Source organism: bacterium (assembly GCA_021372615.1).
In the GTDB taxonomy this organism is placed as follows: domain Bacteria; phylum Armatimonadota; class Zipacnadia; order Zipacnadales; family UBA11051; genus JAJFUB01.
In genome coordinates this window covers 1-57671 of record JAJFUB010000093.1, presented here as the reverse complement: position 1 = coordinate 57671, position 57671 = coordinate 1, and the positions used below count along the sequence as shown (strand labels likewise).

Here is a 57671-nt window from a genome sequence, read left to right as displayed (position 1 = left end):
GCCGCCCCGGGCTCGACGCGCAGGGGTACGAGGTTGTCGAACACATCCAGCAAGTACAGCCCCCACCAGCCGTCCGGTTCGCTCTTGCACGACACGAGGAAGAACTTGTCCGACAGCGGGAACGGGTGGACGAACTGCGGCCACTCGCCGGTCGCGTACTGGTCAATGATCGGGTTGGCGATCTTCCGATGGCGGCCCGGCAGCAGGCGCACGACGCCCCCGGCCTCCTGTTCGCCCTCGGCGGTGTCCAGGAGCGCGACCTGGCCCATGCGCGGGTTGCCGTGATGGCCCGACAGGATGCACACGACGCGGCTGTTGCTGCCCGGCAGTGGCCGCGCGTACATCATCGTGTTGGGGAAGAACGAGTTCGTCCCGTAGAAGGCCATCTGGCGGGTGCCGTCGGGGTTCATCGAAAACAGCAGGCGGCTGAAGTAGTGCGGGATGTCGTTGTACTCCCAGCGGGTGTAGACGACGCGCCCGTCGTTGAGCACCCGCGGGCACCAGCTATGGTCCTGGTCGAACGTCAACTGCCGCACCTGGCTGCCGTCGGCGTCCATCAGGTACATCAGCGCCACATGGTCCCCGCCGGTGCACGGGACGGCCTGCAAACAGCGACTGGAGGTGAACATGATCTGCCCGTTGGGCAGATAGCACGCATCATAGTTGTCGTAGTCGTTGTCGGCGGTGGCGGTGACATCACGCAGGCCCTGGCCGCCCACGCCGATCTCCCACACCTGGTAGCGGTCGGCCTTCTGCGCGTCGGGCATCGAGAACAGCACCCGCTTGCCGTCGAACGACAGGCACAGGTCGCCCACGAAGTACTTGTCGGAGTGGAAGATCGCCTGCGGCGCGGCGGCCGGGTCGGTCGAGTCCACCGTGGCGATCGTCGTGTCCCAGCCGGTGCGCCGCATGCTGGAGTTGCTCTGCCAGTTCTGCGGCAGGCCGGGGTTGCCGCCCCCGGGCTTGCGGATCAGGACCATGAGCTTGCCGAACTGCAGCAGCGGGTTGGCCTTCACCAGGGCGGAATGCTGCAGGCGCGCGACGGCCGCCTGCCAGTCCTGCAAGTCGGCCGCGGGCAGGGCACGGCTCGCCTCGGCCCGCCGTACCAGCGCCTCCCCGCGCTTCGTCAGCTCAATGAGGCTGTCGCGGAACCCGTCGGCGCCCCGGCACTGGTCGCCATAGGACGCGGCCAGATCGGCGATGGCCAGGCCGGTGCTGACGAGCCGGGCTCGCGTCTCCAGCACCGCCTGCAGCCGCGCCGCCAGGTGCATCGGCCCGCGCAGCCTCGCCGCCGCCCCGGCCTGTTCGAGCGTGGGGGCGAGGTCGCCCGCCTGTCCTTCCAGCGCCGCCAGCAGCTTCGCCGGGTCGGCTACGGCCGTCTCACCCAGATCGGCGCCCAGGCCGGTCAGCACCTCCCGCGACCGGGCCAGGTGCGCCCCCAGCGCGCCATGCAACCGCCGCGCCAGCGCTGCCTCCGTCCCGTCCCAATCCAGGGGCCAGACGCCGTCGGCGCTCTCGGTCTGCATCGCCAGGCGGTCCTCAGGGCCGGGGAAGTCGGCGCGCAGCTTGTCCCACAGGGCGCCGACGCGCTGGCGATGCGTCGGGTTGTCGGCCGGGTTGCCCCCGCCGGGCTTGGTCGAGAAGTAGAAGCCCCAGCCGCCGGTCCGGTTGACGATCTTGAGCAGTAGGTGGTTGTCGCCGGCCTTGAGCTTCAGCGTCGCCTTGCTCTGGTCCGGCGCCGGGCCGCGCGGCACGTCCTCAGAGATGAGCTTCTCCCCATTGAGCCACACGACGAGCCCGTCATCGCTGCCGAAGTAGCCGGTGATCTCCATCGCCTCGCGCGCGGTGATCTTGCGGTACAGGTACGCGATGGCCCATTCGGTCAGCCGGAAGTGCGGGTTGAGCGTGTGGACCTGGCCGTCCACGAAGCTGTCCATCCGCCGCCACTTCGCCTCGGAGTTGGCCATGCCGGGGTACGTCTTATCCAGCGCGATCCCGGTCTCGGGGGGATAGGCGGCGGCGAAGCCCTTGCCGTCGGCGTTGCTGAAGGAGCCGATCACATGCCACGGCCCGAGCACCAGCGGTCCGGTCGCCGCCGCGGCGTCGGCTTCGGCCCGTTCGAGCTGGATCAGGTTCCGCCACGAGGCAGCCAGCGTATCCTGCCATGTCGCCTGCTTGACGTACAGGTGGGCTTCGTCGAGGGGCTGGGCGGACGCCGCCAGAACAGCGAGTAGCAGGGGCACAGCCAGAGCCAGGATCCGGGTGCCACGGCCAGCCCCGCTGGCCGTGCCGTCCTGTAGGGCGGGGGCTTGTACCCCGCCCCGCATGGCACGAACGGAACGGCTGGGCGGGGTACGAGCCCCCGCCCTACAGTCCCTATAGCGACAGGAGGTACTCAATGAGGTCCTGTAGCTCCCTTTCCTTCAGCTTCGAGGTCACGCCATGCTTGTCGCCCTTGTTGTGCTCGACGAGCACCTCGCGCAGCGTCACGGCACTGCCGTCGTGCAGATACGGGGCGCTGCGGAACATCTCCACCAACGTCGGCGTATCGAAGTCGGCGCGGCTGTCGAACGGCCCCTTCGTGCCCACATCGTAGGCCTTCAGGTCGGTGAACAGCGGCGCGGGGTGGCAGGTGGCGCAGGCGACGTCCTGGCGCTCGAAGATCGCCTTGCCCCGGAGGGCGGCCGCCGACAGCTTCCCGTCGCGCGTGCGGTAGGGGCTGCGGGCCGAAGGCAGCGTCTCGATGTAGGCCGAGGTCGCCGCCAGTTCCTCGGCGGTCGGGACATGGAAGAGGATGTACTTGTAGCCCGAGGCCACCGCCACCTCCATGTTGTCCCGCACGCCGTGGGCCATCACCGGCGGCGTGCGCCCCGACAGCAGCAGCGACTTGGCGTTCTTGGGGTTGCCCAGGCCGTCGTTCATCAGGTCCCAGGCCAGGCCGTCGGTGCGGCCATCCGGGTGGCAAGTCGCGCACGACTGCCAGTTCTGGAAGCAGACCTGCGCGGAGTTGAAGAGCCTCTCTCCCTGTCGGATCTCGTCCTCCGGCGGCTGGGTCCCCAGCGCCACGGTCTGCGTCACCCGGCCTTGCGCCGACAGCCGCGTCACGGTCCCTGAAAAGTAGTTGGCGACGAACGCCCCGTCGTTCGTGGCGACGACCGCCCGCGGGCCGATGCCCCCGCATGCCACGCGCTGCCGCACCCCCGCCCGGTACACGGCCGTCAGGTCATCCTCCAGCGCCGTGGGGCTGTTCGCCGGCCGCTCGGTCACGAGCTTCAGTAGCTTGGCCGTGTCCATGACCTGGACTTCGTCGGTGCCGGCGTGGGTGGAGTAGAGCGTCTTGCCGTCGGGGCTGAGCGCCAGGGCCCAGGGGTTGGCCGCCCCGCGGTCGAGGTCGTCAAGCAGCACCGTGTTCACGCGCTGCCGCTGGGTCAGGTCCACGATGGTCAGGGCGTTGGTGGCGATCCAGCCGCGCTCCAGTTGCGTCGGCGGCACCAGCCACCGCGCCAGCACGTGGACGACGAAGGCATAGCGCCCGTCCGCCGAGCACACGACCTGGCCCACATCGGTGGCGCCGTGGGCCAGCAGCACCTGTGTCGTACCGCTGCCGCCGGTGAGGTCCACCAGCGACAACACCGCGCCCAGCCCGTCATCCAGGTTCGACCCCAGCGGCAAGTGATTCGCCACGGCCAGCGTCTTGCCGTCCGGGGTCAGGGCGCAGAAGCGCGGCTCGCGCACGGCCGGCAGGCGCGCCGTGCGCTTCAGGCTCGCGGCCTCGTAGACGAGCACATCGTCACTGAACTGGTTGCCGCAGTAGAGGGTCCGGCCGTCGGCGGACAGCGTCAGGCCGGCAGGTTGCCGGTGCGCCTCGGCCCGCGCGACAATCCGCCGCGAGGTCACATCTATCTTGACGACCTCGTCCCGGTCGCCGCTGGCGACATAGAGGGTTCTGCCGTCGGGCGACAGGGCCAGCGCGCGCGGGTCGGTGACCGGGATCGTGCCGGTGACCTTCCCCGTCGCCACCGCCACCGTCGCGACCGCATCCTGCGTCTGGTCGGCCACATACAGCGTCTGGCCGTCCGGCGACAGGGCCAGGGCCGTCGGGGAGTGATAGTTGCCGAGCGCCCCCGGTGGCGTTGACAGCCCGGCGAGCAGCAGCACCACGAGTACGCAGCCGACAGACAGACAGCGCCAACCGTACCTCATGTCACACTCCGGGGATTGCCAGCACATACTTCTCCGGCCACCCGCCGCGCGCCTGCTTGCGGCGCCGGCGGTCGGGCGCGGCAGGTGTCGGCGTCCTGAGGTGCGAACTGCCCGCCCAGCGCTGATGTCCGAGGACCCGCTCATGCCGGCCGGGCCCGCCCCACTCACCACAGGCCGCGACATCACGCCCCGGGCTGTCATCCTGGGCGTGCTGTGCAGTGTCGTCCTGGGGGTCATCACGCCCTACTGCGACCTGGTGCTCCGGGGCACGTGGATCGCCTGCTGCCATCTCCCCATCGGCGTCTTCGTGCTCTTCATCCTGCTCCTGGCCGTCAACACGCCGCTGCAGATGTGGCTGGCCGGGCGGGGCTTCACCCCGCGCGAGTTGTACACGGTCTACGCCATGATGCTGGTGGCGGCGGGCATCCCCTCGTTCGGCCTGACCGAGTACCTGTTCCCGACGTTGGCCGGGGCCTACTACTTCGCCACGCCCGAGAACGGGTGGGTCGAGCGGCTGTTCCAGTACCTGCCCCAGTGGCTGTTCCCCTTCGACCTCAAGGGCGCGATGCAGATGACGCCCGGCGGCGGGTCGGTCGTCACCTCCGACCTGTACACGCTGCTGCCGGCGGGTCTGCAGCCGGGTGGGCGGTCCGTCGTCGTGGACTTCTACGAGGGGTTGCGGCCGGGCCACGGCGTGCCGTGGGGGGCGTGGTCGGTGCCGATCGCGGCGTGGACGCTGGCGGCGCTGGTCATCTTCTTCTGCATGGTCTGCCTGAGCGTCATCCTGCGGCGGCGCTGGCTCGACCACGAGCGCCTGGTCTTCCCGCTGGTCCAGGTGCCCCTGGCGCTGGCCGCCGACCAGTCCCCGGCCTCGCCCCTCCCGCCGTTCTTCCGCCATCGCTGGATGTGGATCGGCTGCGCTATTCCCCTGCTCATCCACTCCATCAACGGCCTGCACTTCTACTTCCCCGCCGTGCCGGAGATCAAGCTGGTCATCCCGCTGCGGCAGTACTTCCCGGGGCGCGTGTGGAGCAACATGGGCATCTTCACCATGTTCATCCACTTCAGTGTCATCGGCTTCACCTACTTGATCTCCACCGAGCTGTCCTTCAGCTTCTGGTTCTTCTTCCTGTTCTTCATCGCGCAGGGGGCGCTGTTCGCCGGCGCCGGCCTGCAGCTCAAGCCGCTGCCGGGCTACCCGACCCCGCCGCACAGCGCCCTGCAGATGATCGGCGCTTTCGTCATGCTCGCCGGGACGATGACCTGGACCAGCCGCCGCCACCTGGGGCAGGTCTGGGCGCAGGCCCTGGGCCGGGTGGCGGCCGACGACGCCCGCGAGCCGCTGCCCTTCCGCACCGCGATCTTCGGGGGCGCCGTCGGCCTGGTGCTGTTGGCCCTGTGGTGCCTGGCCACGGGCGTGGCGTCCGGACTGATCGGGCTGGTGATCGTGCTGTTCTTCATGTTCGCCCTGGTGCTCACGCGGCTGGTGTCCGAGGGTGGGTTGCTGTTCGTGCAGGCCTTCCGCCCCACCGATGTCATCGTCGCCTGCGCCGGCACGCGCGCCCTCGGCGCTCGCAGCCTCACGGTGCTGAGCTTCATCCAGAAGGTCTTCATGTTCGACCTGCGCGGCTTCCTGATGCCCAGCCTGATGGATGCCCACAAGCTGGCCGACGCCTCGGGCCTCAACCCCCGCCGCTTGCTGCCATGGCTGGGGCTGGCGATCATCGCGAGCGTCGTCAGCTCGTACGTCGCCTTCCTGCTCATGGCCTATCATCTCGGCGCCATCCGCTTCACGAGCTGGTTCCTGACCATCTCTCCCCAGCAGACGCTCAGCTTCGTCACAGGCTACCTCAACCAGCCGTACCCGACGAGCGCGGCGAACTGGGTCCTGATGCTCGGGGGCGCCGCGATGACAGTCTTCCTGGCGATCATGCGCGCCCTCTATACGTGGTGGCCGTTCCACCCGCTGGGCTATGCCATGGGACCCAGTTGGCCGATGATCCAGCTCTGGTTCTCGGTCCTGGTCGGCTGGGCGCTGAAGTCCGTCATCCTGCGCTACGGGGGCTTCAAGCGCTTCCGCGAGGCCAAGCCGTTCTTCCTGGGGCTGGTCGTCGGGGAGTTCTCGGCTGCGGGCCTGTGGCTGGGGATTGACTTCCTGTGCGGCCAGACAGGACACCACTTCTTCCTGAACTAGACGCCCGCGCGTCGCTGTGCAGGCCTCCGGTCAACGCCTCGCGAACTGCCTGAGCCACCATGCGAATTGCCATTCTCCATGATGAGGTCCCCCCAGGCGCGCCGGCCGATGTTGCGGATGCGCTCGTGCAGGCCCGGCATGTCGCCACGGTGCTCAAGCGGTTGGGGCATGCCCCAGTTGCCGTGCCGGTGACGCTGGACCTGCCCGCCCTGCAGCAGACCCTCGCCGACCTGCGACCGGACCTCGCGTTCAACCTCGTCGAGGCCCCGGCGGGCCAGGGCCGCCTGATCCACCTGCTCCCCTCGTGGCTGGACGCGCTGGGACTGCCCTACACCGGCTCCCCCGCTGAGGCCATCTTCCTGACCTCCCACAAGCTCCTGGCCAAGCGGCAGATGGTTGCGGAGGGCCTCCCGACACCGCCCTGGGCCGGTGCCGGCGCTCCGGCGCGGGGCGTCTTCATCATCAAGTCCGTCTGGGAGCACGCCTCCATCGGCCTGACGCGCGAGTCGGTGGTCGAAGTCCGAGGTGCCGGGGAGTTGGCGAGGGCCGTGCGCGCCGCCGAGCGTCGTCTGGGCCGGGAGTGCTTCGCCGAGGCCTTCATCGCCGGGCGCGAGTTCAGCCTGTCCCTGCTGGCCGGCGCCGCTGGTCCAGCAGTCCTCCCCCCGGCGGAGATGGTCTTCGGTGGCTACGCCGCCGACGAGCCGCACGTGGTGGACTATGCCGAGAAGTGGGGGGACGCCGAGCGCGCCACCCGTCGCTTCCGCTTCCCGCGGCGCGATGCGCCCCTGCTTGCGCCCCTGCTTGCGCGCCTGCGCGAGCTGGCCCGGCGGTGTTGGGAGTGCTTCGGTCTGCGGGGCTATGCACGGGTGGACTTCCGGGTGGATGAGGCCGGTGAGCCGTGGGTGCTGGAGGTCAACACCAACCCGTGCCTCGCCCCGGATGCGGGCTTCGCAGCGGCAGTGAAGCGGGCGGGCCTGACGATGGGGCAAGCCGTGGAGCGGATTCTGGCGGACACCTAGCCCGCACCGCCGTCGCCGCTGCCGTTCCCCTCTCCGGCGCGCAGCCCTATCGCGCGCGGGAGAGGGCTCAGACTGCGCAGCAGTCTGCGGGGTGAGGACGCCGTTGCCGTAAGCCGTCCCCCTCTCACCTTCCCCCCAACGCCCGCCCCAGCCGCACGATCTCCCACAGCAACGCCTCGTAGCTCAGCCCCGCCGCGCGCGCCGTGTTGGCGAAGCCCGCATCCTCGCTCAGGTCCGGGTTCGGGTTCACCTCGAGCACATGTGGCTCGCCGCGCGCGTCCAGGCGCACATCCATCCGCGCGTAACCCGTCAGCCCGAACGCCTCCGCGCACCGCCGCCCCAACTGCGCCAGGCGCTCCGCCAGCTTCGGGGCGATGTCGGCCGGGCATGTCGTCGGCGTGCCGGAGTACGCCGGATGGTCCGGCTCCCACTTGGCCGCGTAGGACACGAGGCGCCAGCCGGGCTGATAGAGCACCTCGGCCGGGGGGAGGAGGCGGTGCGGGTCGTCGGGCGTGCCGTTGCCCAGCACCGCGATCTGGAACTCCCGGCCCGGCAGGAACCCCTCCACCAGCGCCGGCTGCTGCAGCTCTGCGACGACGCGTGCGACCCGCTCCCGCAACTGCGGCAAGTTCTCGACGACGCTGTCCTCCGTGATGCCCAGCGACCCGTCCTCGTAGAGCGGCTTGACGATCAGGGGGAAGGGCATCGTGCACTGCTCGGGCGGGGCCGCACAGACCGCCCCGTCCGGGGTCGCGATGCCCTGGGCGCGCAGCAGGCGCTTCGCCCGCGCTTTGTCCGTCGCGAGGGCCAGCGCCAGCGGCCCGTTGCCGGTGTACGGCAGCCGCAGCAACTCCAGCACTGCCGCGACGTGGGGGGCCTTCAGGCAGGTGCGCTGGGGGCACTCGGCCAGGTTGAAGATGACCTCCGGCTGCAGGTCCTGCAGGGCCGTGAGGGTCGGCCAGACGGCGTCATCCCAGCACAGCGCGCAGGCGTCGTGCTCTCCCGCCAACAGCACCCGCGCCACCTCCTGCGCATGGACGCCCAGGTCCATCGAGTCCCGCAATTCCTCGGGTACGTCGAGCAGCGCCTCGGCCACCGAGGTATACAGCACCACAATCTTCCCGCCAAGGCCATCAAGCAACTTGACTCTCCCTCAGGTCGGGTCTACAATCGCGCACCAAACAAGGGCCACATTTCGGCATCGGGAGGTCGTTGACCTCACTTGACCCCTTCACATCCGATCCGCCTGCCGCAGCTCGATCCTGGTGAAGGGGGAGAGTACTCCCTTGAGCCTACTCGGCCCCCTGCCCCCTGGCAAGGTGTCGCCCCCGAGCAGTGGACTGACTGGCGCTGGCAGCACAAGCACACGGTCCGCACCGTGGCGCAACTGGCCCGCGTGTTGCCTCTGCCTCCGCCGACCGTCGAGGCCCTCGCCGTCGTGGCGGACGCCTACCGCCTGGCCATTCCCCCGTACTACCTGTCACTGATTGACCCCGACGACCCGGACGACCCCATCCGCCTGCAGGCCGTACCCTCGCCGCTGGAGCTGAACGAAGCCGCGGCCGACGAGATGGAGGACCCGCTGGAGGAGGAAGAGGACTCCCCGGTGCGGGGGCTGACGCATCGGTATCCCGACCGCGTGCTGGTGCTCGCCAGCCAGGTCTGTCCCATGTACTGCCGCTTCTGCACCCGCAAGCGCAACACGATGGCCCGCGACGCCGAGCCTCACCTGCAGGCCGATGTAGACGCCGTCGTGCAGTACGTGCGCGACCATCCCGAGGTGCATGACATCATCGTCTCCGGCGGCGACCCGCTGATGCTGTCGGCCGCCCGCCTGCGCCGCCTGATCGCCCCGCTGGCCGAGATCGAGCACGTGGACCTCATCCGCGTCGGCACGCGCGTACCCGTCACCCTCCCCCAGCGCCTGCTCGACGGCGAGTTGGTGGACATGCTCGCCGCCCAGCGCAAGGTCTGGGTGCAGACCCACTTCAACCACGTGCGCGAGATCACCCGCGAGTCCGCCCTCGCCTGCCGCCTGCTGATCGAGGCGGGTATTCCCGTGAACAACCAGACGACCCTGCTGCAGGGCGTCAATGATTCCGTCGAGGCCATGCATGCCCTCGTGCGCGGGTTGCTGCGCATCAAGGTGCGGCCCTACTACATGTTCCACTGTGACCCCGTGCGCGGCGCGGGGCACTTTCGCACCTCGCTGTGGAAGGGCCTGGAGATCATTGAGGGGCTACGCGGGCACGTCTCCGGCGTGGCGGTGCCCACCTATGCCGTGGATGGGCTGCACGGCGCCGGCAAGGTGCCGATCATGCCCAACTACCTCGTCTCCGCCTCCGAGGACTCCGTCGTGCTGCGCAACTACGAGGGCGTGCTGTTCCGCTACAACCCGCAGAGCGGGGCGCCTGCCGCCTGCGACAGTGCGCTGCGCCAGGGCGTCAGCGGGCTGCTGGCCGGGCAGGAGACGGTGCTCGCGCCCGAGAGTACGCCCCGGCTACAGCGCCGCCGCCGGCGCGGGAGCGCTGGGCCCCGGTGATCATCGGCTTCACCTACTCCGTCAAGAGCGCCCCACCCCAGCGTCTACCCCTGGTCTCCACCGACCATCCCGATGACGCCGAGGAGGAGCTGGACTCCCCCGAGACGATCCGCGAGATCGCCGACGCCATCGCGCTGCTCGGCCACGAGGTCATGTTGCTGGGCGATGGTGAGCAGCTCGTGCGGCGCTTGCTGACTGGCGCTCGGCCCGAGCTGGTGCTGAATCTGGCCGAGGGCCGGGGCGCCTGGCGTTGCCGCGAGTCGTGGGTGCCCGCGCTCCTGGAGAGCTTCGGCCTGCCGTACACGGGCTCGGACGCCCTGACGATGGCCGCGACGCTGGACAAGGACTGCGCCAAGCGCCTGGTGCGTGCCGCCGGCGCGGCCACTCCGCAGTGGGTGCTCGTCGCCGACGACCCGGCCGCCGTCGCCGACGACCTCGCGCGGCTGCCGCTGCCGGTGATCCTCAAGCCCGCGTACGAGGGCTCCAGCAAGGGCATTGGCGCCGACAGCGTCATCACGAGCCGCCGCCGCCTGCCCGCCGCCATCCGCCGTGTGCGCCGGCGCTACGACCAGCCGGTGCTCGTGGAGGAGTTCGTGGCAGGCCCCGACCTGACGGTGGGCCTCGTCGGCAACGATCCCCCGCATGTCCTGGGCATCATGCAGGCAATCCCTACCCGGGCCCAGGCCGACACCTTCGTCTACGGCCTGCGCGAAAAGCGCGAGTACCGCCAACTGATGCGCTATGAGGCCCCGGCGCCCCTCACGCCCGAGGACGAGGCAGCGGTCCGCGCGGCGGCCCTGACCTGCTGGCAGGCCCTCGGCTGCCGCGATGTCGCGCGGATAGACTTCCGCCTCCGCGACCACGTGGCGCACTTCATCGAGGCCAACCCCCTCCCCGGCCTCAAGCCGGTGGTAAGCGACCTCATCATCCTGGCGAACCGCCTGGGGATCGAGCACGTCGAGGTCATCGCAGCCATCCTCGCAGCCGCAACGACGCGACTGGGCCTGGACCGGCCTGAGACGGTGTCGCGTGGGCGCGCGTGTCCCCACGCGCGCAGTCTGTCGCCACCCGATGCGCGCGTGGGGACACGCGCGCCCACGCGCCTGCGGCGGCTCCGCAAGGCCGACATTCCCGCCCTCGTCCGCCTCTCGTCGGACTGTCGCGTCTTCACCCCCGAGGAAGTCGAGACGATCGGCGAACTCCTGGGTGAGAGTCTCACGGGGGAGGACTACGCGGTCATCGTCGCCACGGTGAGTCGGCAGCCCGTCGGCTTCGCCATCTTCGGCCCGCGGCCGCTGACCGACCGCACCTATGACCTGTACTGGCTCGCGGTAGACCCGGCGTGCCACGGGCAGGGCGTGGGGCGCAAGCTCCTGCGGCGGGTGGAGGACGAGACGCGCCGGCTCGGGGGGCGCGTCCTGATCATCGAGACCTCGGACACGCCCTCATACGCTCCCGCCCGGCGCCTGTACGAACGCGCCGGCTACGAGCCCTACGGCCACGTGCCCGAGTTCTACGGCGTCGGCGACGGCCAGGTCATCTACGGCAAGACGCTGTAGCCATCGGGTCGCGTGGGCGCGCGTGTCCCCACGCGCGCAGTCTTCTGTCGCTACCCGATGCGCGCGTGGGGACACGCGCGCCCACGCGGCACTCGCAGCACTCGCGCGACATGCACCCCACCCGACCCCTACTGCCCCCTCAGGTGCTTCTCCAGGAACGCGGACGTTCCCACCGCGTGGATCTCGTGCGGGCCGTTGAAGTACTCGATCTCGGTCCGGTCGCCGATCCCCAGCAGGTCGTAGCGGTAGTTCGTCTTGGCGTACTCGTATGCGACCCACTCATCCCATGAGCAGCCGTCCCAGTGCCCGCGCTCGACCATGAAGGGGCGTGGGCAGATGAGGTAGCTCATCTCGGCGTAGTTGAACGTCATCCCCAGGTCGAACTCGAACATCTCATACTCGCCGGTGCGCATGTAGCTGAACGGCGCGCGGGTCGAGGCGTTCTTCCAGATCCACTCGTTGAAGTCCCCCGAGCAGATGGACAGGCAGTAGTCCTCCAGCACCGCCGGTACCCGCATGGCCGTCTTCCCGCCATAGCTCAGCCCGTAGAACGCCAGCCGCTTGCCATCCACATACGGCAGCGTCTTCAGAAACCCCAGCAGGCGCTGGTGTTGGCGGATGATGAACGAGAACAGCGACAGCCCCAGCGGGTTGGCCATCCGCTGCAGCACGCGGAAGGCGTCATACCCGATGTAGGGGTTCTGCGGGGCGAAGGTCACGAAGCCCCGCTCGGCCAGCCGGCAGGCGAACTGGTAGTAGCAGTTCCCCTCGACCGACGGGTCGGCCACATCCTGCGGCCGGCCCTCCAGCCCGTGCTGGCACACGACGACAGGCCGGCGCTCGCCGGGCTGCACATCATGCGGCACGAGCAGAATGCCGTAGGCGAACACATCCGGATACACGTCGAGCACAACCTCATAGCCGGTAAAGGCCTCGGTGGCGAAGACTCGCCGGGCGCGGGGGTTCGGTGGCATGTCCGGCTCCGGCAGCGCCCCGATGACCTCCTCATGAAAGCGCTTGCGGTAGGCCTTGGTCGTCTTCACCCACGACTTCACGTCGGTCGCGTCGGCCTGCGCCCAGTAGTCGCGCCGGATGTACTCGGACTCGCGCATCAGCGCCTGCGTCCACTCGACCATCTCGTCGAACTGGCGCTTGAGGCGGGCGCTGGCGTGGACCGTCCAGCACCGTTCGCTGTGCCCGCCGGCTGAGGGCGCGCCCAGGGCTCCCAGCAATGCCTCCAGCGCCGCCGCGCTGCCCGGCGCCTCCGTCTCGACCAAGCTCAGCGCCGGCTCTAGCCCGCCCAGCAGCTTCTCGGTACGGCCGAGTTCCTTGCGGACCGCGGCCGCCGACGGGGTCGTGATCGCCCCGGGTGCCGCACCCGAGCGCCCCTCGCTCACCGGCGGCGGCCCGTCAACCGCCGGGAATGGGCAGTGCTCGACGATGAGCGTCCGCGGGGCGATGAGACTAGCCACTTCCGCGTCCCCGAACTCCTCCAGCAGCCGCCAGACATTGCGGTAGATCGGCTCGGCGAAGAGCCCCTCGCGCGGACCGAAGTACCCGCTGACGACCGCGGCGTCAAGGCGCGTGTCCAGTGCCGCGGCATTCAGAGCGATCAGCCCCCCCTCGCCGTAGCCGATGACCCCGATGGGCAAGCCCGCCTTGCTGAACCAGTCCACCGCCGCCAGCACCTTCTGTATCTCCAGCCCGATGATGTGCCGCCCCAACTCATACGCGGCGCGATAGATGAACTCCCGGTGCGGCTCGTTGGTCATGGCGCCGGCGACCCCGGACCACTCGCAGTCACGGTTGATGAGCGTCGGGATGAACACCTGGCAGCCATTCTGCGCCAACCGCGCCCCGAGGCCCGTCGCCACGGACTCGGGTGTCTCGTCGCAGTCAGGCATCGCGACGACACTCGCAACCATCGGGCCCTTCGGCCGCAGGAGCAGGCCTTCTGCCGTGACGCCAGGCAACACCATCAGTCGCGCATCACGGACGGTGTGCTGCGACTGGCTCATGTCCCCGATGTAGTGGATGGCGCCTCTGGACCCGCTCTCCTCCAGCAACATCTCCGCCTCGACCCGCTCATCTACCACCCCGAGGAACTTCGCCAGCCGCGCGCGATTCGGCGCGACAGACTTCTCGTGCCGCGCCCAGGACTTTGTGTCGCGCTTCCAGTAGCGCTCGCGTTGCCCGGCGCGCTCGACCGTAGCGCGGCGCAGGAACTTGTCCATCCCGGCAACCATCCGGGCAGCCAGATCGCCCTTCCACGTCAGCGGCTTCACGTCAGGTAGATGCTTCACGGGGGCACCTCTTGGGAGGCAGAGATGGCGGAGGGTTCCCCGTCCCCGCCCCCGGCCCTGCACACCCGGGCAGGTTCACTGGCCCCGCGCGCCGAATGGCGTGCTGCTTCCCGACATGCCCGGACGAGAAAGGAACTCCCCGATGACCACCTCCCCGCGCCGCTTCGCTATGGCAGCGTGCCTGCTGGCGCTCCTGTCTGCTGCCGCCGCCCCGGCCGCCGTGCGCGTCTACCGTGTCCTGCCGGCGCCCACCGCGACGCCGACGCTGGCCTTGCTGCCTGCAGGCCAGGTCATGACCGACTTCCTAGACAGCGCCGGCAAGCCGGCGGCCGCCCAGACTCGCGCCGCGGCCTGCCTCAGCCGGGACAAGCTCATCTTCGTGGTCGAGTGCCTCGAGCCGAAGATGGACGCGCTGGTCGCCAAGTGTCGGAAGGACGATGACGGCAACCTGTTCAGCGACGATTGCCTGGAGGTCTTCATCAGCCCCCGGGGGACCGAGCAGGAGTACTACCACTTCGTCACCAACGCCCTCGGCGCCAAATGGGACGAGAAGGGCAAGGGCGCCCCGAAATGGGATGCACCGTGGACCGTCGAGACCTCCCGCGGCGCCGACCGCTGGACCGCCACCTTCACGATTCCGCTGGCGGTACTCGGCGGGGCGCCGCAGCACGGGGCCATCTGGTGGTTCAACCTGTGCCGCCAGCGCCAGCCGGGCGGGCTGCAACTGAGCGCCTGGTCGCCCACCGGCAGCAGCTTCCACAACGTCCCCGCCTTCGCCGCGATGACCTTCGATGACGCCTGCACCGGCGCGCTGGCCGGGCGCTTCCTGCAGCCCTTCGACCGGCAGGCGGCGACGCTGCGGCAGCGGGCCATGATCCGCGCCAGCGCCCGACGCCAGCTGGAAGCCACTCTCGGCCCCGCCGAGGCCAGCCTCCAGCCCCTGCGAGTCGCCGTCGCAGCCGGCAAGCCGGTCTCCTCCGAGGCCCTCGGCGAGCTGCTGGGCACGGGTCAGGCCGCCCTGGGGCAACTCGCTGTCGCCACCGAGGACCTCAACAACGCCATCGCCGGGGCCGAGGCCGCCCGGCAGATGGCGAAGCTGGCCGCACCGGGGCAGGAGCTGCTCGCCTACGCCACCGTGGCCGTCACGAACCGCAAGATCCTGCCGGCCCCGGAGCCCCCGGCGCGCCTGTCGCGCGACCTGTCCCTCCGCGCCTGCCGTGGCGAGTACGAGCCCGCCTCCTTCGTCGTCTATCCGCTGCGCCGGGCGGTGCGCCTGGAAGTGAAGACCTCGGACTTGCGCGGCCCCGGCGTCATCCCGGCGGCGGCGGTGGATGTCCGCGCGGTGAAGGTGTGGTACCAGAGTGGTGGGAGCGGGCGCTTCCCGATCAACGAGGGCAAGTACCTGCTAACCCCCGAGTTGCTGCTCAAGGACGACGAACTCGTCCGCGTGGATGAAGCCGCCCGCGCCAACTACGTGAAGCTCCGGTTCCCCGACGGCCGCGAAGTCTGGCGCTGCATGAGCAACCCGAAGCCGACCGCCGAGGAGAGCAATTGCGCCGCCGATGCCCTGCCGATCCGCGATGCCGCCACGCTGCAGCCCGTCGCGATCCGCCCCCGCACCGCCAAGCAGTTCTGGGTCACGGTCCATGTGCCACAGGACGCCACGAGCGGCCTGTACCGGGGCCGGGTGGAGCTGCTGTCAGCCGGCCAGACGGTGGAGACGCTGCCGCTCGCCGTGGAGGTCCTCCCCTTCGACCTCGCCCCCAACCCTCTGGAGTCCAGCATCTACTTCCACTGGGGTCTAGAGCTGGACACGACCGGGCCGGGCCAGATCGGCATCCGCAAGCGCACCCCGGCGCAGTTCAGGGCGGAGCTGGTCAATCTGCGCGAGCACGGCATAGACAACCCCACGGTCGGCTGCCAGCCCTCGGCCGGGCAGTTCCCCGAGGAGCTACGCCTGCGCCAGGAAGCGGGGATGCGCCACGACCGCCTGTACTACCTGACCGCCTACACCTCGCGCGTCACCCCCGAGGAGATCAAGCAGATCATCGAGACCGCCAGGGGCTTCGGCTTCAGCGAGTTCTACTTCTATGGCAATGACGAGGCCCAGGGGGACAAGCTCACCGCGCAGCGCCCGGCGTGGGAGCAGGTGCACGCCAACGGGGGCAAGGTGTTCGTGGCCGGTTCGCCGGGGCAGAACTTCCCGCTGGTCGGCGACCTGCAAGACCTGCTGGTCTGCTACGGCGACCCAACCAAGGAAGAGGCGGCCAACTGGCACAGCAAGGGCCACAAGATCTTCTGCTATGCCAACCCGCAGGGCGGGATCGAGGAGCCGGAGACCTACCGGCGCAACTTCGGCCTGCTGCTGGCCGCGAACAACTACGACGGCGGCATGACGTACATCTACTACAGCGGCGGCCCGTCGTGGAACGACTGGTCCATCGGCCACTACCGCCAGCACAACTTCGTCTACCCGACGGTGGATGGCGTCGTGGACACGGTGCAGTGGGAGGGCTATCGCGAGGGGATTGACGACCTGCGCTACCTGGGGACGCTACGCCAGGCCATCGCGTCCGCGAAGAACCGCCGCGACGCCAAACAGGCGCAGGCGTTCCTGGATCAACTCGACGTGACCGGCGACCTGTACGCCGTGCGTGACCAGATGATCCGCTGGATCCTGCGGCTGCGGTAGCACGGCTCGGCAGGGGTCCAGTAGGGCAGGCGGCCTCGCCTGCCCGGTGATGTGACTCGCGCGGGCGAGGCCGCCCGCGCTACGGGCCCCAGGGTCGGTCGCGGGACCCGCCCCCCGGTCAGTACAACCCGACCTCCGTCACCCACATGATCTCGGGGCGGCGGGCCGCGCCGCCGCTCTTGAGCTGGTGGAGGCGCACCCGGTCCGTCGTGCGGGTCGGCCACTGGCTGACCGTCACCGTGCTCAGCGGGTTGCCGCGCACCTGCGCCGCCGACTGCCACTGCTGGCCGTCCCAGGTCTCGATGTCGTAGTCACGCGACGAGAACACCAGGTTGTCGTCAATGGCCCAGTAGACCCACGCCTGCGACACGGCCGTCGGCTTCGGCAGTTTGATCTCCAGCCAGTGCCCCTCCGGCTGCGCGGCATCCTGCGACGCCCACGCCCGCTTCGTCCAGTGCAGCCCCGTCGTCTCCCACACGCCGTCAATGGCCACCTCGGGGCTGTAGCCCGAGTAGCTGCTGTCGGCGGTCGCCGTGGCGCCCCCGGCCAGTGTCGCCAGCGGGTGCGGCGGCGGCATGGGGAGGTTGCGGAACTCCGACGTCGCCTCGGCCACCTGCTGGCCGGCCATCTCCACCGTGAAGCGCAACTGCACGACCTCGGTGTTGCCCTCGCGCGCCCGCACGCGGAACTGCGCCACGGGCTCCTGCGGCTGCAGCGTCACCTGTGCCGGCTCGATCTGCGCCCCGGCGCCGGACGCCCTCACCGTGAGCGCCGTCGGCGTCGTCAGGCGCTCTACGGTGACCTTGTAGACGAAGCTCTTGTCCGCCGGGTCAGCGGTGCGCTCCACGCGCGCCTTCAGGACGGAGGCGAAGAACACGTTCTGGGCGCGCAGCACGATGATCGGCGCCGCCCCGGGGATGGGCACATGGATCGCCGAGAGCACGTGCGCCGCGCCCGGCTGGCTGCTCCGCAGGACGGCTGGCTGCCCGGGTGCCGCCAGATCGGCCGGGATCTTCTCATGCTGCCGCCGCAGGATGTTGCGCCCGTCCTCGCCCCAACTGCCCAGCAGCTTCGCCCCGCTCGTGCCGGCGGCGAAGGTGGGGGAGAGGCTGGCGGCTTCCGACACCGGGGTCAGGCCGAGGCCGGGGGCCTGCAGGCTGGCGCCGTCTGCGGCCAGCAGCCACTCGGCCAGCGCCCGCTCGGCGTCGCGCAGCTCGAAGAGCAGGCTCGTCTTCTCCAGGCTGTCGGGCTCGGCCTCGACCTTCGCCTCCTCGGACTGCAGGCGCTTCACGGCTGCCAGCAGGATGCTGGCGTTCCTGCGGCCGGGCTGGCGCAGCTCCCGGGCGAGGGCCTGCAGGGGCGCCGTGTGCGGGGAGATCGCCTGCACCCGCGAGCCGTACTCGCAGTGCAACGCCGCGCGCTCCAGCAGCCACCCCCGCGCGTTCTCGGCCGACGACACCCGCAGGATCGTCAGCACATCAGCCCCGTCAGTGATGCTGACTGCGAGCCCCTGTGGTGTCAGCTTCGCGGGCACCGGCGTCAACTGCACCGCATCCATGACGACAGGGTTCTTGATCGCCCCCAGCGCCTGCTTGAGGATCAGCATCTGAGCCTGCCGCGCCTCGTGCGGGGCGCGCACCGTGAAGTAGAGCGGGTCGCCCGTCCCGAACCGCTCGGCCCGCACGCCCTCACACAGCGGCTCGGGCTCCCACCCGGCCCGCGACATCTCCACCAGCGGCGGATAGTACGAGTGGCACACATCCCCGTAGCTGGTGTAGCCCTCCCGCACATAGCGTCCGGTGCTGGGGAACTCGCCCCACTGGGCGCTGGCGAGCACGAACTCCTCGGCCGTGGCGCGGTCGTCGAGGTGGTGCAGGTTCACGAAGTTCATCGGCAGCACGGGCTTGTGGTAGCCGCCGAAGCGGTGATAGCCCATCAGCGCCCGGTCGCGGAACTGACTGCTCTCGATGCCGATGATGTCCAGGGCCGGGTAGTTGTCCCACGCCTCGGTCGAGGGCCCCATGTTGCCGAAGATCGTCTTGCCCTGGCGGATGCCTGCATCCGCACGATGGAAGCGATCGCCGATGAAGCGCAGGTACTTGACCATCGCCAGCTTCCCGGCCTGGGCCACCTTGAAGGTCGCCGGGTCGTACGTGAACAGGGACGTGGCCGCCGGCCAGTGGTCACGCCGGAAGTTCAGGTACCACACGCACCACGCGCACACCGAGTCGATGTAGGCCCCATCAATGTCCACCGTGGCGAACAGGTTGTCGTACATGGCTACCGCCCGGCCGCAGGGCGTCGGCCGCCCCTCCGGCGCCTGCCAGTCCGGGTCCACGTTGCAGGCGAACCGCAGCAGGCTCAGCGGGTGCGCCGGCGGGATGTCTGCCGCGAGGTTATCCGTGATGATGAAGCGGTACCGCCCCTCCGCGTCGGTCAGCGCGTTGTCGCGGCAGTACTGGATGTCCGCCCGCTTCCCCAGCGTCTCGAAGTCCGTGTTGGCGATGAGGTTCTCTCCGGGCTTGCTCTGCCGGTACAGGCGCACATCGTCGAACCACGCCGTGCCGGTGCGGTTGCGGAACATGGCGTACACCCGCAGGTCGGTCAGCGGCTGGCGCGGCTGAATGACGAAGGTCGCCTTCTCCCAGTCATGCGTCCCGGCGCGGAACGTGGCGCACTGGCCGAACTGGTAGCTCCCGTCGGCCAACTGGCAGTCCACGTAGATCGAGTAGTCGTTGGGATTGCCGCCGGCGCTGACGTTCTCGGTCTTGCTCCAGCCCTCCACCACCACCGGCTCGGCGATGGCCGGCCTCAAGGGCACGATCTGGCGCGCATAGGCCGAGCCGGGCTTGTCAGCGGAGGCCTGGTACGAGAAGCGTCCGCCGTGCTTGACGGCCTCGTCCAGGTCGCCACCGGCGACTTCCCATCCCTGCGGCGCGCGCGCTTGCTCCAGTGCCTCAAGCTGCTGCATAGCCTCGTCATAGCCCCTGGGCAGGCCGGGGCCGGGTAGGTGGATGGTCTCGGAGCTGGTCTCACTATACGGATACATTCCCAGCCCACGGTCATGCGTGACTTTCGCGTCGCCGAGCCCCTCAAAGAACGCAAAGTGCTGCGGGTTGGGGATCTGCGGCACCTCGTTGGCGAAGAACCAGCCGCCGTCGCGCTTCTCGACCCGCGCGAACTGCTTCGGGAAGAGGCGGTAGTACTGCGCCAGCACGGAGCGGAAGTGCCACCGCGGGTCAGTCTGGAAGAGCACCAGGCGGAACGGCGCCTGCATCCGCAGGGCCGGCGCGGCGTCGCGCGTGAAGCCCAGCGGCAGCCGCAGCTCCACTGCCTGCTCGCCCGGCAGGTCCTTGAAGGCGTAGACAACCGGATCGTCGGCCGGCACGGCCATCGCCAGCACGTCGCTGCCGTCGGCCAGGCGCCGCAGTGGGCACAGTGGCAGCTTGTTCACGAGCTTGGCGGCCAGCAGCAGGTCCGTGTCGCCGTTGCCCGTGGGCAGCGACACCCCCTCCCAGCGCAGCACCAGGTCAGCCACGGTGTCGGCTTCGCCGGCGGCCGTGACGCGGCCCTGCAGCCACAGCGCGCCGTTCCGGCCAGTCAGTTGGCAGGTCAGCTTGAACTGCGCCGAGTCCGCAGGACGGCCGGTGCGCGGGTCGCGCAGCGCCACCGTGGCGGTGACGCCGTCCAGCATCCGCCCGCCCAGCTTCAGGCCTGACAGCGTCTGCCCGTCCCAGGCGCCTGTCAGCCCGTTTCCGTCCGACACCACCGCCGCGCCGGCCGCCGACGCCAGCGCCACAGCCAGGCCCATCGCCAGGATCATCTGTCTCATGGCTACCCTCGGGTCGTGGATAACTCAGGTTGCGAACGTGGGGAACGCCTTCGAGGTCCGACGCGGACACTCCTGCCTGCGGGGGCGGAAACGGCATGGGGCCGGGCGTATCGCCCGACCCCTGGGATGACTAGCGGTGTGGGCTCGTGCCCTCAGGCCACCTGTTCTTGCTCCACCTGGGCCACGACTTCGGCCAGTTCGCTCAGCCGGAAGGGCTTGAAGATGCAGCGGCACCCCGTGCGGTTGATGAAGTCGCTGGTCTCGTTCCCCAGGCTGTCGCCGGTGACGAACACCGTGCGTCGGGCGATGCGAGGCGCCTCTTCCCGCCAGACTTCGTACAGATTCATGCCGTTGAGGCGCGGCATCAGCAGGTCGCACACGACGATGTCATAGGGCGTCTGGCGCGCCAGGCCCAGCGCCTGGTCGCCGTCCAGCGCCTGATCCACCTGGTATCCCATCTGCTCGAGCACACTGCAGATGATATGACCCACCACGGGCTCGTCGTCCACGACGAGTGCGTGGTGTCCCGTCCCAATGCTGCCCTCGGTGAGTATGCTCATTTCAAGCCACCACCTGCTGTTCGTCACAGATCGGCAAGCTAAGGCGCAGCCTCATGCCCCCGTTGAGGCCATTGTCTGCGTGGACTTCGCCACCGAAGCGGCAGATGGCGTCACGCACGATCTCCCAGGTCCGGTCCTCGGCGCGCGACACAGCCACCGCCCGGCCGCTGATGAGCGCCAGTTCGCGCGTGTTGAGGCCCTCGCTGGCATCGGTGATGAGCATCTCGACGGTGTTCCGTCGCGGCGTCACGGTCAGGGTCAGCCCCCGCGGGCCGTCATGCCGCGCCATGCGCTGCACGGACTCGATGATGACCCGCACCAGCGCCTCCTGCACCTCGTGCATGAAGCCCAGGACCGGCGGCAGAAAGTCCGCGATCTCCACCTGCAGCTGCACGCCGTTGGTGAGGATGTGCGGGCGCGTCAGGAGCAGAACCCGCTCAATCGCCAGCGCGAGGTCAGCCTGCGGCGGCGTCTCGGGCATGACCGAGGGCTGGGACGAGCGCAGTATCTGCACGACGACCGTCTGCAGCACTTCCTGACAGCGATCCACCTGGCGCTGGATCTCGTTGAAGTCCGGCGCCCGTCCCGTCGTGGCCGCCAGTTCGGCGCTCAGGCGGATGGCCGCCAGGTGGTTGTTCAACTCATGGGTCAGAGAGGGGATGTAGTTGAGGCTGAAGTCGTCGCGCAGCGGCGTGGGGGCGGGCTGTATCTCCGCCTCCTCGACGACCTGGATGATTGTCTGGATGGACTCGCCGTCCCCCTCGGGACGCACCGGCATCATGTTGCAGCGGAGCAGCAGCTTGTGCCCGTCGGGGCCGCTGGCGTGCGTGATGGCGTCCACGACCGGCTGGCCCTCGGCCAGAGCCTTCCGGCAGGTCTTGGCAAAGGCCTTGTCCTGGAAGCCCACGAGCCGGTCGAGGGGTTCGCCCTCTACACGCGTCCCCGACCCGTCGCCGCACAGGATCCGCGCGGCCGGGTTGGCCTCCAACACCTGCCAGGTGTCCGGTGTCAGGGTGAACACCGCGTCCGAGGTCTTCTGCAGCAGCGTCTCGTACAGACGGGCGTTGCCGTCCTCCTCCCCCTCCGACGGCGCCTCGTTGACCGTCAGGCGGACCGCCAGCGCCCCGGCGGCCAGGAGCGTCGCCTGCGCGACCGCCAGCGTCAGGGAGGGGCCGGTGTGCCTCGTGCTGGCCAGGATGAAGATCGCCGTGATCGCGCCTGCCACGCTGGTGCCAATCTCCCAGCGTCCCCCGCGCATCGCCGCCATGGCCACGACGATGTACAGCAGCGGCAGCAGGACGCTGCCCAGGCCGTTGGTCAGGTACATGGCGAAGGTGATCCACGCCAGGTCGAACAGCGGGACGGCCACGCGTGCCGACCGTGCCTGCATCCGCGGCCCCAAAACCAGCCCGATGCAGACCAGAATCACGCCGCTGACGGCCAGAAAGGCGAAATACGGCCGCCCGCCCGACAGGTAGTTGAGCAGGTACCCCACGCCGAACGTCGCTGCCAGGAGGACCAGTCGCGCAAAGTAGCCGTTGTAGTCGCCTCCGCCCGGGCGGTGCTTCAGGCCGGAGGCCGGGGACGTCTGCGGGGCGTCGTCGGGTTGGTGAAGTGCCATCGGGGGGCTGCCGCTCCTGTTCTCCCCGGGTCCCTGAACACCAACTGCTTTGTGCGGCCGCGCGTCCGTGCGCATCCTTCGACACTGCTTCCTAATACGCGAGAATCGGGCCAGCCCCGCCGCCTCCATGCTGGACAATAGGGCAGATACCTCCAGACAGGCAGCAGACGGCTTCAAGAAGTGCGCAAGGCCGGCCCGAACGGCGGCCAGCCTGCGGGAAGGACCGACCCTCGTGGCTCTCCGCACGAATGGCGCCGGCTGTCGCGCTCCCGCCGCTCTTGTCGCGCTCTGCGGGCACCTGCCGCGGCTGAACCGGGCCAGCCGACATACATGCCCCGCTCGGCGGAACGTCCAGTCCAAAGCAGAAAAGAACGCCAATGGTCTTGACACCGCACGCGATTCCACTCCATAATACACTCGCTGATAAAGCCAGATTGGGAGTACCACAATGACCATACCGCGACTGCTGGTCTTGGTGGCCGTTGGGTTTTGCGTCTGCAGTGTCTCGCAGGCCGCCTTCATGTTCGACTGGAGTTCGACGCAGCCGCACAAGGTGTATGCCACCGACCCCACGGGCGATCAGAGCGGTGGTGGCTCCGGCAGCGACATCGTCGCGTTCTGGTGGGGCCAGGACGACCAGTACACCTATTTCCGTCTGGACCTCGACGTCCAGCCGTCAGTGGCCAGCCATGGCGACATGTACGGCATCTACATTGACGCCCGCACCGGCGTCAGCGGCAGCGCCACGAACTACATGCCCACCGAGCTCAGCAGCGAGGGCATTGACATCGTGCTGATCAATGATTTCGTGCACGACCTGGATGGCGGGTCCCAGGTGCTGCGTTGGGACACCGGCAGTTCCAGCTGGGTCTCCCTTGGCACGGTCACCTTCTACGAACAGGCCGATGGTGGCAACTACGCCGCTGAGTGGCGCATCCCGACCTCCGCCCTGGCGGCCTCGGGCGAGACCATCTCCTTCTGGGGCGGGGTAACGAACCTGGGCAGCCCGGCCACAACACTCGACGTCACCGGCGAGGGCATCACCCCCGAGCCGACCACCCTCGCGCTGCTGGGGCTGGGTCTCGGCGGCCTCGTTCTGCGACGGCGGCGGAGGGACTGAGCCTCCCCATGGCGAAATGAAGGCCGTCCGCTCCCGTGGACGGCCTTTCTGATTCATGAGCTTCGCTTGTCCGACAGGGCCCTCTCATTCGCAGCTTGCGTCACGACTGGAGGCGCACCGTGCCCACACGTCTGGCCTGCCTGCTGACCCTCACCCTCTGCTGCGCTGGTGCCGCCCACGCCGTCTCCCTGTACGACTGGAGCACCGTCGGCAAGGTCATCAGCCTGGGCGACCCCTCCGGCGACACCGCCTCCCCCGCCAATGACATCGTCGCCATCTGGTGGGGACGTGACAACACCGCCATCTACCTGCGCATGGACCTGGCCGCCGTCCCCTCCACCACCACCGAGTACTCGTATGGCATCTACGCCGACCTGCGCCCCACGTACGGCTCGCCCGCCAACTACGCCCGTGTGCCCGACGAGCTGTCGGGCATTGACTACTATGTCAGCGCCACCTTCAACAGCGGCGTGCTGGTCGGTGAGTACCACCAGTGGAACAACGGGGGCCTGTTCTTCGAGTACGTCTTCCCACCGGGCTACTGCCAGGCCACCGAGAACGGTGGCACCACCATCGAGTGGAAGATCCCCATCACCTACGAGGGCGGCGACTATCCCTTCTGGGGCGCCGTCGTGCAGCTCACCGGCAGTCCGGTGGATACCGTGACCCTCGACCTCACCGACACCGCCCATACCCCCGAGCCGGCGACCCTGGCCCTCCTCGGTCTGGGCCTCGGTGGGCTGGCGCTCCGGCGTCGCCGTCGGTAGGGGAGCCCGGCGCCAGCGGCGGGTATGGACGCTGAAGGCGAAGGCCGGCCCCGGGGCGAACGACTCGCTCCAGATAGGGCGAGTGTAGGTCCCGGTCGGACGCCGGACTGTGCCGTCTACCCACCTCGAGGTACCACTGCAGCGGGGCGCTATCCATGTCGTGTCGCACACGTCAGTCGTTGTGCTCACTGGCGGGCTGGGTCGCCCTGGCCCTGTTGACCCAGGCCGTCCCGTTGCTGCTGTGGCGCCTGGGCCGCCCCATATGGTCGTACGACTTCCCTCTGGACCAGGGCTTCGTGTGTGGCGGCCTGCTGCTCGTCGCGGTCGTCTGCGCGTACTGTCTCCGGCGCAGGGGGCTGCTGCGCCGGGGCGTGGCGCCCCGCGAGCTGCTCCCGCTGCTGCCCCTGCTGGGGTGGATCGTCGTCACCTGCCACTACCTGACCCTCACCTCGCCGTCGCCGCCGGTGCACTGGGACTACGAGCGCTACCAACTGGCCGGCGAGGCGGTCCTGGCGGGCAGCAGCCCCTACGGCAGCGGCTACCTCTACTCCCCGGTGCCCGCGCAGATGTGGGAGCTGGGCTACCTGCTGGTCGCGCGCGCGGCCGCCCACGCCCCGGGGGGCGCGGCGGGCCTGGACATCGCGGCCGCCCTGTTCAGCTTCTACAACTACCTGCAGGCGCTCCTGATCGGTCTGGCGTACGTCCTGGCCTATCGCTTCGCCCGGCGCCTGCAGTTCGGTCGCACGTGGGCGGCCTGCCTGTGTGCGGGCCTGTTCCTGATGTCGGCCCCGCTGGTGGTGCTGCTGCGCCAGGGCCAGGTAGACCTGTGGGTGCTGATCCCCCTGCTGGCCGCGCTGCTGCTCGAGGAGCGCCAGCCGTTCGCGGCCGGGGCAGCGGCGGCGCTCGCGCTGTTCGTCAAGCCGTATACTGTCGCGCTGCTGCCGTGCTGGGTGCGTGACCGACGGTGGTCAGCCGTGGCGGGCATGGCGGTTGGCGGGGCGGTGCTGGGCGGCCTGTCCCTCCTGGCGGGCGGGACGAGTCTGTGGCGCCAGGCGCTGTGGCACAGCCTGCACTTCCCCCGCGGCACGCGGCCCGACGACAACGGCCTGCACGCGGTCATCTACAACCTCGTGCGCCTCGCGACCCATAGCGCGGACCTCGCCGCGCGCCTGACGCCGCCGCTCTTCGGCGTGGCCGCCGTCCTGGTGCTGCTGTGGATCGGTTCGCGGATCGTGGCCCGCGAGCGGCAGCTACCCCAGAGCGAGGGCAGCGACACCCGCTTCTGGCGCGGCTGTGGCCTCAGCCTGGACCTGATCGCCCTGCTGTTGGTGCTCGCCCCCGTGGCCTGGGCTCACCACTACGTGTTGGCGATCCCGATTGCCCTGTGGGCACTGCGCTGCGGACCGCGCCGCAGCCTGGCGCTCCCCGTCCTCGCCTGCCTCCTCATCTTCGCCGTGCCCCATCTGGACGTCTTCCCCGTGAGCGTCAGTCGCCTGCTGGGGCTGCTCCTGCTGCTCTGCAGCACGCGCCTGCTGCCGTCGGCCGCGCCGCCGGAGGCCGCTGACGTCTGACGCCGGGCCCCGCGACGCCGCCCGTCTTTTCCGCCGCCGAGAAGGTCCGCACCCCCCCTGGCACGAAGCACCCGCCATTCGCGTCGTCCACCTACGTCGCATGGAGATGAAGATGAGCTACAAGTGCGCCTTCCTGGGCTGCGGCCCGCGTGCCGCCGGTCATGCCGAAGCCTACGACCTCATCACCCGCGGCGCTCGCGTCGCCTGCTGCGACATGAATGAGGAACGCCTCAACGCCTTCGCCGAGCGCTTCTCCATCCCGAACCGCTACACCGATCTGCAGACGATGCTCGACCGCGAGCAGCCGGACGTGGTGCACCTGGTCACCCGGCCTGACCTGCGCGTCAGCCTCATGACCGAGCTGGCCGGCGCGGGCGTCCCGGGCGTCATCGTCGAGAAGCCCGTCTGCATCGGCGCCGACGACTACAAGGCCCTGCGGCAGCTCGAAGCCACCAGCCGCACCCGGTTCGCCGTCAACCACCAGTTGCGCCACCACCCGATGATCGTGCAGATGCTGCAGGAGGTCGCCGACGGCGTCTATGGCGAGGTCCGCTTCATTGACGCCTCGGCCGTCCTCCCCATGTCCGGCCAGGGCGTGCACGTCCTGGACCTGATGTTCGCCTTCAACAGCTACGCCCCGGCCCAGACCGTGTTCGGCGCTTCCTCGGGCTATACCGACCTCGGCTGCGCCCACCCGGCGCCGAAGACTGCCGAGTCACTGATCACCTTCACCAACGGCGTCCGCGCGGCGCTGCAGGCCGGTGAGGGCGCCCCGATCTTCGAGGAGGGCCCCGCCCACGCTCACAAGCGCATCGCGGTCTACGGCACCAGGGGCTTCCTGCACTGGCGCATGTACGGGTGGGAGAAGTCCCTGCCCGATGGCACCGTGGAGCAGGGCAAGAAGGACTACCGCGAAGAGGACGTGCCCGGCCAGGCCGGCCTGACCAACGCCATGTTCGACTGGCTCGAAGACGCCGGCCAGCCCAGCCCGACCAACCTGGCCACCTCGCTGGACGAGTGGCTGGTCATCCTCGCCGGCTATCTGAGCACCGTTGAAGCCCGGCCGGTGGACCTGCCCTTCGACCCGCCGGATGACCTGCTCGACCAGTTCAAGCGCTTCGTCGGCGCACAGTAGTCGTCGCGTGGAGCACAAGGGTCGCGTGGGGCCGCGTGTCCCCACGCGGCCAAAGCCGTTGCGGGCGTGGGGACACGCCCGCCCACGCGACCGACGGCACTGCGGGCGTGGGGACACGCCCGCCCACGCGGCCGACGGCACTGCGGGCGTGAGGACACGCCCGCCCACGCGGCCCTACACACCCGGAGGGTACGACATGAACGTCTGCGACTATGCCCGCTCCTTCGTCACCTTCACCGTGCCGGGCAACAACGCCCGCATCGGTGTCGAGGCCCGCTGCCTGCTGCGCGGGCCCGACGGCGCCGAGGAGCAGTTCCTGATGTTCGCCTCATGCAAGTCCGAGGACACGTACGCAGAGCAGGACCTCTTCCGCAACCCGGAGACCAGCCCCAGTTACGACTTCTCCGGCATCTTCTCCCCGGACCGCTACCGCATCGAGCGCATCCACGTCGGCAGCGACTGCGAGCAGTTCGACACCGGCCTGATCGCCGACCGCTTCACGGCAGTGCAACGCCGCGTGGTGGAGGTGCCGGCCACGCCGCTGCTGACCAAGCAGGATGTGATCGAGGCGACGCTGGCCGGCCGCATCGTCATCGCCCGCAACGAACTCCGCGACGCCGCCAGCGGCGTAACCGCCGTGCTGGAGTACCCGGTCAAGACCATGAACGTCAATCCGGAGCGGGGCCTGTTCCAGACCGACACCGGCCCGCTCCCGTACTACGACTTCGCGATGGCTGAAGCAGACCCCATGCGGCGCTTCCGCTGGGCCTACTGTGCCTGCAACGAGTTCACCGGCGCCTACTTCATCTGCCAGGCGCCGACGCCGATCGTCAGCGAGGGCCGCGAAGTCGCCCGCCGCAGCCACTACCAGCACATCATCCACTGCCCCGAGGCGGTGAACACGCTGTACGCCTGCGACTAGGCAAGGAGCCGGTACGCCCGACACTCCTGTCGGGCTCCCCCGCCCTACAATCAGGAGACAACGCCATGACCAGCAAGCGAGACGCCCTGGCCGGCGCCGCCGCGCAGGCTGACGACACTGAACGCCCCCTCAGCGTCCTTGTCTTCGGCGCCCATCCCGACGACTGCGACCTGCGCTTTGGCGGCGCGGCGATGCTGTACCGCCGCCACGGCTGCGCCGTTCGCTTCGTCTCGGTGACCAATGGCGACACGGGCCACTTCTCCATGGGCGGCGGACCGCTGGCGCGCCGCCGCCACGCCGAGGCCCAGGCCTCCGCCGCCATCGCCGACATCCGCTACGACGTGCTGGACATCCACAATGGCGAGTTGGAGGCCAACGTCCCCACCCGCAAGCTGGTCATCCAGATCATGCGCGAGGCGCGGGCCGACCTGGTGCTATGCCACCGCGCCAACGACTACCACCCCGACCACCGCGCCGTCGGGGTGCTGGTGCAGGACGCGGCCTACACCGTCACCGTGCCCAACGTGGCGCCGCTGACCGAGCCGCTCACGCGCCCGCCCGTGGTGGGTTACCTGTTCGACGGCTTCACCGACCCCACGCCCTATGTCCCCACCGTCGCCATTGATACCGATGAGGTCATGGAGCGCAAGATCGACATGGTCCACTGCCATGTGTCGCAGATGTACGAGTGGCTGCCGTACAACGGGGGCGTGCTGGACCAGGTGCCCGAGAGCGACGCCGAGCGGCGGGCGATGACTGCCCGCAACATGCATGCGCGCTTCGGCCACACCGCCGACGCCGCGCGCGAGACACTCCTCCGCTGCTACGGCCCCGCACGCGGCGCGCAGGTGAAGACCGCCGAGACGATCATGATCTCCCAGTACGGGCGGGGGCTGAGCGAAGCCGACTGGCCGCGCTACTTCCCTTTCTTCCCACCGCGTGAGCCATGACCCCGATCCTGAACTTCGTCGCCATCGCCGACGCCCACACCCAGGCCGGCAACCTCAAGCACCTCCCGCGGATCGTGGACCAGATCCTGGCCCTGCCCGACCCGCCGGACTTCGTCGTCTCCCTGGGCGACAACATCTACGGTCGCCCCGAACAGGACACCCCGGCCGACCTGCGCTTGTACCATCGGCAGATCCAGCGCCTGCCCTGCCCGCACGCCTACGTCATCGGCAACCATGAGGCCGAGCCGGTGGAGCTGTTCGGGCAGCTAGGCTGGGACGAACTGCTGGGGACCTGGGGGATGCCCGGCCGCTGGTACAGCTTCGACTGCCGCGGGGTGCACTGCGTGGTGCTGGACTCGTGGATCGGCCTATTGCAGCCCGACCAGGCCGACACGCTCGGCCGCCAGGTCGCATGGCTGCGCGATGACCTGGCCCGCGCCGAGGGCCCCGTCCTGGCGTTCACTCACGAGGCCATCGGCTTCCAGCAGGCGGACCTGCCCGAGTGGGTCGAGACGAACAATGGCTGGTTCTGGCCGCCGGCCAACGTACTGGAGCAGGTGCTGCACGACCACGCTGACCGGCTCCTCGGCGTCTTCGAGGGCCACAAGCACAAGTGCCTGTGGAAGCGCCGCGGTGGCGTCACGTACCACCTGATCGCCCCGGCCTACCAGCACGACGGCCAGTGCGCGCAGGTGTTCGTGGGGGAGAGGGGACAGTGGCGGGTGCAGGCGTGCCCCGACCGCGGCCCGGCCGAGGATCACAGCCGACAGTTGACGTACGACTCAGACCCGTGAAGCTCCGCCTACCCCTCGTCCTCCCCGAACTCCAGCACCCCCTGCGCCTCCCCGGCGAACGGTGAGAAGCTCAGCCGGTGCGCCGGGCAGGGACCGTGCTCGCCGATCGCCCGCAGGTGCTCGGCGCTGGCATAGCCCTTGTGGCCGGCGAAGCCGTATTGGGGGTACAGCGCGTCGAGGTGCTCCATGATCCGGTCGCGGTGTGTCTTGGCCAGGATCGAGGCGGCGGCGATGACGAAGCTGCGCCGGTCGCCGCCGATGACATGGACCTGGGGGAACTCGATGTCCGGCAGCGCCCGGCCGTCCACCAGCAGCATCTCGGGCGCCGGATCGAGCGACCGGATGGCCTCCCGCATGGCCACATGGGTCGCCCGCAGGATGTTGATGGCATCGATCAGCGGCGCGGGCACCAGCCCCACGCCCCACGCCAGCGCCTCCGCGCGGATGCGCTCGGCCAGCTCCTCGCGCTCCTCCGGCCGCAGCAGCTTGGAGTCCGTCACGTGCGGGATGTGCACGTCCGGGGGGAAGATCACAGCCGCGGCGACGACCGGCCCGGCCAACGGTCCGCGTCCCACCTCATCCACACCCGCGACGTAGCGCAGCCCCCGGCTCCAGGCCTCCAACTCCAGCCGCTTGGGTGCCGCCGGCGGCGTCCGCCGGGACCGTCCGCGCAGTCTCTCCGTGCTCTCCTCAGGCATGTCAGGTCCTACGGCTCCACGTTGAGCCGCTTGACCGAGTAGGTCAGCTTCTCTTTGGCGCCCGCGTTCAGCCGGATGGTCCACTCCAGCGTGCCGCTGTCGGTCTGCTCGGGCTGCTGCGAGCTCTTCACGAGTTGCCAGTCGCCCGGCACGCGTTCCCGCACCACCAGCGTCACCGGCCCCGGTCGGCGATTGCTCAGCTCCAGCTCGTACTCCTCGTCCAGGTCAAAGAGCGCCAGCTTGTGGTACACGTCGGTGCGCACATTGACCTGGTCGCTGCGCAGGCGCGTCCGCAGCACGGCCAGCTCCGGCGCCGCCCCCAGGTCCAGTTCGACCTTCTCCCCTGCCGGGGCATAGGCCATCGCGGCCTCGGCCACCAGCGTGCGTCCGCCGCCGGCGTCCGGAGCGTACAGGCGCGCCTTGCCGGCGGGCAGCGGCGTCTTGGCCCGCGCCTCGGCCGGGATGGTCAGCAGCGTCCGCACCGTGTCCTTGAAGCGCCCGTTGTCATACAGGTAGCTGATCGTGTATGGCAGGTCAGGCACCGTCAGGAGCTGCCGCTGGACCGTCTCACCCACGCGCAGGCTCAGCGTCGTCTGTTGGCCCTGCGCCAGCGTCGCCTGCGCCTGGCGCAGGTCCCGCTTGCCGTTGTTGCGAACCGTCAGGTCAGCCTGCAGGGCGAGTTGCTGGCGCTTCGGGTCCAGCGTCAGACTATAGCTGACCTCGGCCTGCAGAGTCGTGATCTCATAGCTGAGGCGGAGGCGGGCGCGCACCGGCTCATCGGCGCTGATGGCCGCCACGACCTGCCCGGGCTGCGGCCCGATGGTCGTTGCTGTCAGGCGGGCCTTGTCGGCCGGCTCCAGGAGACGCACCCGGATCGTGCTCGGGTCGGTCTCCAGCGAAGCGGCATCCACGAGCAGGCGGTTCTCGCCCCGCTCGAGTTGCACGGGCAACTCCTGGACGGCATGGGCCCCGGCGCTGCGGGTGAACAGGATGCTCGGCGCGGACGCCGGCAGAGTCGCTCCCAGGTCGGCGGGCTGGGCCGCCACAAACGCCGCAAGACTAACGGCAAGCACGGACATGGCCAGACGCATCGGTACTACCTCCGTTACCGCGAAGTTCGCGTCCGCCGGCGCGAATCCTGCCCCTGCAGGAGCTTTGGGCCTTGCCGCGGACCTCCGACAGGTTATATCATCATGTTTGGGGGGCACCTGGCGATGTACACAATAGGAATACGGTGGCGTTTTTCCGGTCGAGGAGAAGCTCCGGTTCCATTATCTCTATGTGTGGCCGTAAAGGGAGGGAGGACCCTGTAGGCCGCACTGTCTGGACAGCAGCCTGTGTGGCAACTGCATCATCAGTGGCAACTGCCACCACATGACGAGGCCCGCAAGACCGAGCGGATCCGCCTGGAGACCTTCCGGTTCCGGCGGGTGCTTGTGCTGCTGGTCATCCTCGATACCGCCATCATGGCCGGCTGCCTGTGCGCGCGCTTCGTGCAGCCACTCAGCTATGTGGCCATCGGCCTGGCAGCCATCGGTGGCGGCGCCGTCGCCACACTGGTAGTGCTGATCCCCGGCCAGGCCTGGCGCGTCCTCCGCCGGGGCTGGGTGTTCTTCTCCCTGTGGGGCCGGCGGCGCCAGGTGCGAAGCCTCGTGCGGGCTGAGCGACACGCCCTGTCACACCTGGCCGAGGACGGGCCCTCGGGCCCGGTGTTGTGCGACCTGGCTGTCGCGGAGTACCTGCGGGGGCACCTCGACACTGCCGAAGCGCAACTGGCCCACGCGCTCGAACTGGACCCGGCCAACCACGATCTGCTCAACAACCTCGGCGTGGTCCTGGCGTGTCGGGATGAGCCCGACCGGGCCGCAGAGCTGTTCGTGCGGGCCATGGGTAACGGTGCCAACGGACAGGCCGCCGCCAACTGCGCCCTGCTGGCGCCGCTGGTCACAGGGCCCGAGCGCCTGGCCGAGATGATCACCCGGACCGGCCACGACCTCACGGCCCCGGCCATGAACAACATCGGGGTTGCCCTGGCCCTGCGCGGGCAGTGGGAAGCCGCAGCCCCATGGCTCGAGCGGGCTGTCGCGGCCAAGCCTGAGCTGGCCCCCGCCCGCGCCAACCTGGGTCTGGTCGCCTACCAGCGCGAGCAGCTCCAGCAGGCAGCCGGGGAGATCATGCAGGCCAGCCGTCAGGACCCATCCGAACCGGCCTTCGCCAACTGGCTGGGTGTCATCCTCACCGCCGCGGGGCAGTTCGAGCAGGCGCGCCTGTACCTGCGGCGCGCCCACCGGGTTGCCCCCTCCGATGGCGCCATTCTCATCAACATGACTGCCGCAGACGCCGCTGCAGGGCATTGGCACCTGGCCGAGCGCGGGTTCCGATCGCTGCTCCACGGCGACAGCTACCGCGGCGACGCCTCATACAACCTGGCCGTATCCGAGTTGGCCATCCGCCAGACAGCCAAGGCCGCCGACGCGGCCGCCGACGCCATCGAGCTGGGCGACACCAGCTACGAGGCCTATACGGTGTTCGCGGTGGCGCTGTGGGAACTCGGGCGCCGGGCCGAGGCGCTCTCGCACTTCCAGTCGGCGGTGCAGGCGTCGGGCGCCGGCCCCATCGCGTGCAGCAACATGGGGCGCGCGCTGCTGCTGCAAGGCGAGATCGGCGCCGCTCTGAACGTCCTGGAGCGCGCCCTCAAGCAGTGGCCCGACGATGCCCACCTCGTGTTCGACACGGCGACTGCGACTCTGGCCCACGCCGCCAGCCACTTCGACCGCCAGGTCGCCCTCGCCGAGCGCGAGCCGCTCCTGGCCCCGGTGCAGGACCGCTACGCCGGTCTGCTGAGCGGTCTCGAACGGCACGACCTGGCCGCGGAGGCGCATGTCAACCTCGGACTCTATCACTACATGCAGGAGCAGTTCGAGGTCGCCGAGGAACACCTCGAAGCGGCGTCGAAACTGGAACCCAAGAGCCCCGAGATCACCTACCTGATGGGCACGATCCTGGCTGAGCAGGGGGAGAAGCAGACCCATCGCACCGACGATGGCGAGATCGCCCTCACCGTCGGCGGCCGCGCCTGCATACGGCGCGCGGTGCCCCTGCTGGAAGCGGCCTGCGAATCGCGCGACCTGTTGGCCTACGCCGCCCGCAATCTCGGCCGCTGCCTCTATCTGCTCAAGGACTACGAGCATGCCCTGGCGGCCTTCCGCAAGAGCATCCGCGCGGAGAGCAAGCCCGAGTTGCACTCCATGGCTGCTCTGGCCGCAGCCCGCCAGGCGCATCGCATCCAACTGCTCTTCCGCACGCAACTGCTGTCCGACGCCAGGCGCGGGCAGTTGCGCGCCACCGCCATGGAACTCCTGGACGTGGCCGTGCATTACTTTAGACAGGCGCTGCTGCACAACGAACTCGACCCCGGCCTGCACGGGAACATCGGGATCGCCTACATGCTCCGCAACCGTCCCAACGACGTCGAGGCGGCCTTACGCCACTGGGAGCGCATGCGGGTCATCGGCCGCGGCGCCATGGACGGCCGCTATGCTCAGCTGGCGCAGTTGGAGAACCTGGTGGACCCCAGCCGCGTCGGCTTTGATGACCGCGACATGAAGGTCCAGGGTCTGGAGCCGGCGCGCTGGCTGACGATCCCGCCCCCGCGCCCCACTGGCATCCGCTTCGTGCTGGAGCCGGTGGCCGTGCAGCACCCCTGGCGGATGGCCGCCACCTCCGAGGGCCTCCGCCACGCTCTGCGCCTGAGTGACGCTATCGCCGCCGCGCAGACCAAGCTGCGGCGCCTACGGGTCTGAGACGCACCGCATCATCGGGCAGCCACGGTGTCTCCCTGACGCCACGTCTTGCGCTGCCTGCCAGCCTGGGAGTGATTCATGCGCGTCAAGCCTGTTCCCTCCGGCGAGCGACTGCAGGTCATTGAGCTGGTCGGCGCCGGCGCCGCCAGCGCCATCGGTCTGTTGGGGGTCTTCTGCGGGTTCCACGCGGCCGCCATCCAGACGGATAGCGCTCGCTACGGGTTCTCCGCCCTCGTCTCGATCATTGCCGCCCTGTGTCTCGTGGGGGCAGTCCTCCTCGCCCGGCGCGGCTACGAGCAACTGGCCTCCAGCGTGCTGGTCACGGTCGTGGTGGCCCGCGTCGTCATCGAGGCCACGACCACGGCCCCGTACGCCTACTTGTCGCTGTGGCCTCTGTTTGTGGTCGCGCTGGTCGTCGCGCAGATCACCCTCGGCACTCGCGCAGCCGTCCTCGCCGCCCTCGGCGCCCCCATCATGTTCGTCTTCACCTACCTGGGCTTGGCCGACCGGCCCGAACTGCTCCAGCGCTTCGACTCGGCTCTCATCGCGAACCTGGGGCTCTACGGCGCCACGCTGGCCCTGGTGCACGTGGCGGTCCGGCGCATGAGCAGCGCCGTGCGCCAGGCCCGCCAGGTGACCGGCTCGCACGAGCGCACGCGCACCGAGCTACGCGAGGTGGAGATGCAGTTCAAAGCCCTCGCCGAGGCCTCGCCGACGGGCATCGTCATCGAGCAGGACGGGCGCCTCGTCTACGGCAACCCATACTTCTTCGAAATGGCCGGCTGCCTCAGCTCCGACGGCTTCGGCCTGTCGCTGTGGGACTTCTTCGCCGCCGCCGGCGTCCAGGAACTGAAGGCCCAGTTGCGCCGCCGCCAGACCCTCCGGGGCAGCGTAGGGCCCAACCTGCTCGTGTTCACTCCCCTCAAGGGCCAGCCCCGCTGGTGTGAGGTGGCGGTCGCCGACGCCCTGTTCTGGCAAAAACCTGCCGTCGTCGCCAACGTGCTGGACGTGACCGAACGCGTCCTGGCGCAGCTGGCCGTACAGCGCGAACGCGACTTCTCCAACAACATCATCAACACCGCCGAGGCCATCATCATGGCCACCGACGCCGACGGGCGTGTGACGCTGCTCAATCCCGCCGGCGAGCGCATCACCGGCTACGCCGCCGCCGAGCTGCGCGACCGGCCGTACTGGGAGACCCTCGCTCCCCCCGAACTGCGCGCGGCTGCCGCCGAGCTGTTCGAGGCTGCCCGCGAGCAGCCCCGGAGCAGCGCCGAACTCACGTGGGACAGCAAGAGCGGCGAGGAGATCATCATCGCGTGGCACGCCGTGGGCCAGCGGGATGCCGACGGCGCCTTCACCGGCATTGTGGGCGTGGGCCTGGACGTCACCCAGCAGCGCCTGCTCGAGCGCCAGGCCATCGTCACCGAGCGCCTGCGCTCGCTGGGCCAGATTGCCGGCGGCGTGGCCCATGACCTCAACAACACCCTCGCAGGCATCATCGGCCCCACTGACCTGCTGCTCCTGACCGAAGACGACCCGCAGAAGCAGCGCTCCCTCAACGCCATCATGGCGGCCGCCACCCGCGGCGCCGAGACCGTGCGCCGCATCCAGCGCTTCTCCAAGGCCCGCACCGATCTGGACAAGCAAGTCTTCGACCTGCGTGAACTGACCGAGGATGTCATCTTCTCCCTGCGTCCCCGCTGGCGCGACGTAGCCCAGCGACAGGGCCTTACCATCCGCCTGCACGATGAGGTCCCGTCGGGTCTGGCGGTCCACGCCAGTGCCGGCGAGGTCGGCAACGTGCTGATGAACCTGATCGTCAACGCCTGCGAGGCCATGTCTGCCGATGGCGACATCACCATCGCCGGCGCCCAGAAGGGCGACACGGTGGAGTTCCAAGTGCGCGACACCGGCTCAGGCATGTCCGCCGACACGATGGCCAACATCTTCCAGCCGTTCTTTAGCACCAAGGGCGCCGACAACAGCGGCCTCGGGCTCGCCGTCATCCATGGCATCATCCTGCGCCATGGCGGGACGATCACGGTGGACTCGCAACCGGGCGAGGGCACCGTCTTCACCGTCACTCTCCCTACCTCCGAGCCGGACGAAGAGGCAGTGGCGGCTCCCACCGGCGCCTCCGCCTCAGCCGGCAGGCTGCGCCTCCTGGTCGTGGACGACATGGCGGAGATCGCCGACTACGTCACCGCCGTCGCGCGTCGCCTCGGCCATGAGGTGACCGCTGCCTACGCCGGCGAGGACGCCCTGCAGCACCTCCAGCAGCAGCCCTTCGATGCCATCATCACCGACTATGGCATGGCGGGCATCTCGGGCACGCAACTGGCCGACAGGGCTCGCCGCCTGCGCCCGGGCATCAAGGTCGTGCTCATCACCGGTTGGGATATCGCCCCGGGGGAGATTGAGGGGCTCGACGGCCTGCTCAAGAAGCCCTGCACGCGCGAGCAGGTCGAGACGGTACTGCACGATCTGGCCACCCCCGCGTGATGTCGGGTGGCCGCTACTGCACGGCCGTGTTCCACGCTGTGTCGTACTGCCCACGGTTCGTGGTCTTCACGTGCCCGTCGCCGTACAGCACGTTCCAGCGGAAGCTCCCCCACTCATTCCCCCCGTGCCAGGTGCCGCTCCCGTCGAACAGGACATTGATCGCGACCGGGTCGGGCAGGCTCTCCTGCGTGGCCTGCCGGAAGGTCAGCTCCGTGCGGTACATGTAGCTGGACCCGAAGGCGTTGTAGCAGGTCGGATGCGCCGGCAGCGGCAGGTTGCCGGCATCCTCCAGCACGTCGAACCCCTTGTCCGACGCGCAGTGCCACACTTCCTTGTTCTTGACATACGGGTCCACGACATCGTGCATGAGGGGCATGGAGGCGATCAGGACCTGCCAGGCGGGGTAGTCGCTCCAGATCTCGGGCAGGTTCTTGTCGGCGATGTCCACACACCAGGGGAAGAGCCCGTCGTAGTCATCCATGTACATGCGCATGGCGTTGCCGAGTTGCTTGAGGTTGGCGACGCAGCGCGTGGAGCGGGCCTTCTCACGGGCCCGGGCGAAGACGGGGAAAAGGATGGCCGCCAGGATCGCGATGATGGCGATCACCACCAGCAGCTCGATGAGTGTGAAGCCGTGACGGCCTCTCCACCGATCCCGGTAGCACATTGGCCTTATTGTACCCAGGCCCGACATCTTCAACCCTCCTCGGCCCCTGCCTCTCGATGGCCGCGACTACCACTCCTCTTCTTCTGTCTCGGCCTCGTTGGCACCCTCCTCCGGTTCGCACACCCGCCGCAGCCCTCCGGCGCCGCTCGCCGCCGACTCCAGGTGCTCGCCGGCCGCCTCCGCGGCCGCCTGAGTCACGTAGACCCCCGCCCCCTCCGGCTCGGCCTGCTCTAGCACCGCCCGCAGCGCCTCCAGCCGTTCCGCCGCCGTCGCGCCCTCCCCCCCCGCCAGGTCCACCAGCGCCACTTGCGCCCCCCCGGCCGCTCCCCGCCATTCGAGCGCCGCCACCACCGCCCGCAGCACATCATCCTGCTCGGGATCCGCCTCGCCAAACACCGCCAGCACGTGGCCGGGCGCCACCGCCGCCAGCCGGCCCTCATTGCTGCAGACAGCATCCAGGAGCGCCTGCAGCAGGTCCTCCCGCCCTGCCCCGTCCTCGCCCTCCAGGCGCACCAACAGGCTCACGGGGGGCAGCGGCGCCTGCTGTGCCTGCGGGCACGTCAGCCGCGCCAGCGTCTCGCGCAGCATCCGCGCCTGTCGCAAATCTCCTGCCATGCGCGCCACCGACGCCCCCAGGCTGGCGACCTCGCGGCTGCCCAGCGGCACCAGCGGCGCATCCAGCTCGCCCTGCGCCACGCGTCGCACTGTGCCGGCCAGGTCCTCCAGCGGCCGCGCCAGCACATCGGTCAGGCGGTACGAGATGGCCACCCCCACGATGATGAGCAGGATCGCCAGGCTCATGTTCCGCAGCGCGATCTCATACGCGGTACGGTAGACGAGGCTGCGTCGGCACCCCATCTTGACCATGCCCGTCACGCGCCCGCCCTGGTTCAGCTCCGCGGCGATCGGGATGATGTCGTACCGCCGCTGCAACTCGCGTGTCTCCGTCAACTCCAACAGGCGCAGCGCCACCGCTTCCCCGTCCCCGAGCATCGGCTGGCCGCGGGCGTCGCGGATGTCCAGCTCGCTGCGCCGGGCGAAGGCGATGACATTCCCCTGACCGTCCAGCACGCACAGGTACTCGATGTCCACCGAGTAGAAGCGCCCCGTGAAGCTGTCGCGCAGGACACGGTCCAGGTACTGCCGGTAGGTCTCGGGACTGGGCGGCTGGGCGACGCCTCGCAGTTGCAGGATCATCGTGGCCGTCTTCACCATCGTCAGCCGCACCTGGTCGTTCAGCACCGTCCACGTGTGCTGCACCGACAGTACGGTGGCTGCGGTGACGGTCAGGACGATCATGCTGGCGACCATCACGGCCACGCGGCCCCGCAGGGTCTGCATCGGCCCCAGGCGCACCCCGGGGCCCGCGGCCTCCGCGGGCGCGGCCCGATGCACCGGCTGCCGCGTGGTGCGCACCACGATCAGGTACGCCCCCGCCACCAGGATCGCGATGCCCGCGATGTGCAGGGCGTTGAGCGCCTCGCCCAGGACCACCCACGATATGAGCACCGTCACGATCGCCGACAGCAGGCGCAGGCTGACCGCCACGTGGGCCGGCACTTCGCGCAGGCCCCGGTAGTACAATGTCATGGACAGGCTCGTGCAGCCAATCCCCAGCACCAGCAGCAGCCACCACTCCCGCGGCTCCAGCAGCCGCAGCGCCCCGACCTCGCCACTGACCCCGGCGATGATCCCCGTGAACGCGAAGCCGATCCCGAAGCGCCACAGGGCCACGGTCGAGGGGTAGAAGCGCCGCAGTGACGTCTTGCTGAGGATCTCCGCCATGGCGCGCAACGCCCCGGCGCCGATGGCCATGCCGTCCCCCAGCAGGCGCTGGCCGACTTCCGTCCCCGCGCGCATCTCCCCGGCGCCGATCAGCAGGTCCGCCGCCACCATCAGCCCCACCAGCAGCAGCCGCGCCGACGTGACGCGCTCCTTGAGCGTGAAGTAGGCGAAGAAGGCGACGAAGATGGGAGCCGTCTTGGACAGAGAGGTCGCGATGCCCGCCGAGGTCAGGTCAATGGCGCGGGTGAACAGCAGGGCGGCCAGGCCCGAACCCAGCGCCCCCACCAGGAACAGCGCCACCCAGTCGCGCCGCCGTGGCGGCTCGTGCTCGTGGGGCGAAGTGTGCCGCCAGCCGAACGGCAGCAGGAACAGCACCGCGATCAGGTAGCGCGCGCCGACCACCGTGGCCGGCGACAGGCTGGTCAGTAGCAGCTTGGTCAGGACCGGCGACAGGCCCTGCAGGATCACTCCGGCGCCGATGTAGTAGAACGGGCGTAAGCGCTCGGCTCGCAAGAGTCCCTCCGTCGGAGGGCTTCGCCGGGGAAGCCCGCCTCAACCGCCATTCCTTACCGCACCACCGGCTCGACGGCCGACTGCAGCACCCAGCCCTGGCTGCCGTTCTCCAGGTCCACCTCGCACCAGAACCCCTCGTGCCGCAGCGCGCGCGCCAGCTCCCCCTGGTAGACGCTGCGCACCGCCGGGAAGGTGTCCGCCGGCCCGGCGTACAGCGTCCCATCCGTCACGACCACCGATCGCGCCGGGTCCCAGTCCGACCGCCACTTGCTGGCCGCCAGCGTCCCCACCAGCACCAGCAGCACCAGCGTCGCCACCATGAGCCACAGGTAGCGGCGGCGGAACTCCCGCGTGCGGAAGCGCCACACGAGCAGGCCGCACGACGCCAGATATAGCAGGATCGTGGCGCCCGTCAGCTCATTGAGCGTGAACAGTTGCCGCGCGTTCTGCCAGATGAACTCCAGCCAGCCCGGCGCGTCGCCAACCGGCGGCGCCCGGCGGCTCGCCAGCGCGACCGCCAGGTTCGCCCGCAAGTCCCGGTCACGCGGAGTATACAGCGCCGCCCGCTCATAGTACAGGACGGCCCAGCCGGGCTGCTGCAGCTTGAGCGACACATTCCCCAGGTCATAGAGCAACGCGGGGGTCACCGGGCCCTGCTGCAACTGCGCCAGATACTGCTGCCGCGCGAACTCGTAGTCGCCGCGCTGGTAGTAGGCGTTCCCGGCGACAAAGGGAGAGGTTCCCTGCGCGTGCCCCCCGCCCGCTGCGAGCAGAGCGACCCACATGAGCGCCGCCGGCAGGAGCCTACGCATCGGGCCTCACCTGCCGCTGCAACGCCGCCACCGTCTGCCGGCACTGGATCACGAGTTGTTGAGCTTTGCCCGGATCAGTCGCGCCCGGCGCGAAGCGCCCCGCCGCCGTGCGCTCCACCAGCGCCCGCGCCACCTCGGCCAGTGGCTGATCGGCGCCGTGCGCGGCGAGCAGGTCGCAGGCCACCTCGGCCGTCAGCCCCGACGGCGGCGCCGTCGTCCGGTCGGCGATGTAGTCCAGCAGCGCCGCGTGCAGACCCTCATAGAACACATCGTGGTTGCCGGCGGCCAGGGCCTTCTCGGCGAGGTCAAAGCGCTTGTGCACCAGGGCCAGGGCGTTGCCGGCGCGCGCGTGCTCCGGCGCCGCCAACAGCCGCTCCGCCTCCCAGCGCTGCCGCCCCGCCCACAGCACCACCAGCAGCGGCAGCGCGAGCACGAACCATAGCCAGCGCTGCCCCGCCCACGGTCGCGTCACACCCCGGCCGCTCTCCGTCTTCACCGGGCGCAGGTTATCCGCCGGGACCACGGGCGCGGCCGTGCCCGACCCCGGCGTGACGGTGATCTCCGCCCCCTGGCTGGTTGCCGTGCGGTACGCACGGGCCTGCGGGTCGAAGTAGGCGTAGCTGACCGGGCCCACGCGCAGCGTCCCGGCCTGGCGCGGCAGCAGCAGGTAGGAGAACGTGGCCGTCCCGCCGATGACGGCCGGGCCGCCCCCACCGCCGCCGGGGCTCACCCGGCGGTTCTCGCCCGCCTTGTACACCCGCACCCAGTCCGGCAGCGCCAGATCGGGCTCGCCGAGCGACCGGATGTTCCCGCTGCCGCTGACCTCCACCACGCAGTTGAGCGTCTCCCCGGCCCGCACAGCCTGCCGGTCCACCCGCAGGCGCACCGCGAACGACCCCACCGCCCCGCTGAACCTGGCCGGCTGCCCCGCCGTCGGCAGCGGCAGCACCTGCACCCCCACCGGGTCGGCCACGAGGTCCTCGGAGCCCAGCATCGGGTCCATCGTCACCGCGACGCTCGCCTGGCCGATGGTGTGCTTGCCCGGCGAAGTCGCGAACAGGGCCTTCATCCGGCGCTGCACCGAATACGTCCGCCCCCCGATCGTCTCGGTGGAGTTGGGCGGATTGGGCAGCTCCTCGGCCACGAACCCGGGCGTGTCCGCCGGCGAGTACTGCACATCCCCGAAGAGCTGCTCGCACTGCAGGAACGCAAAGGTGTAGGTGATCTGCTGCCCCGCGTACACAGTCTTGCGGTCCACCGTCTGCTTGACGTCCGCGGACTGGCCTGCGGGCAGGCTCCCGAAGGGATCGCTGCCGAAGGGCACGTTCGGTGTCACCCGTCTGCCCCCCCCACCCGTGCCGGGAGTGACGATGATGCTGAACGACTGCGTGTGGTAGCTCTTGCCGCCGAGGGTCACGGTGACGGGGGGGATGGTCAGCTTGCCGGTGCGGGTGGGCTCCAGGTCATAGACGTAGTTCATGCTCGACTGCATGGACCCGCCCACGAGCGAGATGGACTGCTGGGTGGAGGTGCCGGCGACACGGAAGCCCTTGAGGTCCGGCAACGTCGGTTCGGTGAGCATGCTCAGGCCGCTGCCCGACACGGTCACGGTCAACTGCACCGTCTCGTCCTGGCTGACCGCCTGCTGGTCCACGCGCGCGGTGACCTGCGCCTGCGCGCCTGCGCAAGCGGGCAGGGCCAGCAGGGCCCCGATCACCAGCCACCGTGGACGACGGGCATGCCTGTGCATCGTTACCAGTCTTTGGTCGGCCGCGCCTCGCGGAACGGCTGCTGGCGCTGCTTGGCCATCTTCTTTTGCAGGTCACGGTCGGCCTGGCTCAACGACTGCAGCAGGCGCCGCGCCTCGTCCTTGTCCATCTTCCGGTCCTGGGGCTGCTGTTGCTGCTTCTTCTGCTGGTCCTGCTTCTGCGGCTGGTTCTGCTTCTTCTGGTCCTGCTTCTGTTGCTGCTTCTGCTGTTGCTTCTGCTGCTGGTCCTGCTTCTGCTGGCGCTTGGCCAGCTCCAGGTTCCACTTGGCGTTCATGTCGTTGGGGTTCAGATACAGCGCCCGCTTGTAGTGCTCAATCGCCTGGTCCTTCTGCTGCTGGGCCAGGTAGCAGTTGCCCGCATTGTACTCCGCGGGCTCGCGCAACTCCTGCGGGCCACTGGCGGCGATCTTCTCAAAGCCCTTGGCGGCCACGTCGAGCTTCTTCCCCGCCGCCTGCGCCACGGCGGTGTTGAACGCCAGCCGCCACTCGTCCGGCTGCTGCTGCCGCGCCTGGTCATAGAGCTGTTCGGCCCGGTCGTACTGCTGTCGCTTGAAGGCCCGGTCCGCCTGCCGCCACAGCCGCTGCAGCCCGCCGGGGAAGGTAAAGCCCACCAGCCAGGGCAGCCCCAGCAGCAACGTCACCAGGGAGATGACACGCCGGTTAGCCCTGCTCATGCGCCGCCTCCTGCCTGCGCCGCCGCAGCACCCGCTCCGGTAGCACCGCCTCCAGCGCCAGCAGCACCAGCGCCAGCCCCAGCGGCCACTGGAAGCGCTCGCCGTAGTCGGTGTAGAGCATCATCCCCACCTGCGATCCCTCCATGGCCTCCAGGCGCCCGGCCAGTTCATCGGTCGCCCCCTGGGTCATGGCGCGGAAGTACATGCCCTTGCCGACCGTCGCCAGTTGCTGCAGCCCCTCCTCACCCAGCTTCGACATCACGGTCTGGCCCTTCTCATCGGTCTTGAACCCGCGCACGTTCCCCTGTTCGTCCTTGATGGGAATGGGCTCCCCCTGCGGGCTGCCGAAGCCCAGCACCTCGATGCGGGCGGCGGTCTCGCGGACCACCCGCCCGGCGGACTCGAGCATCTGCCCGGCCAGGTCCTCCCCGTCGCTCAGCACCACGATGGCGCGGTGCTTGCTCTCGCTGTTGCCCAGCGCCTCGCCCGCGGATTGCAGCGCCGCCGCGAGCGACGTCCCGGGCTGCGGCGACGCGCCCACCTCCACCGAGTCAACGAACATCTGCACCGCGTCATGGTCAATGGTGATCGGGCAGTACAGGTGCGCATCACCCGAGAAGACGATCATCCCGAAGCGGTCGTTGGGCAGGCGGTTGACGAGGTTGATGGCCGCCAGCTTCGCCGCCGTCAGCCGGTTGGGCTGCATGTCGGCCGCCGCCATGCTCAGGCTGGTGTCCATCACCAGCACGATGTCGGCGCCCTTGCGCTGCGCCCGCTCGCGGTGCGTCCCCACCTGCGGCCGCGCCAGCGCCACGACCAGCAGCGCCGTCGCCAGCACTACCAACCCATAGCGCAGCACCAGCCGCTCCAGCAGCGGCCGCAGCGCCAGGCGTCGGTCCCCCGCGGTGGGGCAGAACCGCCGCGCCGCCGCGAGCCGCAGCAGGATGGCCCGCCACGCCAGCAGCGCCAGCACCGGCGCCACCCACAGCCACACCAGCACCTCAGGTTGTCCCCACTTGAAGTAGTTAGTCATGGTGTCACGGGGTCTGTCCCCGGAGGGTCAACGCAGTTGATCCGCAGGGGGCTGACCCCCCTCTGCATTCGTCGTCGGGGACAGCCCCGCGGGTACGGCCCGCGGGACAGCCCCCTCGCCGTCAAGGCGCCTTGCGCAGCCACGTCGCTCCCAGCAGCGTCTGCAGCACCAGCAGCCCCAGGCCCCAGGCGGCGTACTTGCCGAATAGCTCCGTATAGCGCCGCTCGCGCTTGGCGGTGAACTCCGACTTCTCCATCTTGTCAATCTGGTCGTAGATCTGGCGCAGCGCCTGGGCATCCGTGGCCCGGAAGTACTTCCCGCCCGTGATCTGCGCGATCTTCTTGAGCATCGGCTCGTCCAGTTTGGTCATCAGCACGCGCCCGGTCTTGGGGTCGGTCAGATAGCGCGGCCCGAGCAGCGCTCCGGGCACGGGCACCGGCGCCCCGCCCTCCTTGCCGACACCGATGGCATAGATCTTGATCCCCAGGGCCGCCGCCGCCTCCGCCGCCGTGGGCGGGTCCACCTCGCCCCGGTTGTTGACCCCGTCGGTCAGCAGGATGATGACCTTGCTGCGCGCCTGGGATGCCTGCAGCCGGTGCGCGGCGGTGGCGATGGCCATGCCGATGGCCGTCCCGTCCTCCAGCATCCCGATGTGCACGCGGTCGAGCAACTGGCTCACGATCTGGTGGTCGGCGGCCAGGGGGCTCTGTGTGAAGGCCTTGCCGGAGAAGACGACCAGGCCGAGGCGATTGGCGCCGGCGTTGCTGATGAACTCGCGCAGCACCTCGCGCGCCACCGTGAAGCGGTTCTTGGGCTTGAAGTCCTCGGCCTGCATGCTGCCGGAGATGTCGAGCACCAGCATGATGTCAATGCCCGCGCCGCCGATCTCCCGCACGCCGGCAGGGGCCTGCGGGCGCGCGCAGGCCACGATCAGCAGGGCCAGCGCCGGCAGCCGCACCCACGGCAACTGCCGCGCGAGCCACGGTCGGGCCGAGCGCCCGCGGGCCATGGTCAGCCGCAGGTCCGGATAGGTCGAGACCGCGCTGCCCGTCTTGCCCGGGCGCGCCAGACGCCAGCCGATCACCGGCAGCAGGAGGAGCAGCAGCAGCATCCACGGATCGGCGAAGGTCATCGCCGGCGCCCCCCCCGCTGCTTCGCCTCAGCCACCTGTGCTTCGGCTGCGGCCCGGGCCGCAGCCTCGGCTTCCGCCTCTGCCACGGCTTGCTTGGCCGTCTCGATCACCTGCGCCGCCTGCTCCACATGCTCATAGGCCTCGCCATCGCTCGGGGGCAGGTTCGCGAACTTCACGCGGTCGGCGGCGTGCAGCAACTCCAGGACGCCCGTGCGCCACGAGTCAGCCTCGCGCCGCGCGCGCAGGAAGTACATCGTCCCCATCGTCGTGCGTTCCAGGGCGGGGATGTCGAACCGCGCCTGCAGCCACGCCCGCAGGATCTCATCGAGCCGCTGGTAGAACGCCAGGAAGCTGCCGGTCGCGACGAGATCCTCCTCACGCAGCCGCCCCAGCGCCGCCAGCGCCGCCTCATCTGGCGCCAGGAGGCGCTCGGGCTCCACGGTCGGCCGGGCCTGTCGGCGTCGCCGCCACAGGATGATCGCTGCGACCACAGCCCCCAGGATCAGCAGGGCGATGAGCGCCGCCCACAGCCACTGCGTCCAGCTTGAGGGCAGCATGATCGGCCCGGCAAACCCCTTGGGCTGCACCTGGCCCTTCTCGGGGAGCACGCTGGCGATGGTCACTTCGCACGGCGGGGCCAGCCACTTCTCCTGGTCGCCGTTGGGCATCCGCACCGGCACGCGGAAGTCCTTGATCCCGGCCAGGCCGACATCGAAGCACACGAGCGTGTAGCGCAGCACAACCTGCCGGCTGCCATCGGTCTGCGGGACTTCCTGCGGCTGGTAGTTGCGGACCTCCAGGCCCTTGAAGGTGGCCTTCTCCCCGGGCAGGTCCTCCTGGGCCCCCTGCGGCACGAGCATGTTAACCATGTAGACGAACGGTTCGCCCACAGTCACCTTCTGCTTGTCCACGGTGGCCTCAATGGTCCCCGCGGCGCCGGCGAGGTGGGGGAGAGCCAGGAGCAACAGCGCGAGAGCGGCAACCCACCCCCGCTGCTTCGCAGCGACCCCTCCCCACGGGGGAGGGGTGGAGGGTGTAGACATGTTGGCGGCTTTGACCGACGTGTGGCGGTTGGTGTCTGGCAACGGCAACGGACTCCTGTGTCCAGCAAAGGTCGCCCAGAGTCGTCCCCCGCTCTCCAGAGCGCAGCGCAGCGGAGCGAGGGAGAGGGGCAAGGGGTGAGGCTGCCGTTCCCCTCTCCGGAGCGTAGCGCAGCGGAGCGAGGGAGAGGGGTAGGGGTGAGGACGCCGTTGCCGTTCCGCCGTCAGGCCGCTCATCGCCGCTTCGCCCGCCTCTCAAAGAACGCCATGAGGGGTTCGGCGGGCGCCTGCCCGGCCTGGATCTCGATCAGGTCCGCGTGGTAGCGCGCCAGGGTCTGCTTGAGCTGCCCCTTGCGCTGGGTGGCCTGGAAGCGCATGGTCTCGGCCAGCGCCTCGGACAGGTCCACGATCCGCCGCGCGCCGGTCTCGGCATCCTCCAGCTCGAACAGCCCGGCCGGCGGCACCGTCACCTCGCGCGGGTCCTCGACCCGCAGACACACCACATCATGCCGCCGCGCCGCCACCTGCAGCGGCTTGGCATAGCCGCCGGTGAGGAAGTCGGAGATCACGAACAGGATGGCCCGGCGGGTGAGCACATGGTTGACATACTCCAGTGCGCGCGCCAGGTCCGTGCGAGGGCTCTGGGGCTTGGCGTACAGGATCTCGCGGATGACGCGCAGCACTTGCCGCCGCCCCTTGAGCGGGGGCACGTAGGTCTCCACCTGGTCGGTGAAGATCAGCAGCCCCACCTTGTCGTTGTTGCGGATGGCGGAGAAGGCCAGCGTGGCCGCCGCCTCGGCCATCGTCTCGGCCTTGGTGGTCTCGGCGGTGCCGAAGTTCATGCTGCCGCTGGCGTCCACCACCAGCATCACGGTCAGCTCGCGCTCCTCGACATACTTGCGCACATAGGGCCGGCCCGTGCGAGCGCTCACGCGCCAGTCAATGGTCCGCACGTCGTCACCGGCCTGGTATTCGCGCACCTCCGCAAACTCCATGCCATGTCCCTTGAACGTGGACTGGTAGGCGCCGGCGAACACGTCGTTGGCGAGGTGATCCGTGCGGATCTCGATCTGGCGGATTCTGCGCAGCAGTTCGGTTGGCAGCATGGTCTTGCAGCTACATTTCAGTCCATCGAGGGTCTGCCACGACGCCCCGCCCTGGTCTCGTAGGGCGGGCTTCCGATCCGCGTCGGGCGTCTGGCACGGCTGCGCGCGTGAGGACACGCGCGCCCACGCGGCCCTTGGGCGTGGTGCGGGCTTCCAGCCCGCACCAGGTCAGGCCCGAGGACTCAGGGCGGGCTGGAAGCCCGCACTACAACCCTCGCGCCAACCGTTCCCGTGGTCCCGCCTCACCGTTCCCGCCTCACCGTTCCCGCCGTTGCCGTCCCGGCCGTTCACGGTATCTCCACGGTCTCAAACACCCGCCGCACGATGTCCTCGCTGCCGATCATCTCCGCCTCGGCCTCGTAGGACACGATGATGCGGTGGCGCAGTACGTCCATGCCGACCTCCAGCACGTCATCGGGCGTGACATACGCGCGTCCGCGGATGAAGGCATTGGCGCGGGCGCACAGCGCCAGGTACAGCGTGGCGCGGGGCGAGGCGCCGTACTCGATCAGCGACTCGCACTCCTGCAGCCGGGTCAGGTTCTCCTCGACCGCGGCGGTGTGGCCGGCGGCCGTGCGTTCGGGGCTCTTGCGCCACCGCTCGCGGATCTCCTTGGCTGCCGCCGCCGGCTCGCGCGTGGCCCACACCAGGTCCACGATGTAGCGCTCCAGCACTTCCTCCATGTGGATGGCGTGGATGGCCTGCCGCGCTTCCATGATCTCGGCGATGGTCGCCACCGGCCCCGCCTTCGGCTCTTCCAGCCCGGTCCAGCGGCGCAGGATGTCCAGTTCCTGCGGGCGCGTCGGGTAGTCCACCTTCAGCTTCATCATGAAGCGGTCCACCTGCGCCTCGGGCAGCGGATACGTCCCCTCCTGCTCGATGGGGTTCTGCGTCGCGAGCACCAGGAAAGGCCCCGGCAGCGGGAAGGTCTGCTCGCCGATGGTCACCTGCCGCTCCTGCATCGATTCCAGCAGCGCGCTCTGCACCTTCGCGGGCGCGCGGTTGATCTCGTCGGCCAGCACCAGGTTGGCGAAGATCGGTCCCCTGCGCGCGAAGAACTCATGCTCCTTCTCGTTGTAGATCATCGTGCCGACGATGTCGCCGGGGAGCAGGTCGGGCGTGAACTGGATGCGCTGGAACTTCGTGTCCAGCGTCTGGGCCAGCGTCCGCACCGCCAGGGTCTTGGCCAGACCCGGCACGCCCTCCAGCAGCGCGTGGCCGTCGGCCACGAGCGCGGTGAGCAGGCGGTCAACCAGGTAGTCCTGACCGACGATCACCTTGCCGATCTCGGCCTTGACGCGCTTGACCCACCGGCTCTTCTGCTCGATGTGCTCTTCCAGTTGCTTGAGGTCCAAGGCAATCGCTCCCTGGGGTCCGGAATCACGAGGCGAAACCGCGTGTACGAGCGGTCGGTGACCGCTCGTACATCCGGCCCGGACATGTTCTATCAGGATCTACTCGGCGGTCAGCGCCGCCACGGTCGCGGCATCCAGCTTCCGACACAGGGCCACCAGCAACTGCACGCACTGCTGGTAGTCCCGCAGGTGCATGAGGCCGGCGTGGCAGTGAATGTGTCGGGTGGGCACGCCGATGACCAGGCTCGGCACGCCTCTTGCATAAACGTGGATGCGTCCGCCGTCGGTTCCCCCGCGCTCGAGGACGGTCGTCTGGTAGGGGAGACCCTCCTGCCGGCAAGTCTCGAGGGCCAGGTCGCGCAGGCGCAGGTTCGGGATCATGCTGCCATCCAGCACATAGATGACCGGCCCTTGGCCCATCTTCACCGGTGACTCATGCTCCTCGATGCCCGGCATGTCCCCGGCGATGGCCGTCTCGGAGACCAGCGCCACGTGTGGCTGCACGGCCTCGGCCGCCGTCTGGGCCCCGCGCAGCCCCACTTCCTCCTGCACCGTCCCCACCCCGTAGACCGTGTTGGGATGTTCACTCTCGGCCAGTTGCCAGAGCGCCTCGATGAACATCGCCACCCCGGCCCGGTCGTCCCAGGCCTTGGCCAGCAGCATCTGCTCATCGGCCATCGCCGCGAAGGGGCTGTCGGGGACGATGGGGTCACCGGGCAGGATGCCGAACGCCTCCTGCGCCTGCTCCCGGTCCGTCGCCCCGACATCAATGAACATGTCCTGCATCTCCACGACCTCGTTGCGCTTGCCGTCACGCAGCAGGTGCGGGGGCTTGCTCCCGACCACGCCCGTCACCGGGCCCTTGTTGGTGAGGATGCGGACACGCTGGGCGAGCAGCACCTGGCTCCACCAGCCACCCAGGGGCGCGAACTTGACGAACCCCTCCTTGGTCACCAGCTTGACCATGAAGCCGATCTCGTCCATGTGGCCGGCAACCATGATCCGCGGCTCGCCCGCCGTGCCGGGCTGGCGACAGATGACGCTGCCGAGGTTGTCGCGGCTGATCTCGCCCGTCCCGGCGAGGGCCTCGGCCACATAGCGCCCCACCGGCGCTTCATAGCCCGACGGGCCGTCGAGTTCGGTGATCTCCTGGAGCAGCTCAAGCGTCGGTTTCATGGTCGGTCTCTTCACTCCGGTTCCAGGATTCGCGCATCTGGCGCAGCTCATGTCCCAGCTTGGTCTGGCTATTGCCGAACAGCAGCACCGGGACCATCAGCGCCAGGAACAGCCCCAGCCGCAGGCCGGCCCAGACGAAGCTTGCACCGTCCGGAACCATGAAGATGCTGCCCACCACCCGTGACAGCAGCAGGGCGCAGCACGCCCACACGAAGGGGCTGAACGTGCCGAACAGCAGTTCCACCCGCCGCAGGAAGCTCCCCTCATACTGCGGCAGCACCAGCCCCACGCTCAGGATCGCGGCGACCGCATAGCCGAAGCTGGCCACGACGGCGAATGTGACCAGCTCATGCTCCCCGCGGCGGACCAGAACCAGACACCCGGCGGCCACGACGGCCGCCCCCACCAGCTTATACAGCACCACGTGGTGGCCCTTGTTCAGGGCGATCAGGAGGCTGTTGGTGGCCATCGGCAACGCCAGGAAGACGCTGGCCAGGGCCAGGATCTGCGTGGCCCCCATGGCCGGCATGAACTTGGGCAGCACGGCATTGACCACCGGCGGCAGGAGCACATAGGCCATCCCGGCGATCGTCGGCATGAACATCCCCGCGATCATCGTCGGCAGCACGACCTGCCGCCGCAGCGCCTGCTGGTCGCCGTTGGCCGCTCCGAACGCCTGCAGGATCTTCGGCCAGATCACGAACCCGGCGGCCTCCGGGATGGCGTACAGGTAGCCCGCCATCTGCATGGCCATGCTATAGAGCCCGAACCAGTACGAGCCGTACCACGCCGTGATGATCGCGCCATCCACCGTTCGCAAGAAGGTGTCGGCGAAGATCATCGCGGCGATCGGCAGCCCGGCCTTGGCCAACTCCCAGCCCAGCTGGACGTCAAACCGGATGCGCACTCGGATGGGCGACAGCGCGCCCAGCAGGATCAGGGACACACAGTTGGCCAGCAGCCCCCCCAGCATCGCCCCCAGCACGGCGTACTCGCGGTGCTGGTTCTCGTGCCCAAAGTGGTAGAAGCCATACGCCCCCGCAAGCGTGAAGACGAACGTCGTGATCGTCTCTACCCCGGCCACCAGGCCCAGGGCTCGGAAGTGCCCCCACGCCCGCGCGATGGTCCGGTACAGCGTCGCGGTCTGGCCCACCAGCAGCAGCCCCGCCCCGATCATGATGGCGATGGACGTCACGCGCTGCCCGGTGGGGTTCATCAGCCCTACGATGAGCATCGCCACCGACGCGATCAGCGTCAGCCCCACCACCCACGTCACGCCGACATCCTCCACCTCCTGCACCATCTCGGCGTTGTTCTGCCCCAGGTAGATGGGCAGTTCCTTGTTCGTGCCATGCAGGATGCCCAGGTGGGAGTTGGTGGCGTACTTGAGGATCAGGTCCACGATGCGGCGGACGCCCTGAGGGGCCGGGCCGACCAGGCGCATGACCAGGACCGAGCGTAGCACCCCCACCAGCATACTGAAGTAGGAACTGCCACCGATGATGAGAACAGCCGTTGAGGCGAGGGTTTGCGGCTTGCGGCGGTGGGCTTCCAAGCGTTCGTGAGCTGACAACTAAGACCTCCGGGCACGACGCCGGTCCAGACCGGGCGGATCACGGACGGTGTGACGTGAGGCGAACACACTCAGACAGCCCGACTATCCCCGGGCTACCAGTCGGTCTGTCGTCATGAGAAGGCAGCGCGTCGCGGTACTACGGCTTCATCAGGGCGCCAGGAGAGCCTGCCCCTGCGGCGTCTTGGCCCACCAGCGCAGCATCTTGACGCGGTAGAGGGCATAGCCCTCGTGGCGTACGGGGTCCTCTTTGGGAGGAATGGCGGCCAGTTGCCCCACATCCTGGCCCTTGAACTTCTCCGCCAGGACCTGGGCGCTCGCCGTCTGCGCCGCAGTGGAGTCCGGCGCCGTCAGCCGGGCGATGGCATTGCAGGCGACGTCGAGGTTACCACAACATATCAACCCCCCGCGGTCGGCCGTTAGTTCCGCCCGCTGCTGCCACGCATGGCAAAGTTGCCCCAGCTTCATGCGGTCCTCGCGGTGCACGCCCGCGTCCCAGCCCGCGTGCTGGTCCTTGAGCAGGTCCAGCATGTCCGTCTCGACATCGGTGATGGTGCGGGGGCTGCGCTCCAGCGTCAGCATCGTCATCTGTATGAACGGCACGTGCCCCGCCACCACCATCGTCGTGAAGCGCCCGACCATGAACAGCAGTTCGTCGTGCGTCAGCGCGTTCAGGCAGCCCGTGGTCAGCGACATTGTCGGCGGGTTGCCGCGCGTGATGCAACTGACCATGCGACGCTCCGGGCACACGTAGAGGTTCCACTGCGGCGCCCCCAGCCGCGTCTCCACCTCTCGGCACACCTCGATCACTCCGGGGTGCCGCTTGGCGTCGAAGTGCACCGACCCGCTGATGGCGGTGTCCCACTTGTCGTCATCCCGCCAGAAGTCCACGATGTCCGGCAGGAGTTTGGTGTAGACCCGGCTCTGCGCCATCCGGTCACGGTACTTGAGGTCTTCCTCATAGAGCCAGTCCGGCGGCCCCGCCTCGTCCTCGGCCCCCAGGTCGTCGCCGGCGACCTCCGCCCCACTCCCGTGCGCCGGCTGCACGCCGGTGATGCTGCCGACCTCGGCCTCCAGCATCGCCTGCACGCCGCCGGTCTCGGCTACATCTCCCAGGTCATCCACCGCCACGTCGCGGGCGAGGATCAGCTCCTCCTCGGGCTGTTCCTCGGCGAACTCATCGGCCAGGCCGCCCAGGTCATCCAGATCATCCGCCGCCGCGGCTCCGCGCTGGGCCACAAAGGGGTCCGGAGCGATGTCACGCAGGCGTGTGAGCCGTTCGGCTGCGGCGGGGTCAATCTCGCGCAGGGCCGCCCAGGCCTGCTCATTGGTCCCGTCCTGGTGCAATATCTCCTGGTACACCAGCGACGCCTTGCGCGCCTTGTCCTGGCGCCGGTACAGGTCGGCAATCCAGAACCGCACCTCGGCAAAGGTGGGGTCTATGTCGAGCGCGTCGTGGGCCAGCTCCAGCGCGTGGTCATAGTGGTGCTTTTGCACCTGCTGTTCGGCTTCCTTGAACTTATAGAAGGCACGCGTGCGTTCCGGTGAAACATCGTCCGTAGCCATGCGATCACCTCTTCACCCCGCGGGGGGATCGTCACGAGCGATGACAGTTCACTACAGGAACACGAATACCCACACGCCCCGTTCAGGCCGCCCCCCGACGGGCGGTCAGCAGCAAAGCCACACGGTAGTTTACCTCTTTCGCCATGCTTCTGTGAATGCCCTTTTGGTCTTTCGGGTCGCTCCTTGAGCCAATCCTGCACTATGCCTCGAGCCGTCGCCGTTCCCCCCTCCCCGTCAGACGCGCAGCGTCTCCGGAGGGGGCAGGGGGTAGGCCGCCGTATGCCGCTCCCCTCTCCGGAGGCCCGCGCAGTGGGCCGAGGGAGAGGGGTAGGGGTGAGGACGCCGTTGCCGTTTCCCCCTCTCCCCTGCGACCTGCGGTCGCCAGGAGAGGGGGCCAGGGCGTGAGGGCCGCCGTCCTACCGCTTCCCCGCCAACGCCTCAATCTTCCGCGCCATCCGCTCCCGCTGCGCGAGCAGCACCTGCGGGTCGCGGGTGAAGGTCGTCAGGTCGCTGCTGACAGGCCGGCATGCCGCCCGCGCCTGCTCGGGGGCGCCCGTCATCTGTCCCAGCAGCCACAGGTACTCGTAGTCATCCAGCCCGTCGCGGATGTTCGCCAGCCGGATGCACCCCAGCGGCCCGTTCTGCCCGGCATACAGCAACTCCCCGTCGCCGTGGAGGCTCTGCAGCCACGCCTCCTTGCCCCCGGTGGTGATGCTCCAGCGCAGCCGCGGCCCGTCCCTGTCGGGGTCAATCAGGGCGTCGTTGTGCGGCCGCCCCCAGATGTTCAGCCCCCAGTACAGGAACCCGTCCATCTTCTGCTGGTAGGCCTGCCACCAGATCAGCCGCGCCTCGATCAGCGCGTCATCGGCCAGGAAGTTGGCGTAGGGCTTGCGCGGCCCGCAGCACACGTAGGCCCAGACCTGCTGCCCCGCCTGCCGGCACCGGTCCGCTTCCTCCGCGTGATAGCGCGGCGTGAGCGGGCAGTTCCAGTCCACATTGATGTCCCGCATCACCTGCGGGTCCTGCGCCACCTGCGCCGTGGTCAGCGTCGGGATGCCATAGCGCTCCTTGATGAGCCCGAAGTACTCTTTCATCACCGGATAGAAGTCCTCGCCCCGCTCATCGAAGGTGTAGACATACGCCTTCTTCTCCAGTCCGCGCCGCTTCAGCTCGGCCACGTACGGGTCCAGGCGCGCGATGAGCTGCTGCTTGAACGTCGGCGTGTACACCTCCAGCGGGCTCCAGCACACCCAGGTGCGGTTCCCGCGCGGCTGCACCATGTTGATGACGTTGAAGGCGTTCAGCCCCCGGTCGTTGTAGTAGGCGATGTCCTCGACGTCCGGCGGGTCGGTGCGCGAGATGTCGTCGGGGTTGAGCCGGTGCTGGAGCACGAAGTCGCCGTACTTGCGCCGCAACTCGGGCGTCAGGGGCTTGCCGTACAGCTTCTCCAGGTACCCGTCCATCAGCGCGAAGGCCGTCTTCAGGTGCCCCTGGGTCGGCAGGTCGAACCCATAGACGGTGAGCCGCAGCGGGACCTTCAGCGCCCGCGCGTTGGTCGGGGTGATGGTCACCGCCCCCGTGTAGTCCCCCGCCTTGGTCCCGCGCGGCGCATACGCCGTCAGCCACACCGCCTGCGTCGTCGCCGGCGGCACGGTGAAGCTGCGCACCGGCAGCAGCGGGTCCGGCCACCAGCCGGGCACGGCGTCATCGGGCAGCGTCGCCCCGGGCGCCAGCGCCGTCATCTCCACGAAGCCGACCAGGTGCCATTGCAGGTTCTCCCGGCCGAGGGTCGCCCCGCCGGGCCCCTTCAGGTTGCTGAAGCTCACCCGGCAGCCCTGCAGCTCCTGCTGGGGACTGGTGCGCAGGGCAACCTGGCAGCTCTCGTACTCGTTGCGGGCCAGCGACATGGCCGCCTGCAGCTTGCGGTCGGGCCGTGGCAGGCGATTGATGAGCGTGCGCTCCATCCCCGTGTCGGTCCATGCCAGGTAGCCCTGTCCCGGCCCCGACCTGGTCGTGGTGCGCTTTGCGATCGTCATCTGCTCCCCGAGCAGGTCGTCCTTCGCGGTCACGCGCAGTCCATAGCTGCCGCCGGGCAGCAGCTTCCCGTTCGTATCGCGGCCGTTCCAGCTCATCGCGACGCCCGTGCCGTGCCCCTGCTGGCTGAACACCGTCTGCCCGCCCCGTTGCACCACGGCCTCCCACTGGGCCGGGATGGACAGCCGGGCCGCGTAGTCGACACTGTTGCCCCCGTACACGCTGGGCAGGAGCTGCTCCGCCTGCACCTCAAACGGCGCCAGCGACAGGGAGAAGTCATCGAACCAGACCTCTCCCCGGCAGCGACGGAACAGCACGAAGTACTGGATCTTGCGGATGGGCTTGTCTGGCGCGAAGGTGTTCTCGCTGTACTGCCAGTCGTGGGTGCCGGTGGCGAACGGCGCCTTCACGCCCCACAGCGGCGTCCCGTCGTCGTAGAAGCAGTCCAGGTAGATGCAGTAGTCGCCGCCGCCCGCGGCCTCTTTGGCCTTGCTCCACCCCGAGATCTTGAACGGGTGCCGCAGCGGCGGATCGAACGTCACCTCCTGCCCGATGCCCAGGATCGTGTCATTGTCCCCGGCCCGGCAGACGATGGCCTGCCGCCCGGAATGCCCCCCGGCCGCCAGCGCGAAGCCCTTGCCATAGGGGGTCCAGGGCGGCAGGGCGTCGTGCTCAGCCCGCTCGAAGCCAGGGTTGACCAGCAGGTTGACGTTACGCTTGGGCTGAGCCTGTCCGGGAATAGCCGCCATCAGCAGAGCCAGAGCAACCAGCAGAGGCATGGCACGTTCTCCTTCGCAGAATCCCCCTCCCTCGGGGAGGGCAGCCGTTCCCCCTCCCTTCAGGGAGGGGGCAGGGGGTAGGCGGCCGTCGCCGTTCCCCTCTCCGGAGCGAAGCGAGGGAGAGGGGTAGGGGTGAGGACGCCGTTGCCGTCCCCGTCGCTCCAACGCCAGTAGTGCGGGCTTCCAGCCCGCCCCAGGCCCCCTAGTCACCATGGGCGGGCTGGAAGCCCCCACTACAACCAGAACAGCCCCCGCCTCCCGAATCCCCCCTACTCCGCCTTCGCCGTCGCGTATCTCCCATTGAAGTTCTCCAGCTTGGCCACCGGCGGGTCGGCCACATGCGCGGCCACGACCTCGCCGACGAAGATGGAGTGGTCTTCGAGTTCGAGCTGGCTGACCACCACGCACTCCAGCGCCGCGACGCAGCCCTCGATCAGCGGCGCGCCGACGACCTCGGCATCTATCTCCTCCAGCCCGAACTGCTCGAACTTGTTGATGTCCCGCCCGGTGGTGGACCCGGTCTGGGCGATGAGTTCCTCCTGCCCCGCCCCCGGCCAGGCCAGCACGAACTCTCCGGTCTCCTCCAGGCACCGGTGCGTGTAGCGCCCGAAGCCTACCGAGACGGCCATCATCACCGGGTTGCTGTTGCAGACCATGCACCACCCGGCAGGCATGATGTCCGGCGCCCCCTCCCCGTCGCGGCTGATGACGAACATCACCCACTCGGGGTACTTCAGCTTCAGCGCCTCGCCGATCGGAACTTGCTTCATGGCTTCCTCCTATATCCCCAGCTCTGCCTTGATCTTCGCCAGCCCCTTCTCATAGTTGCCTGAAAACGACCCGCCGCAGGCCAGCCACTCGGGCACGCGCTGCTCGCCATAGTCGCACACCACGCGCACATGCGGAATGCGCTCCACGTAGCGTGCCAGCAGCTCCCGGGCCGGCATGGTGTCTCCGGGCAGCAGGTCGAGCAGCCGCAGCGTGTCGAGGTCCTTGCGCCGGTCCTTGAGGCCGCACAGGCGGATGCAGGTGCCGCTCCGGTGGTCATGGCCACCGCACGGCGGGCAGACCATGCAGTCCCCCTCCACGAGGGTGACCGGGAGGTCCGGGTTCGCCTTGATCCGCGCCAGCGGTTCCCACAGGTTATCGCCCGGGATGGGCCCCGTCGCCCCGCCGCCGTAGAAGCACGTGATGCACATCAGGTGATGGGGGCGGATGAAGAGCCCCTCGCTGCCCTCGATCTCGGCGACGGAATCCTGCTTCATCTGCGCCAGTTGCTCCGGCGTCCGCGGCTCGGGCAGGGGCGTCTGCAGGCCGCGCAGGTACGCCGCCACGGCCTCCTCGGGCCAGTTGGGCCAGCGTTCGGTGGGCGTCTCGAACACGCAGATGCCGTCCAGCGAGGTGATCTCCTTCCCCGCGCGGCGGAACAGCTCGCGGGCGCTGCGGGCATCGCCGGGGGAGAGCATCAGCCGCTGCAGCACGTGCAGGTCCATGCGCCGCTGGTACGCGCTATCCTCGCGCGGGAACTGGAACGGCCCCCCGCCGCAATCGAACGCCGACGTGAGCGTCAGGCAGGTGTCCGGATGGGCGACGATGCGCTCGTACAGGGGCGCCAGATCCACAGTCATGTGGGGCGGCTCGCCCCCGCCGTGCAGGCAGATCAGGCCCAGCACGTCCCGGGCGCGGATGGCGTAGCCCGGCAGCTCCGCCAGGTATCGCGGGTCCTGGCCCTCGAACGTCTGGCGCGGCGCTTCGTCTCCCATGTCGGCACCTCGTGATGCGGCCGTGGACTGCAGATGGCTGATCGACGGTCCCCAGCATCTTGGACGTCCGCAGCCCGTTCTCCTCCCGCGCGGCGACGTTGGGGG

The 57671-nt window shown here is 69.3% G+C and carries 38 protein-coding genes and 1 pseudogene (1 of these 39 running past the window's edge); 14 read left to right on the top strand and 25 right to left on the bottom strand.

Features of this window, described 5'->3' with window-relative positions; genetic code table 11:
- Together LLH23_14820 and LLH23_14815 are read right to left on the bottom strand one after the other, a co-directional pair.
- Positions 1-2243 carry the 5' portion of a hypothetical protein gene (locus LLH23_14820; GenBank protein ID MCE5239738.1) on the bottom strand. 922 nt of this gene lie to the left of the window's left edge, so only the first 2243 of its 3165 coding nucleotides appear in the window; it begins with the start codon at positions 2241-2243; its stop codon lies beyond the left edge, outside the window.
- 133 nt (positions 2244-2376) lie between these two features.
- On the bottom strand, positions 2377-4203 hold the full coding sequence (locus tag LLH23_14815; protein ID MCE5239737.1) for a beta-propeller fold lactonase family protein: 1827 nt from the start codon (positions 4201-4203) through the stop codon (positions 2377-2379).
- A 100-nt stretch (positions 4204-4303) separates the two neighbouring features.
- Here LLH23_14815 and LLH23_14810 point away from each other — a divergent pair, with 100 nt between their 5' ends.
- Both LLH23_14810 and LLH23_14805 read left to right on the top strand, forming a co-directional pair.
- On the top strand, positions 4304-6397 hold the full coding sequence (locus LLH23_14810) for a hypothetical protein (protein ID MCE5239736.1): 2094 nt from the start codon (positions 4304-4306) through the stop codon (positions 6395-6397).
- Positions 6398-6456: 59 nt separating this feature from the next.
- Positions 6457-7416 carry an ATP-grasp domain-containing protein gene (locus LLH23_14805; GenBank protein MCE5239735.1) on the top strand — a complete coding sequence of 320 codons (960 nt, stop codon included), beginning with the start codon at positions 6457-6459 and terminating at the stop codon, positions 7414-7416.
- A gap of 124 nt (positions 7417-7540) precedes the next feature.
- On the opposite strand, the gene LLH23_14800 is transcribed toward LLH23_14805, so the two are convergent.
- Positions 7541-8557: an ATP-grasp domain-containing protein gene (locus LLH23_14800; protein MCE5239734.1), complete on the bottom strand. Its 1017-nt coding sequence runs from the start codon at positions 8555-8557 to the stop codon at positions 7541-7543.
- 81 nt (positions 8558-8638) lie between these two features.
- On the opposite strand from LLH23_14800, the gene LLH23_14795 reads away from it, so the two are divergent.
- On the top strand, positions 8639-9958 hold the full coding sequence (locus LLH23_14795; GenBank protein MCE5239733.1) for a KamA family radical SAM protein: 1320 nt from the start codon (positions 8639-8641) through the stop codon (positions 9956-9958).
- Positions 9955-11517, top strand: coding sequence for a GNAT family N-acetyltransferase (locus LLH23_14790; GenBank protein ID MCE5239732.1), 1563 nt, complete (start codon positions 9955-9957; stop codon positions 11515-11517). Before LLH23_14795 ends, LLH23_14790 begins: the two co-directional genes overlap by 4 nt.
- Before the next feature lie 128 nt (positions 11518-11645).
- Here LLH23_14790 and LLH23_14785 read toward each other — a convergent pair whose 3' ends face one another.
- Positions 11646-13820 (bottom strand): dienelactone hydrolase family protein, encoded by a 2175-nt coding sequence (locus LLH23_14785; GenBank protein MCE5239731.1) that lies wholly within the window; start codon positions 13818-13820, stop codon positions 11646-11648.
- Positions 13821-13962: 142 nt separating this feature from the next.
- On the opposite strand from LLH23_14785, the gene LLH23_14780 reads away from it, so the two are divergent.
- Positions 13963-16512, top strand: coding sequence for a carbohydrate-binding family 9-like protein (locus tag LLH23_14780; protein MCE5239730.1), 2550 nt, complete (start codon positions 13963-13965; stop codon positions 16510-16512).
- Positions 16513-16630: 118 nt separating this feature from the next.
- On the opposite strand, the gene LLH23_14775 is transcribed toward LLH23_14780, so the two are convergent.
- From LLH23_14775 to LLH23_14765, 3 genes are all read right to left on the bottom strand, one after another.
- Positions 16631-20344 (bottom strand): discoidin domain-containing protein, encoded by a 3714-nt coding sequence (locus LLH23_14775; GenBank protein ID MCE5239729.1) that lies wholly within the window; start codon positions 20342-20344, stop codon positions 16631-16633.
- 152 nt (positions 20345-20496) lie between these two features.
- On the bottom strand, positions 20497-20904 hold the full coding sequence (locus LLH23_14770) for a response regulator (protein ID MCE5239728.1): 408 nt from the start codon (positions 20902-20904) through the stop codon (positions 20497-20499).
- Position 20905: 1 nt separating this feature from the next.
- Positions 20906-22525, bottom strand: a complete 1620-nt coding sequence (locus LLH23_14765; GenBank protein MCE5239727.1) for a hypothetical protein — start codon at positions 22523-22525, stop codon at positions 20906-20908.
- 448 nt (positions 22526-22973) lie between these two features.
- Between LLH23_14765 and LLH23_14760 the strand changes: the two genes are divergently transcribed.
- From LLH23_14760 to LLH23_14730, 7 genes are all read left to right on the top strand, one after another.
- A complete protein-coding gene (locus LLH23_14760) occupies positions 22974-23645 on the top strand; it encodes a PEP-CTERM sorting domain-containing protein (GenBank protein MCE5239726.1) in 672 nt (223 codons plus the stop codon).
- Between the two features lie 119 nt (positions 23646-23764).
- A complete protein-coding gene (locus tag LLH23_14755) occupies positions 23765-24412 on the top strand; it encodes a PEP-CTERM sorting domain-containing protein (GenBank protein MCE5239725.1) in 648 nt (215 codons plus the stop codon).
- 155 nt (positions 24413-24567) lie between these two features.
- Positions 24568-25983 (top strand): glycosyltransferase 87 family protein, encoded by a 1416-nt coding sequence (locus tag LLH23_14750; protein MCE5239724.1) that lies wholly within the window; start codon positions 24568-24570, stop codon positions 25981-25983.
- Positions 25984-26095: 112 nt separating this feature from the next.
- Positions 26096-27118, top strand: coding sequence for a Gfo/Idh/MocA family oxidoreductase (locus tag LLH23_14745; GenBank protein ID MCE5239723.1), 1023 nt, complete (start codon positions 26096-26098; stop codon positions 27116-27118).
- A gap of 196 nt (positions 27119-27314) precedes the next feature.
- Positions 27315-28040 carry a hypothetical protein gene (locus LLH23_14740; protein ID MCE5239722.1) on the top strand — a complete coding sequence of 242 codons (726 nt, stop codon included), beginning with the start codon at positions 27315-27317 and terminating at the stop codon, positions 28038-28040.
- Between the two features lie 65 nt (positions 28041-28105).
- Positions 28106-28990 (top strand): PIG-L family deacetylase, encoded by an 885-nt coding sequence (locus LLH23_14735; protein MCE5239721.1) that lies wholly within the window; start codon positions 28106-28108, stop codon positions 28988-28990.
- Positions 28987-29784 (top strand): metallophosphoesterase, encoded by a 798-nt coding sequence (locus LLH23_14730; protein MCE5239720.1) that lies wholly within the window; start codon positions 28987-28989, stop codon positions 29782-29784. The genes LLH23_14735 and LLH23_14730 overlap by 4 nt, the downstream gene beginning before the upstream one ends.
- 8 nt (positions 29785-29792) lie before the next feature.
- On the opposite strand, the gene LLH23_14725 is transcribed toward LLH23_14730, so the two are convergent.
- Together LLH23_14725 and LLH23_14720 are read right to left on the bottom strand one after the other, a co-directional pair.
- Positions 29793-30482, bottom strand: a complete 690-nt coding sequence (locus LLH23_14725) for a ribonuclease HII (GenBank protein MCE5239719.1) — start codon at positions 30480-30482, stop codon at positions 29793-29795.
- Positions 30483-30490: 8 nt separating this feature from the next.
- Positions 30491-31573, bottom strand: a complete 1083-nt coding sequence (locus LLH23_14720) for a DUF4139 domain-containing protein (protein ID MCE5239718.1) — start codon at positions 31571-31573, stop codon at positions 30491-30493.
- 246 nt (positions 31574-31819) lie between these two features.
- On the opposite strand from LLH23_14720, the gene LLH23_14715 reads away from it, so the two are divergent.
- The gene (locus tag LLH23_14715) at positions 31820-34285 is read left to right on the top strand and encodes a tetratricopeptide repeat protein (GenBank protein ID MCE5239717.1); all 2466 of its coding nucleotides are present in this window, start codon (positions 31820-31822) and stop codon (positions 34283-34285) included.
- 78 nt (positions 34286-34363) lie between these two features.
- Positions 34364-36790 (top strand): PAS domain S-box protein, encoded by a 2427-nt coding sequence (locus LLH23_14710; protein ID MCE5239716.1) that lies wholly within the window; start codon positions 34364-34366, stop codon positions 36788-36790.
- A 13-nt stretch (positions 36791-36803) separates the two neighbouring features.
- On the opposite strand, the gene LLH23_14705 is transcribed toward LLH23_14710, so the two are convergent.
- The 16 genes and pseudogenes from LLH23_14705 to LLH23_14630 all read right to left on the bottom strand — a co-directional run bounded on the left by LLH23_14705 (position 36804) and on the right by LLH23_14630 (position 57566).
- On the bottom strand, positions 36804-37484 hold the full coding sequence (locus tag LLH23_14705; protein ID MCE5239715.1) for a DUF1559 domain-containing protein: 681 nt from the start codon (positions 37482-37484) through the stop codon (positions 36804-36806).
- A gap of 567 nt (positions 37485-38051) precedes the next feature.
- Positions 38052-39710, bottom strand: a pseudogene (locus LLH23_14700) (EamA family transporter).
- A 98-nt stretch (positions 39711-39808) separates the two neighbouring features.
- Positions 39809-40567, bottom strand: a complete 759-nt coding sequence (locus tag LLH23_14695) for a tetratricopeptide repeat protein (GenBank protein ID MCE5239714.1) — start codon at positions 40565-40567, stop codon at positions 39809-39811.
- Positions 40560-42317 carry a BatD family protein gene (locus LLH23_14690; GenBank protein ID MCE5239713.1) on the bottom strand — a complete coding sequence of 586 codons (1758 nt, stop codon included), beginning with the start codon at positions 42315-42317 and terminating at the stop codon, positions 40560-40562. Before LLH23_14690 ends, LLH23_14695 begins: the two co-directional genes overlap by 8 nt.
- A gap of 2 nt (positions 42318-42319) precedes the next feature.
- Positions 42320-43009: a tetratricopeptide repeat protein gene (locus tag LLH23_14685; protein ID MCE5239712.1), complete on the bottom strand. Its 690-nt coding sequence runs from the start codon at positions 43007-43009 to the stop codon at positions 42320-42322.
- Positions 42996-44042, bottom strand: a complete 1047-nt coding sequence (locus LLH23_14680) for a VWA domain-containing protein (protein ID MCE5239711.1) — start codon at positions 44040-44042, stop codon at positions 42996-42998. The genes LLH23_14685 and LLH23_14680 overlap by 14 nt, the downstream gene beginning before the upstream one ends.
- Before the next feature lie 121 nt (positions 44043-44163).
- Positions 44164-45174 carry a VWA domain-containing protein gene (locus LLH23_14675; GenBank protein MCE5239710.1) on the bottom strand — a complete coding sequence of 337 codons (1011 nt, stop codon included), beginning with the start codon at positions 45172-45174 and terminating at the stop codon, positions 44164-44166.
- Complete coding sequence (locus tag LLH23_14670) at positions 45171-46259, bottom strand: cytochrome c-type biogenesis protein CcmH (GenBank protein ID MCE5239709.1); 1089 nt, start codon at positions 46257-46259, stop codon at positions 45171-45173. Before LLH23_14670 ends, LLH23_14675 begins: the two co-directional genes overlap by 4 nt.
- A 188-nt stretch (positions 46260-46447) precedes the next feature.
- Positions 46448-47320, bottom strand: a complete 873-nt coding sequence (locus LLH23_14665) for a DUF58 domain-containing protein (GenBank protein MCE5239708.1) — start codon at positions 47318-47320, stop codon at positions 46448-46450.
- A gap of 287 nt (positions 47321-47607) precedes the next feature.
- Entirely contained in the window at positions 47608-48675 is a 1068-nt protein-coding gene (locus tag LLH23_14660; GenBank protein MCE5239707.1) for an AAA family ATPase, read from the bottom strand.
- Positions 48676-48774: 99 nt separating this feature from the next.
- The gene (locus tag LLH23_14655) at positions 48775-49851 is read right to left on the bottom strand and encodes a M42 family metallopeptidase (protein MCE5239706.1); all 1077 of its coding nucleotides are present in this window, start codon (positions 49849-49851) and stop codon (positions 48775-48777) included.
- Positions 49835-51424, bottom strand: a complete 1590-nt coding sequence (locus LLH23_14650; GenBank protein ID MCE5239705.1) for an oligosaccharide flippase family protein — start codon at positions 51422-51424, stop codon at positions 49835-49837. The genes LLH23_14655 and LLH23_14650 overlap by 17 nt, the downstream gene beginning before the upstream one ends.
- 150 nt (positions 51425-51574) lie before the next feature.
- Positions 51575-52990, bottom strand: coding sequence for a zinc metalloprotease HtpX (locus tag LLH23_14645; GenBank protein ID MCE5239704.1), 1416 nt, complete (start codon positions 52988-52990; stop codon positions 51575-51577).
- Positions 52991-53406: 416 nt separating this feature from the next.
- Positions 53407-55803 carry a DUF4091 domain-containing protein gene (locus LLH23_14640; GenBank protein ID MCE5239703.1) on the bottom strand — a complete coding sequence of 799 codons (2397 nt, stop codon included), beginning with the start codon at positions 55801-55803 and terminating at the stop codon, positions 53407-53409.
- A gap of 269 nt (positions 55804-56072) precedes the next feature.
- Positions 56073-56573, bottom strand: coding sequence for a flavin reductase family protein (locus tag LLH23_14635; GenBank protein ID MCE5239702.1), 501 nt, complete (start codon positions 56571-56573; stop codon positions 56073-56075).
- Between the two features lie 9 nt (positions 56574-56582).
- Positions 56583-57566 carry a hypothetical protein gene (locus tag LLH23_14630; protein ID MCE5239701.1) on the bottom strand — a complete coding sequence of 328 codons (984 nt, stop codon included), beginning with the start codon at positions 57564-57566 and terminating at the stop codon, positions 56583-56585.
- Positions 57567-57671 lie beyond the last annotated feature (105 nt).

Coding starts and splice junctions, on each gene's coding strand:
- LLH23_14745 (MCE5239723.1), top strand. CDS start 26,096: ATGAGCTACAAGTGCGCCTTCCTGGGCTGCGGCCCGCGTGCCGCCGGT.
- LLH23_14635 (MCE5239702.1), bottom strand. CDS start 56,573: ATGAAGCAAGTTCCGATCGGCGAGGCGCTGAAGCTGAAGTACCCCGAG.
- LLH23_14735 (MCE5239721.1), top strand. CDS start 28,106: ATGACCAGCAAGCGAGACGCCCTGGCCGGCGCCGCCGCGCAGGCTGAC.
- LLH23_14630 (MCE5239701.1), bottom strand. CDS start 57,566: ATGGGAGACGAAGCGCCGCGCCAGACGTTCGAGGGCCAGGACCCGCGA.
- LLH23_14805 (MCE5239735.1), top strand. CDS start 6,457: ATGCGAATTGCCATTCTCCATGATGAGGTCCCCCCAGGCGCGCCGGCC.
- LLH23_14780 (MCE5239730.1), top strand. CDS start 13,963: ATGACCACCTCCCCGCGCCGCTTCGCTATGGCAGCGTGCCTGCTGGCG.
- LLH23_14695 (MCE5239714.1), bottom strand. CDS start 40,567: ATGCGTAGGCTCCTGCCGGCGGCGCTCATGTGGGTCGCTCTGCTCGCA.
- LLH23_14680 (MCE5239711.1), bottom strand. CDS start 44,042: ATGACTAACTACTTCAAGTGGGGACAACCTGAGGTGCTGGTGTGGCTG.
- LLH23_14775 (MCE5239729.1), bottom strand. CDS start 20,344: ATGAGACAGATGATCCTGGCGATGGGCCTGGCTGTGGCGCTGGCGTCG.
- LLH23_14675 (MCE5239710.1), bottom strand. CDS start 45,174: ATGACCTTCGCCGATCCGTGGATGCTGCTGCTGCTCCTCCTGCTGCCG.
- LLH23_14770 (MCE5239728.1), bottom strand. CDS start 20,904: ATGAGCATACTCACCGAGGGCAGCATTGGGACGGGACACCACGCACTC.
- LLH23_14645 (MCE5239704.1), bottom strand. CDS start 52,990: ATGGCTACGGACGATGTTTCACCGGAACGCACGCGTGCCTTCTATAAG.
- LLH23_14665 (MCE5239708.1), bottom strand. CDS start 47,320: ATGCTGCCAACCGAACTGCTGCGCAGAATCCGCCAGATCGAGATCCGC.
- LLH23_14730 (MCE5239720.1), top strand. CDS start 28,987: ATGACCCCGATCCTGAACTTCGTCGCCATCGCCGACGCCCACACCCAG.
- LLH23_14765 (MCE5239727.1), bottom strand. CDS start 22,525: ATGGCACTTCACCAACCCGACGACGCCCCGCAGACGTCCCCGGCCTCC.
- LLH23_14655 (MCE5239706.1), bottom strand. CDS start 49,851: ATGAAACCGACGCTTGAGCTGCTCCAGGAGATCACCGAACTCGACGGC.
- LLH23_14725 (MCE5239719.1), bottom strand. CDS start 30,482: ATGCCTGAGGAGAGCACGGAGAGACTGCGCGGACGGTCCCGGCGGACG.
- LLH23_14720 (MCE5239718.1), bottom strand. CDS start 31,573: ATGCGTCTGGCCATGTCCGTGCTTGCCGTTAGTCTTGCGGCGTTTGTG.
- LLH23_14750 (MCE5239724.1), top strand. CDS start 24,568: ATGTCGTGTCGCACACGTCAGTCGTTGTGCTCACTGGCGGGCTGGGTC.
- LLH23_14690 (MCE5239713.1), bottom strand. CDS start 42,317: ATGCACAGGCATGCCCGTCGTCCACGGTGGCTGGTGATCGGGGCCCTG.
- LLH23_14640 (MCE5239703.1), bottom strand. CDS start 55,803: ATGCCTCTGCTGGTTGCTCTGGCTCTGCTGATGGCGGCTATTCCCGGA.
- LLH23_14705 (MCE5239715.1), bottom strand. CDS start 37,484: ATGTCGGGCCTGGGTACAATAAGGCCAATGTGCTACCGGGATCGGTGG.
- LLH23_14685 (MCE5239712.1), bottom strand. CDS start 43,009: ATGAGCAGGGCTAACCGGCGTGTCATCTCCCTGGTGACGTTGCTGCTG.
- LLH23_14740 (MCE5239722.1), top strand. CDS start 27,315: ATGAACGTCTGCGACTATGCCCGCTCCTTCGTCACCTTCACCGTGCCG.
- LLH23_14760 (MCE5239726.1), top strand. CDS start 22,974: ATGACCATACCGCGACTGCTGGTCTTGGTGGCCGTTGGGTTTTGCGTC.
- LLH23_14815 (MCE5239737.1), bottom strand. CDS start 4,203: ATGAGGTACGGTTGGCGCTGTCTGTCTGTCGGCTGCGTACTCGTGGTG.
- LLH23_14710 (MCE5239716.1), top strand. CDS start 34,364: ATGCGCGTCAAGCCTGTTCCCTCCGGCGAGCGACTGCAGGTCATTGAG.